55 protein-coding genes and 1 tRNA gene (2 of these 56 only partly in view) are annotated in these 55,456 nt (G+C 67.6%); 24 read left to right on the top strand and 32 right to left on the bottom strand.

Annotated elements, in window-relative coordinates; all coding sequences use genetic code 11:
• The 3 genes in view from JL101_RS11900 to JL101_RS11910 are tightly spaced (at most 3 nt apart) and all read left to right on the top strand, a layout consistent with a single transcriptional unit that may run on beyond the window.
• Positions 1–466, top strand: the 3' end of a protein-coding gene (locus tag JL101_RS11900; protein ID WP_203095254.1) for a branched-chain amino acid ABC transporter permease. 533 nt of this gene lie to the left of the window's left edge; only the last 466 of its 999 coding nucleotides appear in the window; the start codon falls outside the window, past its left edge; its stop codon occupies positions 464–466.
• 3 nt (positions 467–469) lie between these two features.
• A complete protein-coding gene (locus tag JL101_RS11905; RefSeq protein ID WP_203095255.1) occupies positions 470–1,210 on the top strand; it encodes an ABC transporter ATP-binding protein in 741 nt (246 codons plus the stop codon).
• Between the two features lie 3 nt (positions 1,211–1,213).
• Positions 1,214–1,900 (top strand): ABC transporter ATP-binding protein, encoded by a 687-nt coding sequence (locus tag JL101_RS11910; RefSeq protein WP_203095256.1) that lies wholly within the window; start codon positions 1,214–1,216, stop codon positions 1,898–1,900.
• A 6-nt stretch (positions 1,901–1,906) separates the two neighbouring features.
• Here the strand turns inward: JL101_RS11910 and JL101_RS11915 are convergent, their stop codons facing one another.
• On the bottom strand, positions 1,907–2,482 hold the full coding sequence (locus tag JL101_RS11915) for a tyrosine phosphatase family protein (RefSeq protein WP_203095257.1): 576 nt from the start codon (positions 2,480–2,482) through the stop codon (positions 1,907–1,909).
• A 138-nt stretch (positions 2,483–2,620) separates the two neighbouring features.
• Here JL101_RS11915 and JL101_RS11920 point away from each other — a divergent pair, with 138 nt between their 5' ends.
• The 3 genes from JL101_RS11920 (at position 2,621) to JL101_RS11930 (ending at position 5,471) form a co-directional block, all read left to right on the top strand.
• Complete coding sequence (locus JL101_RS11920; RefSeq protein ID WP_203095258.1) at positions 2,621–3,724, top strand: alpha/beta fold hydrolase; 1,104 nt, start codon at positions 2,621–2,623, stop codon at positions 3,722–3,724.
• 64 nt (positions 3,725–3,788) lie between these two features.
• The gene (locus tag JL101_RS11925; RefSeq protein WP_201081744.1) at positions 3,789–3,965 is read left to right on the top strand and encodes a hypothetical protein; all 177 of its coding nucleotides are present in this window, start codon (positions 3,789–3,791) and stop codon (positions 3,963–3,965) included.
• A gap of 114 nt (positions 3,966–4,079) precedes the next feature.
• A complete protein-coding gene (locus JL101_RS11930; protein WP_203095259.1) occupies positions 4,080–5,471 on the top strand; it encodes a dipeptidase in 1,392 nt (463 codons plus the stop codon).
• 5 nt (positions 5,472–5,476) lie between these two features.
• Here JL101_RS11930 and JL101_RS11935 read toward each other — a convergent pair whose 3' ends face one another.
• A complete protein-coding gene (locus JL101_RS11935) occupies positions 5,477–6,265 on the bottom strand; it encodes a 3'-5' exonuclease (RefSeq protein WP_203095260.1) in 789 nt (262 codons plus the stop codon).
• Positions 6,266–6,415: 150 nt separating this feature from the next.
• Between JL101_RS11935 and JL101_RS11940 the strand changes: the two genes are divergently transcribed.
• From JL101_RS11940 to JL101_RS11960, 5 genes are all read left to right on the top strand, one after another.
• The gene (locus tag JL101_RS11940; protein ID WP_203095261.1) at positions 6,416–6,694 is read left to right on the top strand and encodes a type II toxin-antitoxin system RelE/ParE family toxin; all 279 of its coding nucleotides are present in this window, start codon (positions 6,416–6,418) and stop codon (positions 6,692–6,694) included.
• Between the two features lie 22 nt (positions 6,695–6,716).
• Positions 6,717–7,004: a HigA family addiction module antitoxin gene (locus JL101_RS11945; protein ID WP_202679541.1), complete on the top strand. Its 288-nt coding sequence runs from the start codon at positions 6,717–6,719 to the stop codon at positions 7,002–7,004.
• A 117-nt stretch (positions 7,005–7,121) separates the two neighbouring features.
• Complete coding sequence (locus tag JL101_RS11950) at positions 7,122–7,616, top strand: GAF domain-containing protein (RefSeq protein WP_203095262.1); 495 nt, start codon at positions 7,122–7,124, stop codon at positions 7,614–7,616.
• A gap of 65 nt (positions 7,617–7,681) precedes the next feature.
• Entirely contained in the window at positions 7,682–9,214 is a 1,533-nt protein-coding gene (locus JL101_RS11955; RefSeq protein ID WP_203095263.1) for a UxaA family hydrolase, read from the top strand.
• A 37-nt stretch (positions 9,215–9,251) separates the two neighbouring features.
• Positions 9,252–10,103: a fumarylacetoacetate hydrolase family protein gene (locus JL101_RS11960; protein WP_203095264.1), complete on the top strand. Its 852-nt coding sequence runs from the start codon at positions 9,252–9,254 to the stop codon at positions 10,101–10,103.
• A 12-nt stretch (positions 10,104–10,115) separates the two neighbouring features.
• On the opposite strand, the gene JL101_RS11965 is transcribed toward JL101_RS11960, so the two are convergent.
• Together JL101_RS11965 and JL101_RS11970 are read right to left on the bottom strand one after the other, a co-directional pair.
• Complete coding sequence (locus JL101_RS11965) at positions 10,116–10,718, bottom strand: hypothetical protein (protein ID WP_203095265.1); 603 nt, start codon at positions 10,716–10,718, stop codon at positions 10,116–10,118.
• On the bottom strand, positions 10,718–12,277 hold the full coding sequence (locus JL101_RS11970; protein WP_203095266.1) for a S10 family peptidase: 1,560 nt from the start codon (positions 12,275–12,277) through the stop codon (positions 10,718–10,720). Before JL101_RS11970 ends, JL101_RS11965 begins: the two co-directional genes overlap by 1 nt.
• Positions 12,278–12,441: 164 nt before the next feature.
• On the opposite strand from JL101_RS11970, the gene JL101_RS11975 reads away from it, so the two are divergent.
• From JL101_RS11975 to JL101_RS11985, 3 genes are all read left to right on the top strand, one after another.
• Positions 12,442–13,191: a peptidylprolyl isomerase gene (locus JL101_RS11975; RefSeq protein WP_203095267.1), complete on the top strand. Its 750-nt coding sequence runs from the start codon at positions 12,442–12,444 to the stop codon at positions 13,189–13,191.
• Between the two features lie 29 nt (positions 13,192–13,220).
• The gene (locus tag JL101_RS11980) at positions 13,221–14,618 is read left to right on the top strand and encodes an HlyD family secretion protein (protein ID WP_203095268.1); all 1,398 of its coding nucleotides are present in this window, start codon (positions 13,221–13,223) and stop codon (positions 14,616–14,618) included.
• 119 nt (positions 14,619–14,737) lie between these two features.
• The gene (locus JL101_RS11985) at positions 14,738–15,517 is read left to right on the top strand and encodes a 2-keto-4-pentenoate hydratase (RefSeq protein WP_203095269.1); all 780 of its coding nucleotides are present in this window, start codon (positions 14,738–14,740) and stop codon (positions 15,515–15,517) included.
• Positions 15,518–15,585: 68 nt separating this feature from the next.
• On the opposite strand, the gene JL101_RS11990 is transcribed toward JL101_RS11985, so the two are convergent.
• Positions 15,586–16,554, bottom strand: a complete 969-nt coding sequence (locus JL101_RS11990; RefSeq protein WP_203095270.1) for an ATP-grasp domain-containing protein — start codon at positions 16,552–16,554, stop codon at positions 15,586–15,588.
• Positions 16,555–16,603: 49 nt separating this feature from the next.
• Positions 16,604–16,861 (bottom strand): hypothetical protein, encoded by a 258-nt coding sequence (locus tag JL101_RS11995; protein ID WP_203095271.1) that lies wholly within the window; start codon positions 16,859–16,861, stop codon positions 16,604–16,606.
• 309 nt (positions 16,862–17,170) lie between these two features.
• Here JL101_RS11995 and JL101_RS12000 point away from each other — a divergent pair, with 309 nt between their 5' ends.
• Complete coding sequence (locus tag JL101_RS12000) at positions 17,171–17,932, top strand: PP2C family protein-serine/threonine phosphatase (protein ID WP_203095272.1); 762 nt, start codon at positions 17,171–17,173, stop codon at positions 17,930–17,932.
• Between the two features lie 13 nt (positions 17,933–17,945).
• Here the strand turns inward: JL101_RS12000 and JL101_RS12005 are convergent, their stop codons facing one another.
• From JL101_RS12005 to JL101_RS12030, 6 genes are all read right to left on the bottom strand, one after another.
• Complete coding sequence (locus JL101_RS12005) at positions 17,946–18,842, bottom strand: adenylate/guanylate cyclase domain-containing protein (RefSeq protein WP_203095273.1); 897 nt, start codon at positions 18,840–18,842, stop codon at positions 17,946–17,948.
• A 19-nt stretch (positions 18,843–18,861) separates the two neighbouring features.
• Positions 18,862–20,166, bottom strand: coding sequence for an FHA domain-containing protein (locus JL101_RS12010; RefSeq protein ID WP_203095274.1), 1,305 nt, complete (start codon positions 20,164–20,166; stop codon positions 18,862–18,864).
• Positions 20,167–20,338: 172 nt separating this feature from the next.
• Entirely contained in the window at positions 20,339–21,394 is a 1,056-nt protein-coding gene (locus tag JL101_RS12015; RefSeq protein ID WP_203095275.1) for an ATP-grasp domain-containing protein, read from the bottom strand.
• A complete protein-coding gene (locus tag JL101_RS12020) occupies positions 21,391–23,346 on the bottom strand; it encodes a TolC family protein (RefSeq protein WP_203095276.1) in 1,956 nt (651 codons plus the stop codon). The genes JL101_RS12015 and JL101_RS12020 overlap by 4 nt, the downstream gene beginning before the upstream one ends.
• Positions 23,343–25,391, bottom strand: a complete 2,049-nt coding sequence (locus JL101_RS12025) for a TolC family protein (RefSeq protein WP_203095277.1) — start codon at positions 25,389–25,391, stop codon at positions 23,343–23,345. The genes JL101_RS12020 and JL101_RS12025 overlap by 4 nt, the downstream gene beginning before the upstream one ends.
• Positions 25,388–27,235: a TolC family protein gene (locus JL101_RS12030; RefSeq protein ID WP_203095278.1), complete on the bottom strand. Its 1,848-nt coding sequence runs from the start codon at positions 27,233–27,235 to the stop codon at positions 25,388–25,390. Before JL101_RS12030 ends, JL101_RS12025 begins: the two co-directional genes overlap by 4 nt.
• Before the next feature lie 172 nt (positions 27,236–27,407).
• Here JL101_RS12030 and JL101_RS12035 point away from each other — a divergent pair, with 172 nt between their 5' ends.
• On the top strand, positions 27,408–28,727 hold the full coding sequence (locus tag JL101_RS12035; RefSeq protein WP_203095279.1) for a sigma-54 interaction domain-containing protein: 1,320 nt from the start codon (positions 27,408–27,410) through the stop codon (positions 28,725–28,727).
• An 11-nt stretch (positions 28,728–28,738) separates the two neighbouring features.
• Here the strand turns inward: JL101_RS12035 and JL101_RS12040 are convergent, their stop codons facing one another.
• Entirely contained in the window at positions 28,739–29,008 is a 270-nt protein-coding gene (locus JL101_RS12040; protein ID WP_228435418.1) for a hypothetical protein, read from the bottom strand.
• 81 nt (positions 29,009–29,089) lie between these two features.
• Positions 29,090–31,213 (bottom strand): elongation factor G, encoded by a 2,124-nt coding sequence (gene fusA, locus JL101_RS12045; RefSeq protein WP_203095280.1) that lies wholly within the window; start codon positions 31,211–31,213, stop codon positions 29,090–29,092.
• A 1,187-nt stretch (positions 31,214–32,400) separates the two neighbouring features.
• Between fusA and JL101_RS12050 the strand changes: the two genes are divergently transcribed.
• Both JL101_RS12050 and JL101_RS12055 read left to right on the top strand, forming a co-directional pair.
• Positions 32,401–32,658, top strand: coding sequence for a hypothetical protein (locus JL101_RS12050; RefSeq protein ID WP_203095281.1), 258 nt, complete (start codon positions 32,401–32,403; stop codon positions 32,656–32,658).
• Positions 32,633–33,061, top strand: coding sequence for a response regulator (locus JL101_RS12055; protein WP_203095282.1), 429 nt, complete (start codon positions 32,633–32,635; stop codon positions 33,059–33,061). Before JL101_RS12050 ends, JL101_RS12055 begins: the two co-directional genes overlap by 26 nt.
• A 27-nt stretch (positions 33,062–33,088) precedes the next feature.
• On the opposite strand, the gene JL101_RS12060 is transcribed toward JL101_RS12055, so the two are convergent.
• The 8 genes from JL101_RS12060 to JL101_RS12095 form a co-directional block, all read right to left on the bottom strand.
• Positions 33,089–33,253, bottom strand: coding sequence for a hypothetical protein (locus tag JL101_RS12060; RefSeq protein WP_201080371.1), 165 nt, complete (start codon positions 33,251–33,253; stop codon positions 33,089–33,091).
• 236 nt (positions 33,254–33,489) lie between these two features.
• Positions 33,490–35,433 carry a DNA translocase FtsK gene (locus JL101_RS12065; RefSeq protein ID WP_203095283.1) on the bottom strand — a complete coding sequence of 648 codons (1,944 nt, stop codon included), beginning with the start codon at positions 35,431–35,433 and terminating at the stop codon, positions 33,490–33,492.
• Between the two features lie 141 nt (positions 35,434–35,574).
• A complete protein-coding gene (locus JL101_RS12070; RefSeq protein WP_202679565.1) occupies positions 35,575–36,051 on the bottom strand; it encodes a PAS domain-containing protein in 477 nt (158 codons plus the stop codon).
• A gap of 214 nt (positions 36,052–36,265) precedes the next feature.
• A complete protein-coding gene (locus tag JL101_RS12075; protein WP_228435419.1) occupies positions 36,266–37,654 on the bottom strand; it encodes a sensor histidine kinase in 1,389 nt (462 codons plus the stop codon).
• Complete coding sequence (locus tag JL101_RS12080; RefSeq protein WP_203095284.1) at positions 37,647–38,321, bottom strand: winged helix-turn-helix domain-containing protein; 675 nt, start codon at positions 38,319–38,321, stop codon at positions 37,647–37,649. Before JL101_RS12080 ends, JL101_RS12075 begins: the two co-directional genes overlap by 8 nt.
• Before the next feature lie 104 nt (positions 38,322–38,425).
• Positions 38,426–39,985 carry a DegQ family serine endoprotease gene (locus JL101_RS12085; protein WP_203095285.1) on the bottom strand — a complete coding sequence of 520 codons (1,560 nt, stop codon included), beginning with the start codon at positions 39,983–39,985 and terminating at the stop codon, positions 38,426–38,428.
• A 148-nt stretch (positions 39,986–40,133) separates the two neighbouring features.
• Positions 40,134–41,222, bottom strand: coding sequence for a histidinol-phosphate transaminase (gene hisC, locus JL101_RS12090; protein WP_203095286.1), 1,089 nt, complete (start codon positions 41,220–41,222; stop codon positions 40,134–40,136).
• Positions 41,223–41,338: 116 nt separating this feature from the next.
• On the bottom strand, positions 41,339–41,971 hold the full coding sequence (locus tag JL101_RS12095; protein ID WP_203095287.1) for an elongation factor P hydroxylase: 633 nt from the start codon (positions 41,969–41,971) through the stop codon (positions 41,339–41,341).
• Between the two features lie 219 nt (positions 41,972–42,190).
• On the opposite strand from JL101_RS12095, the gene JL101_RS36765 reads away from it, so the two are divergent.
• Positions 42,191–42,562, top strand: coding sequence for a methyl-accepting chemotaxis protein (locus JL101_RS36765; RefSeq protein ID WP_158045509.1), 372 nt, complete (start codon positions 42,191–42,193; stop codon positions 42,560–42,562).
• An 80-nt stretch (positions 42,563–42,642) separates the two neighbouring features.
• Here JL101_RS36765 and JL101_RS12105 read toward each other — a convergent pair whose 3' ends face one another.
• From JL101_RS12105 to JL101_RS12115, 3 genes are all read right to left on the bottom strand, one after another.
• Complete coding sequence (locus JL101_RS12105; RefSeq protein WP_228435420.1) at positions 42,643–42,867, bottom strand: hypothetical protein; 225 nt, start codon at positions 42,865–42,867, stop codon at positions 42,643–42,645.
• Between the two features lie 432 nt (positions 42,868–43,299).
• Positions 43,300–43,455 (bottom strand): hypothetical protein, encoded by a 156-nt coding sequence (locus JL101_RS12110; RefSeq protein ID WP_203095289.1) that lies wholly within the window; start codon positions 43,453–43,455, stop codon positions 43,300–43,302.
• Between the two features lie 101 nt (positions 43,456–43,556).
• Positions 43,557–43,715, bottom strand: a complete 159-nt coding sequence (locus JL101_RS12115) for an entericidin A/B family lipoprotein (RefSeq protein ID WP_228435421.1) — start codon at positions 43,713–43,715, stop codon at positions 43,557–43,559.
• 291 nt (positions 43,716–44,006) lie between these two features.
• Between JL101_RS12115 and JL101_RS12120 the strand changes: the two genes are divergently transcribed.
• The 4 genes from JL101_RS12120 to JL101_RS12135 all read left to right on the top strand — a co-directional run bounded on the left by JL101_RS12120 (position 44,007) and on the right by JL101_RS12135 (position 49,021).
• Positions 44,007–45,299, top strand: a complete 1,293-nt coding sequence (locus JL101_RS12120) for an MATE family efflux transporter (protein ID WP_228435422.1) — start codon at positions 44,007–44,009, stop codon at positions 45,297–45,299.
• Positions 45,300–45,563: 264 nt separating this feature from the next.
• The gene (gyrA, locus tag JL101_RS12125) at positions 45,564–48,245 is read left to right on the top strand and encodes a DNA gyrase subunit A (RefSeq protein ID WP_407697426.1); all 2,682 of its coding nucleotides are present in this window, start codon (positions 45,564–45,566) and stop codon (positions 48,243–48,245) included.
• Between the two features lie 72 nt (positions 48,246–48,317).
• The gene (coaD, locus tag JL101_RS12130; RefSeq protein ID WP_203095291.1) at positions 48,318–48,857 is read left to right on the top strand and encodes a pantetheine-phosphate adenylyltransferase; all 540 of its coding nucleotides are present in this window, start codon (positions 48,318–48,320) and stop codon (positions 48,855–48,857) included.
• Between the two features lie 88 nt (positions 48,858–48,945).
• Positions 48,946–49,021 (top strand) — tRNA-Lys (locus tag JL101_RS12135).
• A gap of 40 nt (positions 49,022–49,061) precedes the next feature.
• Here JL101_RS12135 and JL101_RS12140 read toward each other — a convergent pair.
• From JL101_RS12140 to JL101_RS12170, 7 genes are all read right to left on the bottom strand, one after another.
• The gene (locus JL101_RS12140; protein WP_203095292.1) at positions 49,062–49,802 is read right to left on the bottom strand and encodes a class I SAM-dependent methyltransferase; all 741 of its coding nucleotides are present in this window, start codon (positions 49,800–49,802) and stop codon (positions 49,062–49,064) included.
• 143 nt (positions 49,803–49,945) lie between these two features.
• Positions 49,946–50,665, bottom strand: a complete 720-nt coding sequence (lexA, locus tag JL101_RS12145; RefSeq protein WP_203095293.1) for a transcriptional repressor LexA — start codon at positions 50,663–50,665, stop codon at positions 49,946–49,948.
• Between the two features lie 131 nt (positions 50,666–50,796).
• A complete protein-coding gene (locus JL101_RS12150; RefSeq protein WP_203095294.1) occupies positions 50,797–52,011 on the bottom strand; it encodes a molybdopterin molybdotransferase MoeA in 1,215 nt (404 codons plus the stop codon).
• Entirely contained in the window at positions 52,008–52,490 is a 483-nt protein-coding gene (gene moaC / locus JL101_RS12155) for a cyclic pyranopterin monophosphate synthase MoaC (RefSeq protein WP_203095295.1), read from the bottom strand. The genes JL101_RS12150 and moaC overlap by 4 nt, the downstream gene beginning before the upstream one ends.
• Positions 52,487–53,290: an indole-3-glycerol phosphate synthase TrpC gene (gene trpC, locus JL101_RS12160; RefSeq protein WP_203095296.1), complete on the bottom strand. Its 804-nt coding sequence runs from the start codon at positions 53,288–53,290 to the stop codon at positions 52,487–52,489. Before trpC ends, moaC begins: the two co-directional genes overlap by 4 nt.
• Positions 53,287–54,324 (bottom strand): anthranilate phosphoribosyltransferase, encoded by a 1,038-nt coding sequence (gene trpD / locus JL101_RS12165; protein WP_203095297.1) that lies wholly within the window; start codon positions 54,322–54,324, stop codon positions 53,287–53,289. Before trpD ends, trpC begins: the two co-directional genes overlap by 4 nt.
• The gene (locus JL101_RS12170) at positions 54,321–54,914 is read right to left on the bottom strand and encodes an anthranilate synthase component II (protein ID WP_203095298.1); all 594 of its coding nucleotides are present in this window, start codon (positions 54,912–54,914) and stop codon (positions 54,321–54,323) included. The genes trpD and JL101_RS12170 overlap by 4 nt, the downstream gene beginning before the upstream one ends.
• Before the next feature lie 254 nt (positions 54,915–55,168).
• Between JL101_RS12170 and cueR the strand changes: the two genes are divergently transcribed.
• Positions 55,169–55,456 carry the 5' portion of a Cu(I)-responsive transcriptional regulator gene (gene cueR / locus JL101_RS12175; protein WP_203095299.1) on the top strand. It continues 123 nt past the right edge of the window, so the window shows 288 of its 411 coding nt (coding positions 1–288); its start codon is at positions 55,169–55,171; the stop codon falls past the right edge of the window.

Genomic DNA, 55,456 nt, shown 5'->3' on the forward strand with positions numbered 1-55,456 from the left:
CTTCTACTATGTCTGCTTGGCGATCCTGGCGGCCTTCCTGGCGCTGTGCCGGCGGCTGGTCGGCAGCCGGTTCGGCATGGCGGTTCAGGGTGCCCGGATCAACGAGCGGCGGATGCGGGCGCTGGGCTTCTCACCCTATCGCCACAAATTGACCGCCTTCGTGATCTCGGGCGCCGCCGCCGGCCTGTCCGGCGCGCTGCTGGCGAATGCCGCCGAGTTCGTCGGGCCGGCCTACATGTCGTGGCAGCGCTCCGGCGAGCTGATCGTGATGGTCGTGCTGGGCGGCATGGGATCGCTGTTCGGTCCGGTATTGGGCGCCGCGGCCTTCCTGCTGCTGGAAGAATGGCTGGCCGACCTGACCGAGCATTGGCAGATCCTCCTCGGCCCGATCCTGCTCTTCGTCGTGGTGTTCGCCCGACGCGGCATCTGGGGCGTCGTCGCCGGCCCGGACCGGCGGGAGCGCTAGCCGATGCTGGAGACCCGGGATCTCTGCAAGCGGTTCGGCGGGCTGGTCGCGACCGACCACGTGTCGCTGTCGATCCGGGAGGGCGAGCTCCATGCGGTGATCGGGCCCAACGGGGCCGGCAAGACGACCCTGATCGCCCAGCTGGCGGGCGAGCTGAAGCCGGACCAGGGCGCCATCCTGTTCGACGGGCGCGACGTGACCCGGCTGCCTGTCCACCACCGGGCCGCCGCCGGGCTGGCGCGGTCGTTCCAGATCACCAGCGTCTTTCCCCGGTTCACCGCGCTCCAGAACGTGGCCCTGGCGGTCCAGGCCCATGCCGGGCACAGCTTCCGGTTCTGGCGCCAAGCCTCCCGGGACGAGGCGCTGAACGGCCCGGCGCGCGGGGCGCTGAACCTGGTCGGGCTGGGCGACCGGGCGGGCGTCCGGGCCGAGCTGCTGTCCCACGGGGAACAGCGCCAGCTGGAGATCGCCATGGCGCTGGCGACCGGGCCGCGCATGCTTCTGCTGGACGAACCCATGGCCGGCATGGGTCCGGCCGAGGGCGCCCAGATGGTGGAGATGCTGCGCGGGTTGAAGCGGCGCTACACCATCCTGCTGATCGAGCACGACATGGACGCGGTCTTCGCCCTGGCGGACTGGATCACCGTGCTGGTCCACGGCGCCGTGATCGCGACCGGCACGCCGGCCGAGATCCGCTCCGATCCCGAGGTCCGCCGGGCCTATCTGGGCGAGGAGGCCGGCTGAGCCATGCTGACGGTCGAGGGCATCGAAACCTTCTACGGCACCAGCCAGGTCCTGTTCGGCCTGTCGCTGGAGGTGGCCACCGGCGACGTCGTGACCTTGCTGGGGCGGAACGGCATGGGCAAGACCACGACGGTCCGCTCGGTCATGGGCCTGACGCCGCCCCGCGCAGGCACCATCCGGTTCGACGGGACGGTGATCTCCGGCCTGCCGTCCTTCCGGGTGGCCCAGGCCGGGCTGGGACTGGTGCCGGAGGGGCGCCAGATCTTCGCCAACCTGACGGTGCGGGAAAACCTGGTCGCCACGGCGCGGCACGGCCCCTGGGACCTGGCCGCCATCCACGAGCTGTTCCCCCGGCTGAAGGAGCGCGGCGGCAACATGGGCAACCAGCTTTCCGGCGGCGAGCAGCAGATGCTGGCGATCGGGCGGGCATTGATGACCAACCCGCGCCTGATGATCCTGGACGAGGCGACCGAGGGGCTGGCGCCGCTGATCCGCCAGGAGATCTGGCATTGCCTGGACCGGCTGAAGGCGGCCGGACAGTCGATCCTGCTGATCGACAAGAACATCGAACCGATGCTGCGTCTGGCGGACCGCCATTACGTGATCGAGAAGGGCCGGGTGGTCTGGTCAGGCACCTCGCCGGAACTGGCGGCCAAGCCGGAGATCCGCCAGCGCTACCTGGGCGTCTGAGCGGCCCTACGCCTCCGGCACCTCGTGGGCGCGGCCGTGCAGGCGGATCAGGCTCGCCAGGTCGGGGTGGCTGGCCGCCACCTTGGCGTGATGGCCGCGAAGCTCCCGGACCAGCGCGCCGCCCCGGCCGAGCAGGTCGTCGGCGATCCCGACCATCAGGCTGTTCGGCCAGCTCCGTGGGCGAACGCGGGAGAGTTCCTGGAAGACCTCGGGCTCGCGCCCGGGATTGTTCTGGGCCATCAGGATCACGGCGGTGGCCGTCGAGCGCGAGACACCGGCATGGCAGTGGATCAGCAGCTGTTCGGCCTTCTCCGCCAGCAGCTCCTCGCCCAGCGTCAAGATCTTGCGGACGTCCCGCTCGCACGGGACGGTCATGCCCGGCCCGGGCTGGAGGGTGTCGTCGAATCGCCAGAGCACCCGGCGGTGCGGCAGGTAGGCCGTGAAATCCTCCGGGTCGGCCCGCTCCGGGTCGAGGATCGAGACCACGTGCGTGAAGCCGCCCTGGGCATGGCCCGCCAGCTCGTCGAGGCCGCAGATGGTGATGCGGTAGGGAAGCAGGGGCGTCGTGATGTCGGTGGTCATCGGTCCGGACGGCTTTCGGCAGTAATTGGGGCGGTTGGGGCTGCGGGAGGAAGCTGGCGCGTTCCGCGGCCAAGGTCAACCTTGCACGACGGGCGCCATGCATGTTCAATCCCCGGAAGAGCCGGGGAGGACAGCGGAATGAACCAATGGATCAGCCGGGCGCGGGCCGCCTGCTTCGCCGTCGCGATCGGGGCGGCGGCAGGGGCGGCGCCGGCGCTCGCCGACGGGGACGGCGACCCGCCGCACCGGCGCTTCGAACTGGGCGATTTCCAGCTGGAGAACGGGCAGGTCATCGAGAGCGGCTTCCTGACATACGTCACCCACGGCACGCTCAACGAGCAGGGAAGCAACGCCGTCCTCGTGCTTCCGGCGCTGATGGCGACCCATCACCGCCATGATTTCCTGATCGGCCCGGGCAAGGCGCTGGACCCGGAAAAGTTCTTCATCATCGCGGCGGACACGCTGGGCAACGGCCGCGCGATCTCGCCCAGCAACAGCAAGACCCAGCCCGGCATATCCTTTCCCCAGTTCTCGATCCGCGACATGGTCGCCGCCCAGCACCGGCTGGTGACCGAAGGGCTCGGCCTGGAGCGCCTGCTGGCGGTCGTCGGCCTGTCCATGGGCGGCATGCAGGCGTACCAATGGGCCGTCAGCTATCCCGACACCATGGCGGCGATCGTGCCGATCGTGTCCATGGGTCGCACCTCCCCCTGGGTCACCGCCATCTGGGAGAGCCAGCGGCAGGCGATCATGGCCGACGCCGCCTGGGCCGGCGGCGACTATGTCGAGCAGCCGACCCAGGGGCTGCGCGCCGCGGCGGCGGCCTTGGAGGTCTGGACCCGGCACTGGGACGGCCTGGACCGGCAGTTCAAGGACAACGGCTCGGTGATCGAATGGCTGGACGCCCGCACCGCCGAGACCGTTGGAGCGTGGGACGCCAACGATTTCATCTATCAGACCCGCGCCGAGGACCTTCACGACATCGCCGCGGGCGGCGACTATGCGGCGGCGTTCCGCGGGATCCAGGCTCGGGCGCTGCTGATGCCCGGCACCCGCGACCTGCTGCACCCCGCCGCGGACGCCCGGTTCGCGGCGAAGCACATTCCGAGGGCCGTGCTGGCGGAGATCGAATCGGACCAGGGGCACATGGCGAGCGGCATGGTCGCCAAGGACATCGAGTTCGTCAACGATACGATCAGGCGGTTCCTCAACGAGGTGCTGAGCGACCTCGTCAAGATATGAGGGCCGGAACGGCGGGCATCCCGGCGTGTTGTGAAGGGGAGACCTTCAACGCGGAGGAATTGCCATGCGAACGAAGATGGATGAATTGCGGGAGTTCCGGCTGACCGGACCGATCCCGCCGACGCCGGGCCAGCCCGAACCGGACAACCCGGCCGACCCCGACGCGCCGCCGCCGATCGATGAGCCGCCGGCCCCGATCCCGGTGCCGCCGGTCCATAATCCGCCGGGACCCCTGACTTGACGGCGTAACGGCGGCGGGAGCCGGAGCGCCCGGCCATGTCGCATATTGCCCCGCGGAACGGCATCTGCTTTGGTAGGGACCTTTCCAGCCTTTCCGCAGAACCGGACCCATCCCATGCTCTCCGTCGCTCCCGTCCTGGACCATCTCGACCGTGACTTCGACGCCGCCGTCGGCCGGCTGTGCGACCTGCTGCGCATCCGGAGCGTCAGCACGGACCCCGCCTATGCGGGCGAGACCCGGCAGGCGGCGCAGTGGCTGGCCGGCCAGCTGACCGGCATGGGATTCGAGGCGAGTCTGCGCGACACCCCCGGCCATCCGATGGTGGTGGCCCACCATCCGGGGCCGGAGGGGGCGACCGGGCCTCACCTGCTCTATTACGGCCACTACGACGTGCAGCCGCCCGAGCCGCTGGACCTGTGGAACAGCCCGCCGTTCGAGCCGACCGTCGTGGACGCCAGGCACGGCAAGCGGGTGGTGGCCCGGGGCGCGGTGGACGACAAGGGCCAAGTGATGACCTTCATCGAGGCGTTCCGCGCTTGGCACGCCGTCCACGGGACGATGCCGACCCGGATCACCGTCCTGCTGGAGGGCGAGGAGGAGACCGGCAGCCCCAACCTCGTCCCGTTCCTGGAGGCGAACAAGGCGGAGCTGGGCGCCGACGTCTGCGTGGTGACCGACACCAACAGCTGGAACATAGAGACGCCGGCGATCACCTACATGCTGCGCGGCATGCTCTACCTGGAGGTCACGCTGCACGGCCCGAGCCACGACCTGCATTCCGGCATGTATGGCGGCGCCGTGCTGAACCCGAACAACGCCCTGGCGCGTATCCTGGCCCAGATCCACGACGAGGCGGGGCGCGTGCAGTTCCCCGGCTTCTACGACGACGTGGTGCCGCTGTCGGAAGCGGAGCGGGAGCAGTGGCGCGGCCTGGGGTTCGACGAATCCGGCTTCCTGGCCGGCGTGGGCCTGAAGACCCCGCGCGGCGAGGAGGGCTGGAGCACCCTGGAGCGGGTCTGGGCCCGGCCCACCTGCGACATCAACGGCATGTGGGGCGGCTACACCGGGGCGGGATCGAAGACGGTGATCCCGGCCCAGGCCTCGGCCAAGTTCAGCTGCCGGCTGGTCGCGGGGCAGGACCCGAAGAAGATCCTGGCGGGCATCCGGGAGTTCCTCGACGCGCGCACGCCAGCCGACTGCCGGTGGGAGATCAAGACCTTCGGCAATTCGCCGGCCATCAAGGTTCCGGCGGAGCAGCCGCTGATGCGGAAGGCCATGGCCGGGCTGGCCGACATCTACGGCAGGCCGCCGGTGCTGATCGGGTCGGGCGGGTCGATCCCGGTGGTGGGATACATCCAGCGGATCCTGGGGTTCGACAGCATCCTGGTCGGCTTCGGGCTGGAGGACGACCTGATCCATTCGCCGAACGAGAAGTTCGAGCTGAAGTGCTACCGCAACGGCATGCGGTCCCACGCCGCCATCCTGGCCCGGATGGCGGAGGGCTGAGTCGCTCAGGGTTCGTGCGGGCGGGTGCCATAGGGGTTGTGGACCGGCTCGATCACGTTGAGGTGGACGAGCCGGGCGAAGATCGACACCGGCGTCCGCAGGAACAGCTCCAGGATATCCAGCACGGCGACGCCCTCGCGCCACATCCGGAGCAGGCGTTCGTCCTGTTCCGGAGTCCAGGGCTGGCCGCGCCGCAAGGGTTCCGGGCAGCGGTCGCGGCGGACCTTCTGGAGCCGGGGATCGATCGCCTTCCGCGCCGCCTTGAGCGCGGCCTTCTCCCGGTTGATCTCGGCCCGGACGGCACGGCGCTCCTCCGCCGTCAGGTCGGGCAGGGTCTCCAGCCAGCCATGCACGGTCCGGCAGGCGAGCGCGTCGGCCGCCGCCCGGTGCCACGGCCCGGCGGCGACGTGGCCGGCGCGCTCGGCGGCCAGCGACAGCTTGAGCGCGTAGCCCAGCTTGGCGCGGCAGAGATTGACCGTGCAGGTGCTCTCCGCGATGCCGGCCGCCGCCTCGCCGACGACGGCAAGGTCGAACTGCGCGTTGTGGGCGACGAAGCGTGCGCCTTCCAGGATGCGGGTCAGTTCGGGCCGGATATCGTCCCAGGTCGGAGCCTGGGCCACCATCTCGTCCGTGATGCCGTGGATCTGGGTGCAGAACGGCGCGATCGGGTGCATCGGGTTGACCAGTTGGTCCATCAGAACGGTGCCGTCCTGGTCGATCACCGCGATTTCCAAGAGGCCGGCGGGACCGTTCCTGACCCCGCTGGTTTCGGTATCGACGTAGAGAGTCCTCATCAAGCTTCCCGCTTCCGTGTGATGTCGGAATATTTAGTCGGAGTCGGGCCGTTTCGAAACGGGATGTTGGTGCCGGCCTGCGATGGAAGGGACAGGCCGCCGTCCGGCTCAACGCTTGACGTTTAACGCGCGGCGATATACCGTCACCCGATGATAAAGAGTTTCCGTGACAAGACCACCGAGGAGCTTTTCCGGCTCGGATCTGCCAGGAGATTTTCGTCAGTTTCGAAAGTGGCCTCGCGTAAACTCGACATGATCAATGCCGCGATCGCACTGGATGATCTTCGCAGCCCTCCCGGCAACAGGCTGGAAGCGTTGAAGGGAGATCGTTGCGGGCAACACAGTATTTGCATAAACGAACAATGGCGCATCTGCTTCCGATGGAGTGGCGACGGTGCCGACGACGTGGAGATCGTAGATTATCACTGACGATCATCAGCCTGGAGGGTACATGAGACTGAAGACCCACCCTGGAGAAGTGTTGCGCGAAGAATTCCTGGCTCCCCTTGGGCTATCCGCGAATGCCCTTGCCACGGCGTTGCGTGTGCCCGTTACGCGTATCAGCGAAATCATCCACGAACGACGCGCCGTCACGGCTGATACGGCTCTGCGCCTGGGTCGCTACTTCGGCACGTCACCCGAGTTCTGGATGAATCTTCAGCAAGCTTACGATTTGTCCGTCGTGGCCAGGGACCGCGGCGGCGATATAGAACGTGACGTCCAGCCGCGGGCGGCGTAGCGAGCCGTAGCCCTTCCGCCCCTGCGGCGCATGCCGCCCATGAGCCGGTGCGACTGGACATACCAGTCCGTCCTGGTCCAGATTAGCGGCCGAACCGAAGCGCCTGGGGACATCGCGATGCCGGCCGAAACCTTCCTGCCTCCCGCGGCCGATCTGCCGAAGCCGGAAATCTATGCCGACCTGAAGTCCCAGCTCGGCGGGCTGATGGCGGGGGAAACGGACCTGATCGCCAATGCCGCCAACATGGCGGCCGTGATCTATCACGGGCTGCCGGAACTGAACTGGGCCGGTTTCTATTTCATGAAGGACGGCGTCTTGGTGCTGGGGCCGTTCCAGGGGAAGCCGGCCTGCATCCGGATCCCGGTCGGCAAAGGCGTTTGCGGGACGGCGGTCGAGCAGGGCGTCAGCCAGGTGGTGCCGGACGTCCATGCCTTTCCCGGACACATCGCCTGCGATGCCGCGTCTCGGTCGGAGTTGGTGGTGCCGATCGCGGTGGATGGCCGGGTGATCGGGGTGCTGGACCTGGACAGTCCGGTGCCGGGGCGGTTCGACGAGCAGGACAGGGCCGGGTGCGAGGCTTTGGTCGCGGTGCTTGTCGACCATATAAGATAAGCAAGAGAGATCAGCGGAGGCGACTGCAAAGCCCTCCGGAGGGAATGGATCAGGAGGGAACGGGAATGTCCGATGTACAGCCGCTGACGATCCGTCTGAGCGCCGCGGACAATGTGGTGGTGGCGCGGGTCAACATGCTGCCGGGGGCGCCGATCGGGGTCGGCGACGTGGCGTGCCGGGGGCAGGTGCCGCGCGGGCACAAGATCGCGATCGAGCCGATCGCGGCCGGCGAGCCGATCCGCAAGTACAATCAGATCATCGGCTTCGCGACGGTGGACATCGCCCCCGGCGACCATGTCCATGTCCATAACGTCGAAATGCACGATTTCGCGCGCGACTACGCGTTCGGCGCCGATGTCAAGCCGGTCGATTACGTGCCGGAGGCGGAGCGGGCGACCTTCCTGGGCTTCAAGCGGGCCAACGGGAAGGTCGGCACGCGCAACTATATCGGCGTGCTGTCCAGCGTGAACTGCTCGGCCACGGTGTCGCGCTACATCGCGGCGGAGTTCGAGAAGCCGGGCGCGCTCGATGCCTTCCCCAACGTGGACGGCGTCGTCGCGATCACCCATTCGACCGGCTGCGGCATGGCCGACAGCGGGGAAGGCTACGCGAACCTCCAACGGACCCTGTGGGGCTATGCCCGCAACCCCAACTTCGCCGGCGTGCTGCTGGTCGGGCTGGGCTGCGAGGTCAACCAGATCGACTTCCTGCTGGAAGCCTACGGCATCGAGCGCGGGCCGATGTTCCAGACCATGAACATCCAGGGACTGGGCGGCACGCGGCGGACCATCGAGTTCTGCCGGCAGCGCGTGATGGAGATGCTGCCGCTGGCGAACGAATTCACCCGCACCCCGCAGCCGGCCAGCGAGCTGCTGGTGGCCTTGCAATGCGGCGGGTCCGACGGCTATTCCGGGATCTCGGCCAACCCGGCGCTGGGCGCCGCGGTCGACATCCTGGTGCGCCACGGCGGCACCGCGGTCCTGAGCGAGACTCCGGAGGTCTACGGCGCCGAGCACCTGCTGACCCGCCGTGCGGTCAGCCGCAAGGTCGGGGAGAAGCTGGTCGAGCGCATTCGCTGGTGGGAGGGCTACACCGCCCGCAACGGCGGCGAGATGAACAACAACCCGTCCCCCGGCAACAAGGCCGGCGGACTGACCACCATCCTGGAGAAGTCGCTGGGGGCGACCGCCAAGGGCGGCACGACCAACCTGGTGGAGGTCTACAAATACGCGGAGCCGATCACAGCCAAGGGCTTCGTCTTCATGGACACGCCAGGCTACGACCCTGCGTCGGCGACCGGCCAGGTGGCGGGCGGGGCCAACGTGGTGTGCTTCACCACCGGGCGCGGCTCGGTGTCGGGGTTCAAGCCGGCGCCCTGCATCAAGCTGGCGACCAACACGACCATGTACGAGCACATGGAAGAGGACATGGACATCAACTGCGGGACGGTCGCCGACGGGCTGGAGACGGTCGAGCAGGCTGGTGAGAAGATCTTCCGGAAGATTCTGGAAGTGGCGTCGGGTACGCCGACCAAGAGCGAGGCCCAGGGCTTCGGAGACAACGAGTTCGTGCCGTGGCAGATCGGCGCGGTAATGTGAAATCCTGGACCAGAAAAGAAGTGGAGAACCAGACACCATGAAGCTGTTGCGCTATGGCCCGCCCGGTGCGGAGAAGCCCGGTATCCTGGACGCCGAAGGCCGCATCCGCGACTTGTCCGGCGTGATCGACGACATCGGGCCGGCGACGCTGGACGATGCCTCGCTCGATCGCCTGCGCGCGATCGACCCGACGACGCTGCCGCTGGTGGAGGGAAATCCCCGCATCGGCCCCTGCGTCGGCAACGTGTCGAAGTTCCTGTGCATCGGCCTGAACTATGCCGACCACGCTGCGGAATCCAACCTGCCGGTTCCCCCGGAGCCGGTGATGTTCATGAAGGCGCCATCGGCCATCTGCGGTCCGAACGACACCGTGATCATCCCCAAGAACAGCACCAAGCCGGACTGGGAAGTCGAGCTGGGCATCGTGATCGGCAAGAAGGCCCAGTATGTCGAGGAGGCCGACGCGCTGGATTATGTCGCCGGCTACTGCGTGGTCAACGACGTGTCCGAGCGGGCCTTCCAGATCGAGCGGTCCGGCCAGTGGGTCAAGGGCAAGAGCGCCGACACCTTCGGCCCGATCGGCCCCTGGATGGTGACCCGCGACGAGGTCCCCGACCCGCAGAAGCTGAAGCTGTGGCTGGAGATCGACGGCAAGCGGTTCCAGGACGGCACGACCGAGACCATGGTCTACGGCGTTCGGCACCTGGTGCATTACTGCAGCCAGTTCATGACGCTGCTGCCGGGCGACATCATCTCCACCGGGACGCCGCCGGGCGTCGGCATGGGGCAGAAGCCGCAGGTGTGGCTGAAGCCGGGCAACACCATGCGCCTGGGCGTCGAGGGGCTGGGCGAGCAGGTCCAGAAAGTCGAGGCCTACTCGGGCAAGTGACGGCCCGCCGCTTCAGCCCCCGGGCGGGTTGAAGCGGATCAGGGCCCGGCGGGGCAGGAAACGCGGGTTGTTCCGCTGGCGCTCGGAGAAGGGCGTCAGCGGGTCCCGATCGACGTTCGGGTTCTCCGACACGATGCCGGTCGTGCGAAAGTCGAAGAAGCTGGCGTTGATCGTGAAGTCGGGCAGGCGCCAGACGATCCTGACGGCGCTGGGCACCGCGATGTCGCCGTCCCGCGCCGTCTCCTCCGGTTCGCCATAGCGGTCGGTCAGGGCCCGGACGATGTCCTCGAACACCACGGGCGTCGCCTGCCGGCCGCGCCGTTCCAGCAGGATCTGCCCCAGGCCGCCGGTCCGGCGGTCGATCTGGAGGAAGGCGCGGAACGGGATGCCGCCGACCTCGACATCCTCGACCGTGGTTTCCGAGAAGTAGCGTCCGAAGTCCCAACGGCCGGGCAAAGGGTTGGCGGATTCGCCCAGGGCGTCGGAAATCTCGGCCGGGCTCATGCCCCAGCGGACGCGCCCCAGGGTCTCCAGGTCGGCCGCCAGGGCGGCAGCGGCCAGGACGGCGGATTGCAGCGCCGAGACCAGGAGGAGCGCCGCGGCCAGGCGGGCCATCACCGCCGTCCCCCCGCCGACTGCCCGTAGAAGCGGGCGACATCCTCGTTCATCAGGCGGCGCTGCTCGGGCCGCATATACATCATATGGCCGCCCGGGTAGGTTTTGACCGCGAGGTTCGCCTTGACCTCGGCCGGCAGGCGGAGCTGGTCGATCAGCCAGCGCGACGCCAGGTAGGGGGTCACAAGGTCGGTGATGCCGTGGGTCACCAGGACATGCATGTCGGGATTGACCGCCAGCGCTTCCTGAAGCTCGTCGGTCGCCCCGACATAGCCCTGCTGCCGGCCGAGGTCCCAGTTCCACTCGCCGGAGACGCGGCGGTTCAGCAGCCGGTAGGGCACCTCCGTCTCGAAGCCCAGCTCCGTCCGGACGTAATCATTGAACACGGCGGAGTAGGGAGCGATCAGGGCGTCCAGGAAGGGGTCGGACCCGACCGACTGGCGTTCGGGGCTGGGGTCGGGAGTCCTGATCGTCCCGTCGTAGAGGCTGACCACACGCCCCGGTTCCTGCGGCAACTCCTTGGCGAAGAGCTGGATCGGCAGTTTGGCGCGGAACCGCTCCACCACGTGCACCGGCACGCCGGTCAGTCGGGCGACGCGGGCGTGGAAGGCCTTGGCCTCCTCGCTGTCCGGCTCGCTCATCGAGGCGAGGCCGACCAGATAGCCTTCGAGCGCGAAACGTTCCGCCTCCTCCAGCGAGGTTCCGTCGCCCCGGCCGAGCGCCTGGGCCGAGGCGGCCATGGAGGGCAGGGTCATGGCCCAGCCGAGCAGGTCGAAGTCGCCCCCGCGCAGCAGCGAGAATTCCAGCGCCGGGGAGACCAGGACGAGCCCGTTCAGCGCGATGCCGGCGTCGCGCTGGAGCTGGCGGGCCATCAGGACCGCGCGAAAGCCCCCATAGCTCTCGCCGGCGATGTATTTGGGCGAGGCCCAGCGGCCGTTGCGGGTCAGCCAGAGCCTGACGATCTCCGACATGCTGGAGACATCGCCCTGGACGCCGAGGAAGCGCTTCTCCGCGTCGTCCTCCTTGCCGGTCGCGCGGGAAAAGCCGGTGCCGACGGGGTCGACGAACACGAGGTCGGTGAAGGCCAGCCAGGTTTCCGGATTTTCCTGGAGCCGTGCCGGCGGAGGCGCCAGCGTGCCGTCCGGATTGGTGACCAGCACCTTGGGGCCGACCACGCCCAGATGCAGGAAGGCGGAGGCGGCGCCGGGGCCGCCGTTGAACAGGAAAGTCACCGGGCGGTCCGAGCGGCCGGCATCGCGCGCGATGTAGGAGGCCACGAAGATGCGGGCGGTCGTTTCCCCCTGGCCGTTGACGATCGGCATCATCTCCGCCGTGGCGGTGTAGTCGAGCCGGCGGCCGGCCAAGTCGAGCGCCAGTTGCCTGCGTGCCGGGGCGGCATCCGGGGCCGGACCGGGAGCCGGTGTCGCCGCCTCCTCCGTTTCCTCGGGTGGTTGCAGCGGCATCTCCTGGGCGGCGACGGGCGGGCCGGCCAGCAGCCAAGCGGCCGTCAGGGCTGCGGCAAAGGACCGACGGGGAAAGGGCGGCGAGTTCTGGAGCATCCGGGACCTTCGCTGACTGGCTGCGACGACGGGTTCTTGGAAACCTCAACCTTCCGGGGTGCGGGATGATCCGACATTCCGGTCACAATGAAGTAACTAATTTGAGCTAAACACTTTCCGATGCGCTTCGAGGACGTCCAAGAAGATCAAGCTTCTGGTGGAACATGGAACTTGGCACTGCGGTTACCACCGTCAAAGGCGACCCGATCACGGTCGCCGACGTGATCCTTCACCTCAAGGCCAAGGGGACCTTCCGCACCGCGATCTATGAGATCATCGAACGGCGGGTGGTCGAGTACAAGCTGGAGGAGCATGGCGTCAGCCTGACCGACGTCGAGATCGAGGAAAGGGTCCATGGCCGCAAGACGATGCTGGCGCTGTGGGACGAGAACGCTTTCGCCTCCTATCTCAAGCATTTCGGCCTGACCCGCGAGCAGTGGCTGGACACGCTGGCGGCCGACATGCGGCGGGAGCGGCTGCGCGACCTGGTGGTCACCAGGGAGCTGGTGCAGAATCACTACCGCCAGAACAGCGCCCGCTTCACCTCCGTCTCGATCGCGCGGATCGCCTGCCGCACCAGGGCCGACGCGGAGCGCGCGCTGGCTGCGGTCGGCGCCCGGCAGGCTGATTTCGTGGAGCTGGCGCGGACCTACTCGGTCGATGACAATACGAGGCTGAGCGGCGGCTATATCGGCAACCTGAAGCGCGGCATGCTGCCGGCCGAGGTGGACGAGCGGGCCTTCGCCTGCGGTGAGAACGAGATCATCGGCCCGTTCTCCGAAAACGGGCTGTGGACCATCTACAAGGTCTATTCGCGGACCGTGACCAAGCTGAACGACGCCCTGACGAAGCAGATCAAGGACCACATCTTCGAGGAGTGGCTGCGCCATCAGGTCTGCGTCGCTCCGGCGTGACCGTGGGGATCCGGGATCGGGGCCGTTCCGTGGCAACGGCGAAGCCCGCGAAACCCATCCGGAAGCGGACGCCGCCGAAGCCGGCCGGCAAGGCTTTGGCCAAGCGGTCGCGGGACGAGGACCGGCATCCGCTGAAGGCGGCGACGCTGCTGTTCTCCTCGCCGAACCCGCTGTTCCGCGCGCCGGTCTATGTCCTGTTCTTCACGCTGCTGGGAATGCTGATCTATTCCTTCTTCGCGACCAAGGACACGACGGTGGAGGCGCCGCTGATGCTCCAGCGGCAGGCGATGATGATCCAGGCGGTCGGCGGCGGGCTGGTGGAGGCGGTCGAGGCCGGCGAGAACGCAGCGGTGTTCGCGGGCGATCCGCTGGCCACGATCCAGGAGAAGATCCGGGCGGCGACCACGCCCGAGCAGGAGGCCATGCAGCGCCAGATCGCCGACCTTCAGCAGCAGGAGCGGGAGGCGGCCAAGGAGTACGATTTCCGCCTGAGCCAGCTGGAACTCGACCGACTGAACCTGGAGCGGCGCCGCGCCACCGAGCAGGGGGCGATCGACAACCGCATCCGGCAGATCGAGATCCAGCTCCAGATCACCCAGCGCAACCGCCAGGGAATCGACGAGGATCTGGCGAACGCCCGGCAGGACCTGGGCGTCCGGCAGCAGCTCTATGCCATGCGCGACATCCCGCAGGTGGAGCTTCAACGTGCCCAGACCCGGGTCAGCGATCTCCAGCGCGCGCAAGTGAATGCCGAGTCCGACATACAGAACGTCAGGCTGGCGCTGGAGACCGCGCGGGCCGAACGGGTCCAGATGGCGCAGACCTTCTCCCAGTCCAGGCTGGAGAACGAGATCGAGAACCTGAAGAGCGCCCGGCAGCGCGACCAGGCGCTGATCCGCGACCGCATCGACGAGTTGACCAACCGACTGCTGGAATCCCGCACGCTGGTCCCGGGTGTTCGTTACGACGGCGAGAAGGCGCTCTACAGCAGCGTCGTGGACGGCGTGGTGACGGCGGTCCATGTCCAACGCGGCACGATCATCAATCCCGGCATGCCGATGTTCACCATGGTGCGGAACACGGCGCCGCTGGAAGCCCATGTGCTGATCAAGAACCGCGACATCGGCCGGATCAGGCGCGGCCAACGGGTGCAGATCAAGTACTTCGCCTATCCGGGAGTCGACTACGGCGTTCAGAACGGGATCGTCGCCGACATCGCGGCCAAGCCGGACAGCCAGCCCGGCGGGCAGTCCATGTACCTGGTCAAGGTGGCGCTGGAGCGCGAGACGGTGACCGGGCTGAACGGCGTGACCAAGACGCTGGAGATCGGCCTGGAGGGCACCGCCGAGATCAAGACCGGCGAAAAGCGCCTGATCGAAATCCTGTTCGCCCCGGCTTCCCGCTTCTTCCAGAAGGAAGAGGGCTGAGGTCCCGGATGGCCGCCGACACCGCGGATCTCCTTACCGGTGCCGGAATACCACCACTGCGATGATCGCCGCAGCGAATTTGTGTTCGGGATCGGCCCGCGGCAGGGCAGGATACCGCCATGACGATCTCTCTCACCGAACAAGCCGAATTCCTGGCAAGCGCCCGCAAGGCGGGCCGCGCGCTCCGGGAGTTTCCGGGCCACCCGCCGGCGAACGTGGACGAGGCCTACCGCCTTCAGGACGAGGTGCGGGCCGCCATGGACGAACCGGTGTGCGGCTGGAAGATCGGCGCGACCAGCCGCCCGGTCCAGGAGGCGATCGGCACCGACGAGCCGTTCGCCGGACCCCTGTATGGTCCGCGTTGCCACGGCACCGGTGCCGAACTGCCCGTCCCGGAAGGCGTCCTGGGGGTGGAGTGCGAGTTCGCGTTCCGCCTCGCCCGTCCGCTGCCGCCGCGCCCTCTTCCCTATGCGCCCGAAGAGGTGGTCGAGGCCGTGGGCAGCGTGCATCCGGCCATCGAACTCGTCGGCCTGTACCTGCCGCCGGAGGCGTTCAGGGATGTCCGTTGGTGCATCGCCGACCATGCGCTCGACGTCGCCTTCGTCGCCGGTGCCGCGATCCCTGACTGGCGCGGTCTCGATCTTCCGGCGCTGCCGGTCCGCTGCATGGTCAATGGCAGGGAGGTCGCCGCCGGCACCGGGGCCGCCGTCCTCGGCGACCCGGTGACGGCGCTGACCTGGCTGGCGAATGCGCTCTCCCGCCGTGGCTGCGGCTTGCTGGCCGACGACTGGATCAGCACGGGCACCTGTACGGGCATCCAGCCCGTCCGGCCGAGGGATGTGGTCGAGGCGGTGTTCGGCGGCACAGGCAGCGTCCGCGTGGCCTTTACCGGCGCTTGATACGAATGATGCCGTCAGGCTGATGCTCGATCATGCGCTCCCGGCTTCATCACGCGGCGTTGCGGCGCCTAGGCCGCCGCCTCCAGCGTGCCGGTCCGGGCGAACGCGACGAGGTAGCGGGCGAGGGCGCCGAACACGGTGTGGCGGTGTTCGGGCGGCAGCCACATGACGAACGGGCCGGGGTTGCAGTCGAGATATGTGAGCTTGCCGTCATCGTCCAGGATGGCGTCCCAGGCGGCATAGTGCAGGCCGAGGGCACGGTTGGCCCGGACGATGGCCTTCTCCTCCGCCGGGTCCAGCGTCACCGGCTCGAAGCCTCGGGTCGCGGTCCGGGAATCGACGCCGTCGGCCAGGATGCGGAGCGGCAGGACGACGCGGTCGGCGACGATGTGGATACGGATGGTGGAGCCGGGCACCCGATGCTGGAACAGCGCCGGGCACAGCAGTAGCTCGTCCAGCCGGGTCCTGTCCTCGGCCGTGACGCTGCGGGTGGAGCCGACGCCGATGGCGGGCTTGACGACCGCCTCCCCGACTTCGTCCAGGAAACGCCCGGCCTCGTCCGGGCAGCTCGTGCTGAGCGACCTCGGCACCCGGAAGCCGGCGGCGCGCAGCTTCTCGTAGAACTGCCCCTTGCTGTTGTGGTCGATGTAAGCGGAAGTCAGCCGGTTGATCACCAGCCGGCCGCCCAGGTGCAGATGCTCGAAGAAGCCGTAGGTCGCGGCGTTCAGCGCCTGTTCCTGGATGTAGGACACGCGGTACTCGGCATAGCTCGCCTCGTTCAGCACGGGCGGCAGGACGGGCAGGGTGCGGGGCGCCGTGCAGCGGATATGGACCGCCCGAATGTCACCGAAGTCCGTGTCGCCCCAGCGGGCTGCCGCGGCGGAACCGGGCGCCCCGATGGCGACCGTCGGCTTGCCCGGCCGCCCGACCTGGATGTCCAGGACCACGGGCTCGGCCCCCAGCGCGGTCACCTCGGCGGCGATCTCGGCGATCTGGGCACTGTCCTGGTTGGCGAACAGGGCAATCTTCGCGGTCATTCCGGGCATCTCCGCAGGGTCGTCGCCGACCGGTCAGGAACCGAGGTGGTCAGAAGCTGATATTGATGGAGCCGATGGCGGTGTTGTCGGCGGCTCCCCCGCCCAGCGCGCCGCCCGCGGTGGCGGAGGAATACCCGTCGCCGCCGGACCCGGACGCGCCCGCCTGGCCGAACGAGGCTCCGAACCCGCCGCCGGCCGATGCCGAGCCCGACCCCGTGCCGCCGACCCCGGAGGAGCCGGCATGGCCATGGCCGAACGCGTCGCCGCCGGATTTCCCGCTTTGGTCGAAGTTCAGATCAGTGCCCATGGACAAACTCCCTGCCGCATGCCGTCGCCATACCGAGCCGAGGTTGCAACCAGAAGGAAATAATCGGTCGCGCGCATATGTCGTAGCGGGTGCCGTACCAGTCGATGTACCATTTGTTTCGGGCTTCGTCCATGGCTTCGTCCGGGCCAGCGCCTGCGGTGGCAAATCCAGAAGGTTAGACACCGAAGCGGCACGGTTTCCTTCAATTTTATATTTATCTTGAGTCACTCGGACGGGAATGACATTAACTCAGGGTGGACCGGACTGCCTCCCGACGGGCGCCGGCCCCCGATCAGGATGATTTCTTGAATGACAGGCACCAGACCCCGCTCAGTTCAGTATGCCGGCCTCACGGATGTCGGCCGCGTCCGCTCCCAGAACGAGGACTCGTTCCAGATCGATCCGGATCTCGGCCTCGTCCTCGTCGCGGACGGCATGGGTGGCCATGTCGGCGGCGACATCGCCAGCCGGACAGCGATCGAGGCGGTCAACGACTTCATCCTCGAATACGAGCCGGTGCCGGACGGGTTCGACCGGACGGGAACCGAGGGATCGATCGAGATCGCCCGCACCGCTGTCCATCGCGCGAACCAGCGGATCGTCGGCCTGAACCATGAGCGGGGGCTGCCGGACAACCGGGGGATGGGCACGACCATCGTCGGGTTCTGGCTGCCGTCGGGCTTGTCCCCGGCCATCGTCTTCCATGTCGGCGACAGCCGGCTCTACCGGCTTCGCGGCGGGCGGCTGGACCAGATCACCCACGACCACAGCCTTTACCAGGCCTGGGTGGATGCCGGCCGATCGGGTGCCCCGCCGAACCGCAACATCATCATGCGGGCGCTGGGCGTCGCGGACGATGCCGAAGCCGACGTATCCGTCGAGGAGACCCGGGCGGGCGACATTTTCCTGCTGTGCTCCGACGGCCTGAACGGCATGGTCCCGGACGACACGATCATCGACATCCTGATCGAGCCGCTGCCGCTGGAAGAAGCCTGCCGCCGGCTGGTCGAGGAGGCGAACGCCCATGGCGGCCGCGACAACGTGACGGTGGCCCTGGTTCGGTTCGACTGACGGGATCCCCCCGCTATCCGGCCTCCCCCTCGATCGTGCCGCAACGGTACCGGATGACATTGTCCGGGTCCTCGGCCGGCGCGATCCCGAGGGAGATCAGGCCGGAGGTCAGCAGGTAGGTCGGTTCCCGCTTCAGCACCAGCAGGCGCTGGCTTTCGTCGAGGCAGAAGGTGCCGTTGGTGCTGTGGTCGGTCAGGGTGAACCGGCCGTTCATGATCTCCAGCGTGGCATGTCGGCGCGAAGCCCAGTCGCTGTTGATCACCAGCCCGCAACCGACGTCGCGCCCCATCAGCACCGGCGCCGAGCCGGTGTCGAGGCGGAGCTGGCGTCCCCGGTGGGTCAGGATCAGGATGCCCCGGCGCTTGCCGCTGGCGCCATCGAGCTGGCCGGCCGCGACGGTCACGTTCTCCGGATCGCCGAGGGTGCGGTAGATCTCGACCGCGTCGATGCCGCCCTTGACCACCGCCGAATCGAGCCGCTGGGTGTTGGACCGGTAGGCCGGGTGCAGGGCGTCGACACAGGCGCGGGTCATCAGCACCTCGCCTGGGCTGGCGAGGGCGGCGAGGCGGGACGCGAGGTTGACCGTGGCGCCGAACACGTCGCCCGGGGTCACGATCACGGGTCCGATGGTGAAGCCGATCCTGACCTTCGGCTCGGTGCCGCGCAGCGCTTCCTGGATGTGGGCGGCGGCGCAGTAGGCGGTGTCGGCCGACGGGAAGGTGCTGAGCGCCCCGTCGCCCATGGTCTTGACCACGGTTCCGGAATAGCGCTCGGTCGCCTCGATGATCTGGCCGACGCACCGCTCCGTCAGGGCGTGCGCGGCGGCATCTCCCAGGACCTGGTAAAGGCGCGTGCTGTCGCAAACGTCCGCGAACATCACCGCCATGGACTCGCCGGACTGGACCGTCACGACCGCGCCACCCCGCTCGTCACCCCGGGCCGGACCCCAGGAACTCTTTCCACTGGTTGAGCAACGGCAGGTCACGGTCCTCGACCGACTTCACCGCCGAGTTGAACAGCACGTAGTCCACCGACAGGTACCTGTTCGTCTCCCGCCGGATCCGGGTGAAATCGAGCTTCTGCGCATCCAGCGCCTGGATGCGGTCGCGCGGCGGCTGGGCCGGGGCGAGCTTCGACACCTGCGGGAACTCGGCCGAGAGGGCGCGCAGGTCGATCAGGATGCGGGCCAGCTTCACCAGTTCGCGGGCGACCGCGACTCCGTCGGCCGAGCCGTGCTCGGCATTGGCGGGAACACGGCCGGCCGTCGTCTCCAGGTCGGCGTTCAGCCGTTCGGTCAGGCGGCGCAGGCTGGCCAGGTCTCCCTTTGCGAGCAGAGGCAGGAACTCCCGCTCGAAGGACAGGAACTTCATGCGGGCCGCCAGGTCGGCCAGCGGCGCGCTCTGTTCGGAAGCGAGCAGCCGGCCGCTGTCGGCGATCGCCTCCGCCAGGTCGTTCAAGTCCTGGTCGAACGAGGCGGCCTGGTTGCCGCCGGCATACTGGGATGCGCGGTCGATCACCCGCTTGCGGACCGCGGCGGAATGCTCGATCGTCTGTGCGATGAACTGCTGCTTCTTGTGGATCGGGTAATAGACGGCGGCCCCGATGCCCAGCCCCGCCAGCACGATGCCCACCACGCCGCCCAGGACCAGCCTGCCGCGGATGCCGGAGCGTTCCCGCTCTTCCCCGGCGCCGTCCTCGTCCTCGTCGATCTTCACCTTGACGGGGGCTTCCACCTTTCGGACGGCGTCGAGCACGGCCTTCCCGGCACCCAGGCTGCCGACCATCATGGTCCGCTCGGACAGGTCGTCGTCATGGTGGACGGGCAGGGCGCGTCCGCGCTCCGGCGAGTTGGCGGGAGGGCGGTCCAGCTCGAAACGGAAGGCCAGGGAGCCGAGCCTGACCTCGTCATTGTGCTTCAGCCAGATCGTATTGATCTTGTGGCCGTTGACGTAGACGCCGTTGGTGCTGTTGAGATCCTCGACGCCCCAGGTGCCCTCGCCGGGAAACAGCTTGGCATGCTGGCGCGAGAGCTTGCGGGACGCGACGACGAACGAGCTGGCGTCGCCCCGCCCTATCGTCACCGTCTTTCCGCCGGGCAGCGGCACCACGACCTGGGCCGGAGCGCCGTCGATCTGCGACGGATCCAGGCAGATGAGCTTTCCGTCCGGATTGCCGGCAGGCGCGTTCGCTCCGCCGGCGGCACCGGCCCTGCGCCCCTGGTCGCGTACCAGCATGGTTCTGTCTTGATTTGAATCGATCATCGCTCGACGGAATGTCCGGGCCAGGTGATGTGCAGGACGCCTCGGCATGGGGGCCGTTGCGCCGCAGCGCGGAGCCGCAGGGTCACTATGCCGAAGCGTGGCATTTTAAGCAACCGCAGCGGTAATAATTAACGGTAATTAACCTTTATGCGGGAGGTGCGGCCGCATGCTTGGTCCGCTCGATGTCGAACTGGATGCGGAGCATGCGGCGCAGAAAGAGACTGTCCCTGGGGGCAGCCGCGAGCCCGTCGGCCGTGGGGTGCGGCTCCCCGGCGAGGGTGGCGGCCAGGCACCCGGTCAGGTGCTCGCCCATCGCCCCGGGAAGGTCCGTCACCGCCGGATCGGCGTCCACGTCGTAGATGACGGGGCCGTCGGGGCCGGCGACGTAAAGGACGCTGCCCCAACGCAGGCCGGACAGGGCAAGCGCGGTCCCGGCGACGCTGCTCTCGGCGTCCGGCAGCGGTCCCGTGACAGGACCGAAGACCTCCAGGCGCTCCAGCCCATCGTCGGACGGCATGGCCCATTCGAGCGTCAGGACGGTCCGGCCGTCGATCGCGTAGGCGCGGCGCAGCGGCCCGTCCACGGTCGGCGCCAGCAGGACGGGCGGCTTGTCCGCCCCCATCAAGTGTTCGCGCTGGCGGTCGCGGAACAGCTGCCAAGCGCATTTTCCGGTCGCCGTCCGCCACACGACGGCACGCCCCTGGTCGGCCACGGACCGGGCGAAGTCCCGCGCGATGTCGGGATCATTGGTGCAGATCGCGCGGGCGACCGCCAGCCCCCCCTGGTCGAGGCGTTCCAGCTGATGGTGGCGCGGAAAGGCCGCGAGGTGCCCGGCCGGGCCGTTGTAGAGCCGCACCGGCGCGTCTTCGAGCCGGGACAGCAGGCTGTAGAGGAAGCTGTAGCGCTGCTGCCGCCGGACATGCTCCGACTGCCACAGGGACCAGTCGGCGCCGGGTTCGGTGCCGGGGTCGGCGGCCGGGATCACCGGGTCCTCGTAGCGGAAGCCATGGACGAACAGGGCGTCGAACCGGTCGAGCTCGTGCCCGTTCCAGCGGATGCCGGCCTGGCCCACGCTCATCCGGGTTCCTTCCGGCATCGAGGCGTCGAGCCAGGGCACGTCGCTTCCCAGGCGCCGGCACAGCCCGGCATGGAGGCGGCGGCCGAAGGGAGAGGCCGCCGGCGCGATCAGGCCGATCTTCATGGTTTTCCTTCCGGTTTGGCGACCCGGTCCTGCCGGGACTCGGCGGGTCTGAAGAAAGAGAGGTGGCCGGCATCGGCCAGCAACGAGAGGCGGTTGCGGTCGAACTGGCTGACGACGGTCTGTTCCGCCAGCGCGCCCGCGATGGTCCCCTCGGCGAACAGCAGTCCGCTCTCGGCCTGCTTGGCCTCGACCCGCGCCCCGGTCAGGGCGAGCCGGGCGGAGAGCAGGCGGCGCGTCGCCTGGATCAGCTCGTCCTCCGACACCGTGCCGGTGAGCGCCTGCTGGCGCTCCAGGCTGGCGACGGCGGTCGCGAGGTTGTCGACTTCGGCGGCGCCCGCCCTGACCCGGGCGCGGGAGGCCTGGACTGCAGCCAGCCGCTCGGTGATCTCGCGGCGGACGCGGTTCTGGAGGGACTGGGTGGCATAATCCTGATCCTGCGTGCCGAGCCGCGCGATCTCGGCGCCGGCCTCGGCGGAGCGGTTCGCCCAGGGATAGGACAGGCCCAGGCCGTAGCTCTGGTTGAGGCTGTCCGGCGACGCTATCCCGGTATGGCTCTCGAGGGGGTCGGCATAGCCGTAGGACGTCCCGTTCTGGCCGGCGGTGACGCTGGCGACGAACCGGAGATCCAGGCGGGCCTGGTTGCGGGCCAGGGCCTCGTTGATCTCGCGCAGGACCCGGTTGATGTCGTCCACCTTGAAGTCGGGCCGGCTCTCCCGGGCGGTGCGCAAGGCGGTCTCCAGGTCGACAGGCACGGCCTGCGCCAGGTCGTCCTCGTAGTCGACCGGCAGATAGATGGCGTCCGCGCCGATGACAGAGGGCTCGCCGATCAGCAGGGACAGGGCCTGCGACGCGGCGACATAATCGCTGAGCGCCTGTTCGACCCGGACCCGGGCCCTGGCGGCCTCCGCGTCGATCTGGGCCTTCTTGAGCCGGGTGGTCTGGTTCAGGGCATAGAGGCGGTCCATCCTTTCCTGCTGCCGCACGATCATGTCCCGGTTGGCGACGGTGGTCTCCAGCGCTTCCAGGCGGCGGACGGTGTCGAAATATGCGGTGTCGATCTCCAGCAGGACCGTGTTGAGCAGCACCTGGAGGTCCCAGTCCGCCCGCTCGGCCACGGCGGCGGCGCTGCGCGATGCCGCGTTCTTCCTGTTGTCGGACCCGAAATCCTTGGTGAAGGGCAGGGGCATGTTAAGGTTGCCGGACAGGTTGGTGCTCCACATCCCGTCCTCCCAGTAGTACCCGGCCCGGTAATAGACCTCGCGCTGGGCGGTCCGGTCGGTGATCGAAAGGGTACCGCCCCAGGGCAGTTCCTGCGTGATCTGGAGCGTGTAGTTCAGGCTCTCCTCAGGGCTGCCGAACGTCCGGCCCGGCGTCGCCTCGATCGGCAGCTCGATCAGTTCGCCGCCCTTGATCGGCCGCAGCTTCATGTCCTTGATCTGGGCCTGCCCCTCGTTCTCGCTCGGCGGCAGGTTCTTGAACGGCGAGTTGATGTTGAAGCCGTCGGCGTTGACCGCCTTGGTGATCGCCTTGCCGATGCGCGTGCGGTGCTCGGTGTCCGTCCGGCCATAGCCGATCGTCAGGTCCAGCACGGGATTGAACACGGCGTCCGCCTCGCGGGACAGGGCCGCGGCGCGCTCCGGCGTGGTCAGGCCGATCGCCAGGCGCAGGTTGTTGCCGAGGCCGCTGGCCACCGCGGTCCTGCGGTCGATCGGCTCCACCGTCCGCGCGCCGGCGATGTCGGGACGGCGCTTGAGCAGGTCGCCGACCAGGGTGATCCGGTCCAGGTCGCGGGCACCGGGCTGCTCCGCGATCTGCCGCCTCACCAGCTCGGTCACGGCGGCGCCATGGCGGGCGAGCAGGTCGGCACCGGGCGACTGGGCCGACGCGGGAGCGGCCAGCGCCAGGATCAGGAAGGCCTTCGCAAGTGGCGGCAGGATGCGGTGCTGCGTCATCGCGGCGGCTCCCCGAAGGCGGCGAGCGCGCCGGTGCCGCGGAGCAGGGCGATGCGCTCCCGATCCTCGCGGGTCTGGGCGACGCCCTCGCCGTACCGCTCGGCCAGGGCGCCGATGCTGGCCAGCATCCTGCTTTCCGCGATACGGGCGTCGATCCGAGCTTGGATGTGGCCGAGGCGCGCCTCCAGCAGGGTGCCGAGGCGTTCGATCGTCTCGTAGACGGTCACGACACCGCCGGCTTCGAGCCGGGCCGCCCTGTCGTACAGGTCGCGGGCAAGCGCGAGGCGCCGTGCGGTGTCGTCGATCCGCTGGCGGGCGCTGGCGAGCTGGATGCGAGCGGTCTCGTAGTCGCCGCGGATCTGGCGCTCGACCTGATGCAGCAGGTGCGTCTGCCGGGCGATGTCGTGATCAGCCCCGGCCAGGGCCGCCTTGGCGGCGCGGTTGCCGATCGGCCGGCGGTAGAGGACGCCGATGCTGAGGGACGCGCTGTCGTAGCTGATCAGGCTGCCCAGGGAATCGGTCACGCTTGAATAGCCGAAGACCGCGTTGCTCTGGCTGACCTGGAGCGATCCGCTGGCGGTCACGTCCGGTCGGGTCTGCGCGTCCCGCGTCTCGCGCACCCGGAGGGCGATCCGGACCGCCGTCTCCGACCTCAGGTAGTCGGGGCTGTCCAGCACCCGGGCCGCCAGCCTGCCCACCCCGTCGCCGGATGCCGGCGGCACCTCGGGCGGCTGGTCCAGGGCTGCGCTGTACTCGATCGGCAGCAGCAGAGCTTCGTCCTGCTCGTCCAGCAGCTCGCGCAGCGATTCGGACGCGGTGAGATAATCGCCGAAGAGCTGCTGCTGGACGGCGCGCAGGCGCTCCATCTGGGCGACGACCTGGCCGCGGTTGCTCTCGCTGGCGAGACCCAGTTCCATCCTGCGCTGCATGCGCGCGGCGCTCTCTTCCGCCAAGGTAACGGAACCCGCAGCCGCGTCGAGTCGCTGGATTGCGCCGACCAGCGTCCAATAAAGGGTATCGACGCCGAGCAGGGTCTGGTTGACCACGCCGCGCACCGCGAAATCGGCGACGTCGATGTTCAGGCGCGCGGTGTCGATCGACAGCCGGTTCTCGTCCCCCTCGCGGAAGTTCCGCGTGTAGGGAATCGGATGGCTGCCGGACAGCGTCGCGCGCGAGGTCCAGGGGCGGGCGTAGGAGCCGTAGACCCTGGTCGAGGGATCGTCGGGATTGTTGACGTAATAGGCGTCGCGGTAGGTCGTGACGACGGTGAGGTCCAGGTTGCCGCCCCAGGGCAGCCGCTGGGAAACGCCGGCGGTCCCGGTATAGGTCTCGGTCCGGCCGTTCGGGCTCCTGGTGCTCGCCTCCTTGCGGAACGGATAGTACCCGGCGACCCGCTCCTTGTCGAAGGCGATCAGGGCCACCGGCGCGGTGGACGGCAGTGCCCGGACATGGCACCGCCCGTTCGAGTCTGGCGCGATCATCCGGCCGCGCAGGAAGTTGGTCTGGAGTTCCGGCGGCTGGCTCAGGATGTCGTCCATGGTGCCGCACAGGAAGATATCGTCCGTCCGGGTGCCGGTCGGGATCTGCTGGCCGCGGACATATTCCTGCGTGGCGGGCTTCCATTGCATGGGACGCTCGATCCGCTCGAAGCTGTTCGACAGGGAGGCGTTCGCCGCCAGGATGAAGACCGGGTCGAAGACCGCTTCCGCCTCGACCAGGGTGCGCTGGACCACGGATCTGTTCAGCCCGATCCGCTTGACGTCGAGATTGCGCTGCAATGCCGTCAGCGCCGCTTCGCGCAGGGCCAGCTCCCGCGTTTGCTCCGGGGCGAACAGGACCCCGGTCCGGGCAAGGGCCGTGCGGGTCGCGGCAACCACGGCGTTGCCGCCCCGTTCGTCGACGATGCGCGCCGGATCGCTTGTGAAGAGCCCCGCCGGGATCCCCGCCGGAGGCTCCGTGCCCGGCTGCTGCTGTGCCGCGGCGGGTCCCGGAGACAACGCCAATGCCAGGAGTGCCGCCGCGGCGGAAACCGTGGGCAGGCTCATCGCGACACCTCCTCCTCTAGCGTCCCCTGGGCGGCGCTCAGCCGGATCCAGGCCTTGTGCATCTCCACCCGGGCGTTCGCCTCGTTGAGGCGGGCCGCCAGGACGTCCTGGTAGCGGTTGACCACTTCGAACTCCGTCGCGAGCCCCCGCTCCCGCTCGTCGACGATGCGCTCGTAGGCGAAGCCCGCCAACTCCATGTCGCCCCGGCTGACCAGCAACAGGGACTGCGCACCGCGGATGTCGGCGAGTGCCCGGTCGACCGAATTGACGATCTTCTGCCTGGTCTGGCGCGCCCGGTCGAAGGCGTTGCGCTCGTCCGTCCGGGCTCGGCTCAGGGCGGCGCGGGCGGCCTGGTTGCCGAGCGGATACAGGTATCGGACGCCGATGAAGATGTTGGTCTTGTCCGGCTTGGTAAGGTTCATCAACGCATCGGCCGGATTGCCGAACCCGAAGGAAAGATCGCTCTGCGTGAGCTGGGCGGTCACCACCAGGTCGATGTCCGGCGCCGCCTGGTTGTCGCGGAAGGCCAGCGACAGCTTGGCGAGTTCCAGGTCCTCCTGCGCCGCCATGATCTCCGGATGGCCGATCAGCGCGCGGTCGTAGGCGTCGGACGGCGGCTCGGGCACGGTCTCCGCCAGCAGCGCCTCCGCGTCGGCGGGGATCAGCACCATGTCGGGATCGGCCGACAGCAGGGTGAGCAGGGAGTTGGAGCGCAACAGGTACTGGGTCCAGGCGGCCTCCTCCCGCAGGGCGAAGGAGGCCAGTTCCTGCTGGATCTGGCCCAGCTCGTAGTTGGTCACCGTCCCGGAGCCGATCAGCCGCTCGACCCGGCCGCGCCGCTGGTCCAGGACGCTTTTCTGCTCGTTCAGGATCCGGATGTCCTGCAGGCTGCGGATCATGTCCCAGTAGAGCTGGAGCGCCTCGGCCAGCGTCGCGTTGCGGGCCGCCTGCTCGGCGAAGACGGCGCGGCGGCTGCCGCTGCGCGCGGCTTCCACGCTGAAGTTCTCCGGTGATCCGGCCCTGCCGAATCCCTTGGTGTAGGGGAGCGGCATGGTCGCCGAGAGCGACGCCGAGCTGGTCCAGAACAGCTTGTCGCCCCAGCCGAACGGATCGGTCGCCGAGATCGGCCGGGTTAGCGCCGGCGCCTGGGCGCCGGCCTTGCTGTTGTAGATGGAGCTCAACGACAGGCTGCCCTGGGCCCCGAAGGTGAACATCTTGGACACCCCGACCGTGGTGGTCAGGCGTTTGCTGGGGGGGCCCTCAATGCTGGCGGCCTCCTCCCGTTCCGAATATTCCGGCTCCTGGCCGCACAGGCCCGGACCGACGCCACCGTTGATCAGCTTGTCGTCCTCGAAGACGCAAGGGACCTTCTCGCCGTCGACCTCCTCCACGGTTCCCGTGTTGCCCTGCACGAAATCCGGTATGCCGTCGCCGTCATCGTCCCGGGTCAGGTCGGTCTCGGCGGTGCGGGGACGGCCGATCGTCTCGAACCGGTCCGCCGTCTTGTTGACGCTGAGGCTGACCGAGGTGACCAGGTTCAGGTCGAAGGCGGCCTCCCTCTGGGTGATCTGCGTGGCCGCCGAAGCGATCGCCTCGCGCGCCGCCAGCAAGCCGAAATTCTCTCGCAGCAGGGTATCGGCGACGATCCCCAGGGTGATCTCCCGCGGTGCGAGGCTGTCGAGCAGGCGCCGCACGCCCGCCGCCGACCCCGAGGCGGCGAGCCGGACCATGGCGACGGGGTCGAACCCGCCGCCTTCCACGGCCTGCGCATGGGCGGGGGCGATCAGGGTGAACGGCAGCAAGGCCAGCAACAGGCCAGGAAGAGCCTGATGCAACCTGATCAAACTCGCTCCACGGATTCTTCCAACAAGAGCTTGCATCAGCGCCTGGTTTCTCAAGCACAATGAGATCAGGAGCGATTGATGACACTTCGAAAGGAGAACGGCAAGTCTTTGTAGGTAGACAAATTGATGCGTTTGCGGGTAGACCTACCATGCCGGAGGAGCCGGCGGCGCAATGCACGTGCCGCCTCAGGTCCGATCCGTTCCGTCGACGACCGCGCCGCCCCACCCGCCCAACCACAAGCACCCGCGCGCCATGGACGATGATTACCGTCAGCCAAGTCCTTATTCCGCAGGGATTTTCGCCGACAGCAGCAGCGACCATATCAACGAATGCATCGCCCGGATCGAGGCCCTCAAGTTCAAGGTCCTTGGCAGCTCAAGATTGTTCGACTTCGAACAGCATGAGTTCCTGAGCGAGCTGAACACCTTGCGGGCGGCCTATCTCCATCTCTGTACCCTGTCGCTGCCCGCGCCGGCCCCCCTGAACGAGCAGATGCGGCCAGCGGTCGGGGCCCGCGGCCGCGCGAACCTGGAGCTTGAAGGCGTCCTGGGCGCCAACCACCAGATCGCGGCCAATCTGGACCGCATCGCGCGCATCGCCCCGTCCCAGCTCACCGTCCTGCTGGAGGGGGAGACCGGGTCCGGCAAGGAGCTTTTCGCCCGGATCATCCATCTCAACAGCAAGCGCGACAAGTTCGTCGCCGTCAACTGCGGGGCCCTGCCCAGCGGTGTGATCGAATCCGAACTGTTCGGTCACTCGAAAGGCGCCTTCACCGGCGCCACGGCGGACCGCAAGGGCAGGTTCGAGGAGGCCAACGGCGGCACGATCTTCCTGGACGAGGTCGGGGAACTGGAGCCTCTCGCCCAGGTCAAGCTGCTGCGCACGCTGGACGTCGGCGAGATCCAGAGGGTCGGATCGGACAAGGTGACCAAGGTCGATGTCCGGGTCATCGCCGCAACCAACCGGAACCTGGAGCAGATGGTCAGCGACGGGACCTTCCGCGAGGATCTGTTCTTCCGCCTGAACATCTGCCACCTGCTGATCCCGCCGCTGCGGGAGAGGCGGGACGAAATCCAGCTGCTGCTGGAGTATTTCATCCGCAAGGTCTGCGCCGACAACGGCATCCCGGTGCCGACTCTGGATCCGGAGCTGAAGCGGTTCCTGGTGGAGACCTATCATTATCCGGGCAACATCCGGGAACTGCGGAACCTGGGCATGTATATCGCCCATATCTTCGACGGTCGTCCGGTACGCGTGGCGGACCTGCCCCAGCGCTATACCCGGGCGCACATCGATCCCGCGCCGGCGCATCCCGACGACGACCACCGCGTGGTCCGCGACCGGGCCGAGCGCAGCCATCTGAGCGAACTGCTGCTGCGCCACAGCGGTGACATCAAGGCGGTCTGCGCGGCCCTGGACCTATCGCGCGCGCGTTTGTACCAACTCCTCAAGAAGCACCATCTCCGCCCCGACGAGTTCCGCCAGCGCTGAGGCGGCAGGATTCATCGGTCCCGCAGCCGGCCGGCAAGGTCCGCGACATGGGCGGCCAGGGACCCTGCGAGGCAGAGCGCGATCCAGCCCCACCATCCGTCGCTCAGCGCCGCTCGGAGCGCCAGCATCAGGCAGGCGCCCGACGCCAGGTTCGGCAGGAGCGACCAGGCCAGCCGGACGCGGCCCCGGCGCTTCATCCAGGCGAACAGCGCCGCAGCCTCGATCGCCACCATCACCAGGATGGCGTCGACGATCCGGCCGTCGGCGAAAAGCTCTTCCACGGCAAACGGCTCCCCGAAAAGGAAAACGGCCCGGGAGTTTCCTCCCGGGCCGTCCTTCCGACTGCACGACGGTCCGTGACCTTACGCTGCGGCCTTCGAGGCGATGACCTCGTCGGCAACGTTGCGCGGCACCGGATCGTAGTGGCTGAACTCCATCGTGAAGGTAGCACGGCCGGAGGTCATGCTGCGCAGGTCGCCGATGAAGCCGAACATCTCGGACAACGGGACGTGCGCTTCGACCGCCAGGTTCATGCCGCGCTCGAACTGGCCCAGGATCAGGCCGCGACGACGGTTCAGGTCGCCGATGACGTCGCCCAGGTGGTTCTCGGGGGTGACGACCTCGACCTTCATGATCGGCTCGAGCAGGACCGGGTTGGCCCGGCGGATCGCCTCGCGGAAGCAGGCCTTGGCCGCGATTTCGAACGCCAGCGCGCTGGAGTCGACGTCGTGGTACTTGCCGTCCACCAGGGTCGCCTTGAAGTCCACGGTCGGGAAGCCGGCGAGGACGCCGTCTTCCTTCTGGACCTCGATGCCGCTGCCGACCGCCGGGATGTACTCGCGGGGAACGGCGCCGCCGACGATCGCGTCGACGAACTCGAAGCCCTCGCCGCGCTCCTTCGGCTCGAAGATGACCTTGACTTCGGCGAACTGGCCCGAACCGCCGGTCTGCTTCTTGTGGGTGTAGACGTGCTCGATCTTGCTGGTGATCGTCTCACGGTACGCCACCTGCGGGCGGCCCACGACGGCTTCCACGCCGAACTCGGTGCGGATGCGGTCGATGGTGATCTCCAGGTGAAGCTCGCCCATGCCGCGCAGGATGGTCTGCCCGGTCTCCTTGTCCAGCTCCAGGCGGAGCGAGGGGTCGGCGCGGACCATCTTGCCCAGCGCGGTGCCCAGCTTCTCCTGGTCGCCCTTGGCCTTCGGCTCGACCGAAACGCTGATGACCGGATCTGGGAACTTCATGCGCTCCAGGATGACCGGGTGGGCCGGGTCGCACAGGGTGTCACCGGTCTCCGTCTCGGCCAGCGAGACGAAGGCGATGATGTCGCCCGCGCGGCATTCCTCGATCGCGTTGGTGTCCTTCGCGTAGACCTCCACCATGCGGCCGATGCGCTCGCGCTTGCCCCGGGTGGAGTTCAGCAGGGTCATGCCCTTGGCCGCCACGCCGGAATAGACGCGGGCGAAGGTCAGCGCGCCGAACTGGTTGTTGATGACCTTGAAGGCCAGCGCCGCGAAGGGCTCGTCGTCGGAGCAGATACGCTCGCCGACCACGTCGCCGTTCTCGTCCACGGTCTTGATCGCCTCGACGTCGGTCGGCGAGGGCAGGTACCAGACCACGGCGTCCAGCATCTGCGGCACGCCCTTGTTCTTGAACGAGCTGCCGGCGATGACCGGGGTGAAGGCGCTGCTGACGGTGCCCTTGCGGATGCACTTGCGGAGGACGTCGACCGAAGGATCCTCACCGCTGTCCAGGTAGGCTTCCATCGCCGCGTCGTCCTGCTCGAGCGCGGTGTCGATCAGCTCCTGGCGGTACTTCGGGATGTCCCGGAGGATGTCGAGGTCTTCCTTGACGTCGATCTTCAGCTTGGCGGCGAGATCGTCGGTGATCTCCCACTCTTCCCACTGGGCGTCCTTCTCGTCCGAGAACCAGACGAGGGCCTTCATGGTGACGAGGTCGATCAGGCCGCGGAAATTGTCCTCCGAGCCGATCGGCAGCGACAGCACCATCGGGCGGGCGCCCAGGCGGTTGACGATCATGTCGACGCAGCGGCGGAAGTTGGCGCCGGAGCGGTCCATCTTGTTGACGTAGCACATGCGCGGGACGTTGTAGTTGTCCGCGAGGCGCCAGTTCGTCTCCGACTGCGGCTCGACGCCGGCGACGCCGTCGAACACCACCACGGCACCGTCGAGCACGCGCAGCGAACGATTCACCTCGATCGTGAAGTCGACGTGGCCCGGGGTGTCGATCACGTTGATCTGGTGATCCTTCCAGAACACGGTCACGGCCGCGCTCTGGATGGTGATGCCGCGCTTCTGCTCCTGCTCCATGTAGTCGGTGGTGGCGGCACCGTCGTGCACCTCACCGATCTTGTAGCTGCGGCCCGTGTAATAAAGGATGCGCTCCGTCGTGGTGGTCTTGCCGGCATCGACGTGGGCGATGATGCCGATGTTGCGCATGTCCTTGAGTGGCGTTCTGCGTGCCATGAGTACTATTCCTGAGCCAGTCTCGACCGACGCCGAGACGTCGGAGGATAACCCCGGCTTTATGGGTTGGAGTTCGCCGACCGCGACCGTCCACCTTCCATCGGGGAAGCGGGCAGGGGCGGCAGTTGCGCGCTCAGGCAGCCGGGTCGGATGACCCGCCGCCATTGCACTGTCCTATACAGGAAATTTGGTATCGAAAATATGGCAGTGACCTCAAAAAGGTAAGTGCGACATTTCGTCTCTCCCCTCCGAAGGACGGTTCCAGAAAATTTCCACATAGTGTCGGCGCGGCGCCACACCAGCCATGAAACCGCGGAATCCGCCCGGAGCTGCCCCCTGACGCGTCTTTCCTGTTGACTATGCTAAACGATTTCATGCAGTTATCCAGAGTGCCCAAAATATAGGCAACGCTTCGAGACCCGCGTCCTGACCGATGGACGCACACTTCTCCCGCGACTTTCCCACAAGGTTATCCACAGGATCTGGGGAAATCATACGCGGGTGGGTAGCCTTTGCGCGGCTCTCCGGCACGGATCATTAGGAGCGGGAGGTCATGACTCGATACCTCCAACCATATCGCCATCTGGTCGCTCTCCATGCTTCCGGCTCCGGGACCGTGAGGCGCCCGGTGAACCGGAAGGCGTCAGTAACCCATGAAGAACCAGTTAATGGGTTCAGCAGCCTATAATGGGATCTTGAGCCTGAGATAGCCCCTCATGCTTATCTTCCTATATTCTGTTCTGTCGCTCCACCCGGGGTTTCCCCGATATCTGACGGGTAAGATGCAGGACCTGCAGAATCGCATCCCCTATGATCTGCGAATTCGCAGTTAGCCCGCGCATCATGAAAATTCATCATGGTGGACGCTTCGGGGAACTTTCGAGGTCTTCAGCGCTGGAGCGGCTGTTGGGCGATTTTGGTTCGCCGGTCCATCCTTGGACACCTGCTGCGGACGAGTTCGCAGCCCGTGGCTGCGCGCGTCCACATCCGGTTTTCCATTGTTCGTTTAGAATATTCAACACAGTGCCGTTTGAAATTCCGAACGGATTGATCGGGTCATGGCGCATGCGGCATCCAGGCCTGCGGCAGCGTACCTCTTATTTGAGCGGCCCATCCGCTTCGTATTCGCACACCATGCGACTGCTTTGGGTTCTACTGGAATTCAGGCATGCGCCAGGGAGAACGCGATGCTCAAGCTTGGAACCAGGGTCGGGTACGGTGATCAGGTCGGCCGCGTCGTGGGGCGGACCATCGAACTGCAACCCAAGTACGATATCATGCTCGCCAACGGCACCATCCGCTCCTACGTGCGGGAGGTGGACCTCGTGGTCGTCCCGCTGCCGTCCGATGGGCCACTGGTCGCCGGGACCCGCGAGCCTATGTCGATGCAGCGGAACGACGTGAATGAAGAGGAGCGGGATGCGGATCCTGATCGTGGAAGATGACGGTCTGCTGGCCGCGAAGCTGGGACTGACGCTGGAGGATGGCGGGCACGAGGTCGTTGGCTATGCCACGACCGTGAAGGCGGCCATGGACCTGGCGCAGCGGCACCGCCCGGCCCTGACCCTGATGGATATCGATCTCGGACCGGGGGGGAGCGGCATCGCCGCGGCCCGGGGAATGAAGAAGCATTTCGGGCTGGTTTCGCTGTTCGTCACCGAACAGCCGGACAGGGCCAGGCAGGCCGCCGACGCCGCCCTGGGCTTCCTGGGGAAACCCTATGCTGCGGATAGTGTCCTGGCCAGCGTCCGCGTCGCGGCAGCGGTCATGGCAAACGAGCCGCCGGGCGATTTGCCCGACGGCCTGATGTTGTTCACGGAAGCTGGAATGGTACGGGCCGATCCGTAAGGCGGCGTCTCGCCTGGACGGGGCCGCTCAGGCCGCCATGCGCTCGGCCGCGGCACGCCGGCTCAGGCGGAGCCGGGCGATCATGGCCTCGATGGTTTCCCGTTCGACCGCGTCGCGGCGCATCACGAGCTGGATGATCGGATCGTTCAGCAGGTCGTTCAATGAGGGTTCTTTACGCGGATTGCCGGTCATGACGTTTCTCCCCCTTGGGCGCGCAGTTCCTAGACTAGCGCATTCGCCTTACTGGCGCTTTGCACCTTTATGAACCAAATGCTACTCCATGTCCGCAGCGCTTACGAGAGTGATCTTTCGAGTAGCGAACCAATAAATTGCCAGGAAGTCTTGGCGAGTACAAGACAAATTCCCCGCTGTTTTGTTTTGCTTCGACTGGTATTACCGCATTCCTCTTCGCAATCGCAAAATCGAACTCAGGCGCCGTCGCGCTCGTAAGCTTCGCTCCGTGACGACACCAGCACGTCGCGCTTGCCCACATGGTTGGCCGAGCTGACGATCCCCTCGGCTTCCATGCGGTCGACCAGCCGGGCCGAGCGGTTGTAGCCGATCTGCAGGCAGCGCTGGATGAAGCTGACCGAGGCCTTGCGCTCGCGGGTCACCAGGGCGACCGCATGCTCGTACAACTCGTCGTCGCTGCCGGTGAACGGGGCGGCACCCTCCTCCGGAGCGGGGGAGGGGGCCTCCTCGTCGTCGCCGGCGCTGTCGTCGTCCTCCGTGATGGAATGGAGATAGTCGGGAGAGCCCTGTTCCTTCAAGTGGCGGACGACGTCCTCCACCTCCTCGTCGGTGACGAAGGGTCCGTGGACGCGGGTGATGCGGCCGCCGCCGGCCATATAGAGCATGTCGCCCTGGCCGAGCAGCTGCTCGGCACCCTGCTCGCCCAGGATGGTGCGGCTGTCGATCTTGCTGGTGACCTGGAAGCTGATGCGGGTCGGGAAATTGGCCTTGATCGTGCCGGTGATCACGTCCACCGAGGGCCGCTGGGTCGCCATGATCAGGTGGATGCCGGCCGCCCGGGCCATCTGCGCCAGACGCTGGATCGCCGCCTCGATGTCCTTGCCGGCGACCAGCATCAGGTCCGCCATCTCGTCCACCACCACCACGATGTAGGGCAGGGACTTAAGCTCCATCGGCTGTTCCTCGAAGATCGGCTGGCGCTTGGCCTTGTCGTAGCCGACCTGGACCTGGCGGAACACCTGCTCACCGGTCTCCAGCAGTTCCGCGATGCGCTGGTTGTAGCCCTCGATGTTGCGGACGCCGAACTTGGCCATCGCGCGGTAGCGGCTCTCCATCTCGCGCACGGCCCATTTCAGGGCGACGATCGCCTTCTTCGGATCTGTCACCACGGGGGCCAGCAGGTGCGGGATGCCGTCGTAAACCGACAGTTCCAGCATCTTGGGGTCGACCATGATGAAGCGGCACTTCTCCGGCGGCAGGCGGTAGAGCAGCGACAGGATCATGGTGTTGATGCAGACCGACTTGCCCGACCCGGTGGTGCCGGCGATCAGCAAGTGCGGCATGCGCGCCAGGTCCACCACGATCGGTGTGCCGCCGATGTCTTTGCCCAGCACCAGCGCCAGCTTGGCCGGGGTCTGCTGGTAGGCGTCGCAGTCCAGCATCTCGCGCAGGAAGACCTTTTCGCGCGTCGGGTTGGGCAGCTCGATGCCGATCACGCTGCGGCCGGGCACCACCGCGATGCGGACGGTGAGCGCCCGCATGGACCGGGCGATGTCCTCCGCCAGGTTTATCACGCGCGACGACTTCAGGCCGGGAGCCGGCTCCAGCTCGTACAGGGTGACGACGGGGCCGGGCCTGACCTCCATGATCTCGCCGCGGACGCCGAAATTCTTCAGCACCGTTTCCAGGTTGCGGGCGTTGTGGGCGAGCGAGGTCTCGTCCATGGTCGCCTTGTCGGTCGGCGGGGCCGGCTGCAGCAACTCGACCGGCGGCAGCTCGTAGGGCGCGTTCGGATCGCGGGGGGCGGCTTCGGAGAACTCCCCGTCCTCGCCGTCCCCGGCCGCGTCGCCATCCATGCCGAAGCCGTCCGCATCGTCGTCGGCGTCCTGGCCGACCATGGGCGCCCTGGCGGTCGCCTCGCCCCATTCCACGCCGGCGAGGAAGGCGTTGGCGGCGATGACCGCGAACAGCTCCTCCTGCTGCCCGGTACCGTAGGCGATGGTCGCGTCCGGCCGGCCCGGATTGATCTCCAAGACCCATTCGACCGCGCCGTCGGACCATTCGTCCAGGAGGAGCCTGAACGGCTGGCTGTTCATGGCACAGCTCAGGTTGAATTCCTGGGCGGTCGTAATGTCGGAATTAGCCGCATCGATGGGCAGACGGCTTTCCTGCTGAGTCATGGTCTGGTCCAAACACCTGGAATAGTGAATCGGGAAACGCCGGCGGCCGGCCCCCCGTGCCGCATCCTAACGCCGCTCCGTCTCCCAATGGTAAATCTTCGTCAATACTCGGCGCGCATGCGGCCGAATTTCTGTCGGCCCTCAGAACGCCCTGGGGGCCCCCGTGGCGACTGGATGGGGCCGGTCGAGCTTGTAGGCGCCGACGAGCAGCTTGCCCACGGTGGAGCCGTCCTCGGTCAGCGGGAGCACGAGCCGTTCCCAGGTCGAGGGAACGCCGTCGAAGTCGGCGGAATAGACGCGGGCGACCGGCCGGACCTCCGTCCGGACGCGGTCGTACTCCGCGCGCAGGATGTCGCCTTGGGGCTCGGGCAGGCGCGCGATCGACTGCCCGACCCGATCCCCGCCGAAGGAGTCCGAGAAGGACTGGCCATAGTAGGAATAGACGAAGTCCGAATTGCGGACCACGTCCATGATCAGCAGGTTGCCCAGCCAGGGCCGCAGTCCCGTCGGGTTCAGCGCGGATGCCAGCGGCAGAGGCGCTCCGGCGCATTGCTCCAGCCAGAAGGCGTACAGGCTGAGCAGCTTGGGATGGCGAAGGACGAGGGTTTCGTCGGTCATGTCGATATGCGCTGCCCCACGTCAGCGGGTGAAGGTCGGGAACATGAAATCGGCCGGTGCCCCGCGTGACGACGACCGCCTGGAAAATCGGCCCATCGGGGTCGTACCCGGCGGGCCGAACCCTTGCGGGCATGCATCGACAGGCGGGGAATTGCCCGGTCGCCCTACGGGTAACAGGCTGGCGGAGTCGCTGGCAAGGTGTTTCTGAAACTTGTCACCCCGCGCCGATCCGGGGGAACACAATGGCAACGATCAGCCCCGGCCGGTTGTCGTCCATTTCGAGCCGGGCGCCATGCAGCCGCGCCACGGCATCGACGAGGCTCAGCCCCAGCCCGTTCCCGGGCGAACTCCGGCTCGACTCAAGGCGCACGAACCGGCGCAGGACGGTCTCCCGCTGGTCGGCCGGGATTCCCGGTCCGCCGTCGGACACCGAGATGCAGGTGCCGCGGGCGCCGTCGGGACCATCGACCGCCAGCGTGACGCGACCGCCGGGTGGGGAGTACTTCAGGGCGTTGTCCAGCAGGTTGGCGACCGCCTGGGCGAGGAGCTGCTGGTTGCCGAGCACGACCGGCTCGGCCCGGATGTCGCTGGCGAAGGTGAGCCCGGCCTCCTCGGCAGCGGGTTCGTAGAGGTCGGCGATCTGGCGGGCGATATCGGCCAGGGCGACCTTCTGGAAGCTGCGCTGAAGGGTTCCGGCCTCGGCCTCGGCGATGCTGAGCAGGGCGGAGAAGATGCCGAGCAGACGGTCCGCCTCGCCGATCGCCTCCTGGATCGCGGCCCGGTACTCGTCCTCGCCGGAGCATTCGACCAGGGTGATCTCCAGGCGGGACCGCAGCCGCGTCAGCGGCGTCCGCAGGTCGTGCGCGACGCTGTCGGAGACCTGCCGCATGCCCACCATGAGCTGCTCGATCTGGTCGAGCATAGCGTTCAGATTTCCGGCGAGCTGGTCCAGCTCGTCGCCGCTGCCCTGGACCGCCATCCGCTCCTGCAGGGCTCCCGACATGATCTGACGGGTCGTCCGGTTGATCGCGTCGATGCGGTGCATGACGTTGCGGCTGATCAGCACGCCGCCGGCGGCGCCCAAGCCTATCGTCAGGAGCAGCGCCCAGGCGAGCGAGATCAGCACCCGTTCCTGGAAATGGCTGCGCTCCCGGGTATCGCGCCCGACCAGAAGGTGATAGCCACCGGACAGCGTGAACATCACGGCCCGGGCGTCGTGGCGTCGGCCGTCCGGCACCGGCGGCGCGTCCTTGATCTCGAACTCGACCCAGCCGTCCTGGTCCGGGACGGCGTCGGGCCAGGCCGAAAGGTTGCCGGCCAGGGGGGCGTAGGTCGGCGACGCCACTAGGTACAGGGTGTTCGACCGCGGCGTGGCGCTGCGGGCGTTGACGACCTCGATCAGGCCGGGCAGCCGCCGCTGACGGTAATGCTCGCGCAATCCTGCGATCTCCGCCGCGATGGTCTCGTCGGTCTGGCGCTCGATGAAGCCCGCGGTGAACCAGTAGATGAGCCCGAGGATCACCAGCACCGAGGCGATGAACAGGCCGAGATAGAGCAGTGCCACCCGGAAGGTGGTGGTCCTGAGCAGGCCGAGGTCAGGCACGCAGGGTATATCCGGCGCCGCGCACGGTGTGGATCATCGGTGTCGGGAAGTCGCGGTCGATCTTCTGCCGCAGCCGCGCCACGTGCACGTCGATCACGTTGGTCTGTGGGTCGAAATGATAGTCCCAGACATTCTCCAGCAGCATGGTCCGGGTCACGACGTTGCCGGCGTGCCGCATCAGGTATTCCAGCAGCCTGAACTCCCGGGGGAGCAGGTCGATCTGCTTGGCCCCCCGGCGGACCCGCCGCGCCAGCAGGTCCATCTCCAGGTCGCCGACCTGCAGCCGGGTGGTCGCCGCCGCTCCGGCCGACTTGCGCCGGCCCAGGGCCTCGACCCGGGCCAGCAGCTCGGAAAAGGCGTAGGGCTTCGTCAGGTAGTCGTCGCCGCCGGCCCGCAGCCCCCGCACCCGGTCGTCGACGCTGCCCAGCGCGCTGAGGAACAGGACCGGCGTCTCGGTGCCGGCCCCGCGCAGGATCTCCACCAGCGACAGGCCGTCGCGCCCCGGCAGCAGCCGGTCGACGATCAGCACGTCGTAGGTCTCGGACCCCGCCATGAACAGGCCGTCCTTGCCGTCGGCCACGTGGTCGACCACGTGGCCGCTCTCCCTCAGGCCCTTGACCATGTAGGCGGCGGCCTGGGCGTCGTCCTCGATGACCAGTATCTTCATGCCTCCATCATAGCCGATCGAGGACCGCTCGCCAGGAGGATCGCTCCGTCCGGAGGGAGCGGGACGGTCGTCGGGGGAGGCTCCCCCGAAGCCCCTGCCCATGATCACGCCTTCTTGATCGGAATGGCGACGAACTGCTCGGTGCCCTGGCGATTGACCCGCAGCAGCACCGCCCCGCGGCCCGCCTCCCTGGCCTCCTGGACCTTCGCCGCGATCTGGGCGGGAGCGGCCACCCGCTCGTTGCCGACCTCGGTGATGACGTCGCCCGGCCGCAGGTTCACGCCGTCGGCGGTATCCTCGAGCCCGACCACCAGCACGCCCTCGACACCCTCGGACAGGCCGAAGCGGCGCCGGCCGGTCGCGTCGATCGAGGACAGGGTCAGGCCGAGGACGGAGTCGGTCTGGGCCGCTCCCGGCCCGTCCGGCGACTGCGTCGCGGCGGCGACCTGGGGCTGGTCAGGCATCGCGTCCAGCGTGACGGAGACGGTCTCGCGCTTGCCCCGGCGCAGCACGTCGAGCTTCACGGTCGACCCGGTCTTGCTGTCGGCCACCATCCGGGTCAGATCCTTGATGGTGTCGACCGGCCGGCCGTCCAGCGCCAGGATCACGTCCCCCGCTGCGAGCTTCGCCTTGGCGGCCGGGCTGTTCGACGTCACGTCCGCGACCAGCGCGCCCTTGGGCTGACCGAGGCCGAGGCTGTCGGCGATCTCCGGCGTGACCTGCTGGATCTGCACGCCAAGCCAGCCGCGGCTGACCGTGCCGTTCTCGCGCAGCTGGGCGATGACGCCCTTGGCCAGGTTCGAGGGGATCGCGAAGCCGATGCCGACGCTGCCGCCGTTGGGCGAGAAGATGGCCGTGTTGATCCCGATCACGCGGCCGTGGACGTCGAAGGTCGGGCCGCCGGAATTGCCTCGGTTGATCGAGGCGTCGAGCTGCAGGAAGTCGTCGTACGGCCCGGCCTGGATGTCGCGACCGCGGGCGGAAACGATGCCGGAGGTCACCGTGCCGCCGAGCCCGAACGGGTTGCCGATCGCGATGACCCAGTCGCCGACGCGCGCCGTGTCGCTGTCGCCGAACTCCAGGTAGGCCAGCGGCTTTTCGGCATCGACCTTCAGCAGCGCCAGGTCGGTCTTCGGATCGCGCCCGACCAGCTTGGCGTCCAGCCTGGAGCCGTCATGCAGGGTCACGCTGATCTCGTCGGCGCCGTCGATCACGTGGTTGTTGGTCACCACGTAGCCCGCGGCGTCGATGATGAAGCCGGAGCCCTGGGCCTGCTGGCGCTCGGCACGGGGACGGGCGCCGCGCTGCTGCTCCTGGAACTGGCGGAAGAACTCCTCGAAGGGCGAGCCGGGCGGGAACTCCGGCATTCCCGGCAGGCTGCGCTGCTCGGGAGCGGCGTCGCCGCCCTGGACGGTCGAGACGTTGACCACGGCCGGCATGACCCGGTCGACCAGGTCGGCGAAGCTGCCCGGCAGTTCCTGCGACACGGCCGGCACGGTGACCGGCGCGGCGGCGGCGTCTCCTGGACGCATGGCAGCGGCGCCGGACAGGATCGTGGTGCCCAGCAGGAAGGCGGCGGTCGCCCGGCGGAAGCGGGACGCGAGGGCAGGGGCGGCGGAAAGGGGACGGGCGGGGGAGCGGGTAACCGGAAGATGCGGGACCATTCAAGGCTCCTGGCTGAACGAATCGGAAGCCGCTGCGGGGCGGCATTGATGGCGTTCTAGCGGGCCGAGCCTTACCGCTGCCTTGCGGCAACATTAAATCGCCGAAAGGTTGCCCGGCGGCACGGCGCCCCGGAGGCCCGCCGCGAGGTCAGTCCAGCACCTCGCGCAGGGCGTCCATCAGCGCGTGGTTCTCCTCCTCGGTGCCTATCGTGATCCTCATGCAGTCCGGCAGCCCGTAGGCGCCCAGCGACTTTACCAGGATGCCGTGGTCCAGCAGGTGCTGGGACAGGGTCGGGACGCTCATGGTCGGGTCCGGCGGAATCCGGATCAGGAGAAAATTGCAGACGCTGGGATAGACCCGGACGCCGATCGCCCGCAGTTCGTGGGACAGCCAGGCGCTCCAGGAGTCATTGTGGGCGAGCGTCGCCTCCTCGTGCTCCAGGTCGCCGAGCGCGGCGGCGGCGGCGGCCTGCGCCGGCAGCCCGACATTGTAGAGCGGCCTGACCCGGTCCAGCGTCTCGATGATGGCCGGTGGCCCGTAGGCCCAGCCGATCCGCAGGCCCGCCAGCCCGTGCAGCTTGGAGAAGGTGCGGACCATCAGCACGTTGTCGTGCTCGCTCACCAGGTCGAAGCCGGGATCGTAGTTGTTGCGGCGGACATAGTCCGCGTAGGCGCTGTCGAGCACCAGCAGGGTGTGCGCCGGCAGCTCGGCCCGCAGCCGCTGAACCTGTTCCGCCGGGACATAGGATCCGGTCGGGTTGTTGGGATTGGCCAGGAACACGATCTTGGTCCGGTCGCCGGCCAGTTCGGCAAGCGCCTCCACGTCCACCGCGAGGTCGCGCTCGGCGGCGATCATGGGCGTCGCGCCGGTCATCCGGGCGGCCTTGATGAACCCATGGTAGCCGTACTGGTGGAACAGCACCTCGTCACCCGGGCCGGCATAGGCCTCCGTGACGATCTGGATCATCTCGTCCGACCCGTTCGAGCAGGTGATGTGATCCGGTTCGATGTCGTAGCGGCGGGCAATCGCCATGCGCAGCGCCGTGTGCTCGCCGTCCGGGTAGCGGTGCAGGTTCTGGGCGGCCTGCCGGTAGGCGGTGATCGACTTCGGGCTCGGTCCCAGGGCGTTGTGGCTGAGCGACAGGTCGATGAGGGGACGCCCGCCGTGCGGAAGGCGGATCATCGGCTTGTGCGGGGCTATCTGGCCGATGCCCACCCTCGGTGTCAGCCGTTCCATCGGCAACCGTCTCCCTGCTTCGCGCTCCCGCCCCGTCCGGCGGGAGTCATGGCCTTAAATCATCATACAAATCGAAACCGAAGGAACATTCCAGTGACCGGATGGCGCAGGGAACTTCAGAGCACCTGCCCGGAGCGGCGCGCCACGGGGAGCGGCCTTGCCTGGTCGTCGACGAAACCGCCGGCATGCAGGCGGGTCAGGATACGGTCGAAATGGGCCGGGGTCGCCGGCCGGTCGTAGCCTTCCATCCAGTTCTGCTCCAGGAAGGCCAGCATGGCGGGCTGTCCCAACTCGGCCTCCCACAGGATGCCCAGCAGCGACGTCAGCGTCTCCTCGTCCTGGCGCTCCTCCTCAGACAGGGCCGTGGCCGCGTCGGCCTCGGCGACACGCCCCGTCTCCGGCCCGGCGCCGAGGCCGAAGTCGTAGAGGGACCGCCGCTCCGGCGAGCAGAGCTGCCAATGGGCGATCTCGTGGATCACGACTGACGGCTCGCTGCGGGTCCGGATCCGCCGGCCGTCCCAGCTGAACGCCTCGGCGGGCGCCTCGTCCAGGGTTTCGATCCCCAGGGACGCGGCCAGCGCCACGGCTTGGTCCCGCTGCTCCGCGGGATCGCCGAGTCTCCCGTCGGGCGGGATCGAGGAGGCGATTCTGCGGAAAGCCGTGAGTGCCAGCGGCCGACCGGCCAACCCCTGTTCGAAGCGGTCGATCACCGCGGGCAGATCGGAAGTGTCGATTGGTGTCAGTATCATAACGCTGCTTGGAGTCCGCTGTCCTGGTCCGCGGCCGGTGTCCGGCGGCGGTGCGCACCATAGCACCCGGCGACGCCCAGTCACCCGCCGAAAAGTCGCACGGGAGCCGGACCGGGGCGGACTCACGAAAATTTAGGAAAGTCTGCTTTAATCCTGCGCGATGGTCCGCCGTTGCGTGCCGCCGCGGGGACCCAATAACTCAACTCCAGGTGTCATTCCATGTCCTATGGCAACGAACTCAGCGCCTCTGATAACGCCGGCACCTTGAGCCGCCAGGAACTGTCCGCTTCCCTGCAGGAAATCAGCCGGGAACTGGAAGGTCTGCGCAGCGAAATCGAAAAGGTCGGGACCGTCGCCCAGCAGATCGACGCGATCGCCAAGCAGACCAACCTGCTGGCGCTCAACGCCACGATCGAGGCGGCCCGTGCCGGCGAGGCCGGGAAGGGATTCGCGGTCGTGGCGGGCGAGGTGAAGAACCTGTCCGGCCAGACCGCCGCGGCGACCGCGGAAATTTCCTCGGTGCTGCAAAGCCTGACCAAGCGGACCCAGCATCTGGGCCAACTCGTCGAGAAGGCGATCAGCTCGGTCTGATGCCGCTACCGGACGTCCCCTTTCGGCTCATGGGTGCGAAAGGGGACGATCCGTCGTGAATGGAGCCCGGATATCGGGGTTCAGAAGAACAGGCTGTACAGCCCGTATCCCGCAGCGATCACGATCGCCCACGAGGCGAGGGCCGCGGCGAGTATTGTCGCGACGCGGCGGCGGGGCGACCAATCGCCATCGTCGGCTCCCTCCAGCGTCCCCGGATAGGGTTGGGTCTCAGGCTCTACTTTGCGGTACAGGGCAGCCTGCTTCACGGTCAATCCTCGCCAGACCAGTATGTTGCTTCGACACATTAGGCGCCCCAATGCCTAAGGTATCGTAAATGGTAGTGAGCCGCTAACTACCTCTCAGGTACTAGATATATGGCAATAAACCTGTCGGGCGAGACATGGTTCCAAAAAGACCTAAACAGACGTGGTATTTTTCATCTTCAACATTGGGATCACCGGGGTGTCGCGAACCAACGGCCAGGAACCAGGCGGCAGGGCGTAGAAACTGCCAGCACGATGTTCGTGGAAGCGATCAGGATCTCCGCGAAGATCAATCAGCCCGGGCCAAGGCCGGCCGCTCCTGCCCGTCAGCCTCATCAAGGCCGCGTGACTCCGGTTGATGTTGGAGCCGGGAGTGCCGGTGCCGCCTGCGGAGGAGAGCGGCCCGGTGCGAGGTCCGGTGCCGCTCCCCTTCCCGTTATCCCTTAGGCCGCCTTCGATTCAGGAAAACCGGGCTCAGGCCCTGGTCGGCGGCTGAACGTCCGGCGGCGGGTCCTGCATCGGGGGAATTTCCGGAGTCGGTTCGACCTCGGGCGGCACTTCCGCCGGCGGGGTGTTGGGCTGGTCGGGATCCACCCCCGGAGGGCCGGTAAGCTCGAAGCGCGTCATCATGATCTCCTTGCTGTGTCCGGGTACTTTTCATCAACCTTCAGGCGCATGAAAAGTCCCGGACGCGCAACGGATTTCCGTCGTGAAGCCTGTTCAGGCGACCGTTACTGGGCGCTGTCCTGGACGGCTTCGCCGGCGCGCTCGGTGTCGCGGCCGAAGCCTTCGAGGGTGTTGCAGGCTCCAAGCAGGGTAACCAACGCCAGGGCGCCGGCAGCCATCATGAAGGGACGGGCCTTGCGATCCGGACGGTTGAGCTTCGTCATTTCTGTCGTCTCCGAAGTTGATTGGTATTCGACAAGGGAACACCGCGTTTCGGCGGATGTTCCATGCGGCGCGACGGCGTCGTCATGGATCAAGCGGATAGAGCCTTCGGAGGCAGCGCCGCGACGACAGCGTGCAGTAAAGCCGGAACCCCGCCATGTCTGCGGGAATCTTGACAGAATCCGCAAGGTGCCGCTTTTCTGGGCACCACATCGGCTGGAGACGCAATCATAACCACCATAGAGCGGGAAGGCGGAGACCGTCGGGTCGCCCTGCGCCACCATATCACCGAGTTGCTCAGGCTTGCCGTGCCGGTGATCGTCGCGCGGGCCGGACTGATGGTCATGTCGGCCGTCGACATCCTGATCGTGGGCCGCTACGGCTCCCAGGAACTGGCCTATCTGGGGCTGGGCACCCTGCCGGCACAGATGCTGGTGACCGCCGGCATCGGGCTCCTGCTGGGCACCCTGATCCTGACCTCCCACTCGGTCGGGGCGGAGACGCCGGAGGACTGCGGGCCGATCTGGCGGCGTTCCTTGCCCTACGCCTTCCTGCTCGGGATGGCTGCCGCCCTGCTCAGCCTGGGCGGCGAGAGCTTCTTCAGGCTGACCGGGCAGGACGCCGACGTGGCGAAGGGCGGCGCCGGCGTGTTCTTCGTGCTGGCGGCCGGGATCCCCGCGGCCATGCTCTACACCACGTCGGCCTTCTTCCTGGAGGGGCTGAGGCGGCCGGTGCCGGGCATGATCGCCATGATCGCCGCCAATCTCCTCAACGTCCCGCTCAACCTGATCCTGGTGTGGGGAGCCTGGGGCATCCCGGCGCTGGGCGCGGAGGGGTCGGCCTGGGCGACCACCGCGGTGCGCTGGATGCTGGCCTTGTCGATGATGGCCTATGTCTGGTACCTGCCGGACCGGGACCGCTACGGCATCCGCCGGACGGTCACCCGCTGGTGGAGCGGTGCCGCGCACCAGCGGCGGCTCGGCTATGCCGCCGGGCTCAGTCTGGCGCTCGAAAGCAGCGCCTTCTCCATCCTGGGCCTGTTCGCCGGCATGGTCGGGCCGCTCGACCTGGGCGCCTACACGATCCTGCTGAACCTGGTCGCCCTGTCCTTCATGACCGCCGTCGGTCTGGCGACCGCCACCGGGGTGCGGGTCGGAGTCGCCTATGGCCGGCGCGACCGGCGCGAGATCATGGTGGCGGGATGGACCGGACTGGGGGTCACGACCGTGATCCTGGCCGTGTTCGCGGTGCTGTTCGCGCTGCTGCCCGGAACCATCGGCGGCCTGTTCACGGCCGACCCGGACATGCTGGCCCTGACGGTGCCGCTGGTCGCTTTCAGCGCGCTGATCCTGATCGTGGACGGCGGGCAGGTGGTCATGGCGAGCGCGCTGCGCGGCCAGAGCGACGCCTGGATCCCGACGGTCCTGCACTTCTTCTCCTACTACGGGATCATGATCCCGCTGGGCGCAGCCCTGGCGCTGTGGGCCGACCGGGGCGTCGCCGGACTGCTGGAGGGAATCCTGATCGCCAGCGTCTTCTCGGTGGCCGTGCTGTCGATCCGGTTCCACCTGCTGTCGCGGGCATGACGGCGGGATATGCTGCGGACGGCCGATGCGCTATGGTCCGACTCCGCCCGGTGTCCGTCGGGAACCGCGGCCAAGGTGTAACGCATTGTTAGCGTCTGCAAAAACTGGTACACCCACCTTATATATGCCGGGTGTCCAAATCGCCGGGCGGTGCCCGGTGATCTTGCCCGCAGTCATCGTTTAACCTGAACCTGAGTTCGATTTTTGACCGCCAATCTCACACCTCCGCCTTCCGATATTTCGCCGGTCACCATCGAAGAGGAGATGCGGCGCAGCTATCTCGATTATGCCATGAGCGTGATCGTCAGCCGCGCGCTTCCCGACGTGCGCGACGGTCTGAAACCGGTGCATCGCCGAATCCTGTTCGCGATGAAGGAAGGCGGTTACGACAGCAACAAGCCCTACAAGAAGTCCGCTCGTATCGTCGGCGACGTGATGGGTAAGTACCACCCCCACGGCGACAGCGCGATCTACGATGCCATGGTCCGCATGGCCCAGGACTTCTCGATGCGCCTGCCGCTGATCGACGGGCAGGGAAATTTCGGATCGATGGACGGCGACCCGCCCGCAGCCATGCGCTATACCGAGGCGCGGCTGGCGAAGGCGGCGGAGAGCCTGCTCGACGACATCGACAAGGATACGGTCGACTTCCACCCCAACTACGACGAATCGTCGGCCGAGCCGGACGTCCTTCCCGCGCGTTTCCCGAACCTGCTGGTCAACGGCGCCGGCGGCATCGCGGTCGGCATGGCGACCAACATTCCTCCCCACAATCTGGGAGAGGTGATCGACGCCTGCTGCGCCTATATCGACGACAACGACGTCACTATCGAAGAACTGATGGAGCATGTGCCGGGTCCGGATTTCCCGACCGGCGCCCAGGTGATGGGCAAGGCCGGCATCCGGCAGGCCTACCACACCGGCCGCGGTTCGATCGTGATGCGCGGCAAGACCGAGATCGAGGAGATCCGCAAGGACCGCTGGGCCATCGTGATCAACGAGGTGCCCTACCAGGTCAACAAGGCCCGCATGATGGAGCGGATCGCCGAGGTCGTCCATGACAAGACGATCGAGGGGATCTCCGACCTGCGCGACGAGTCGGACCGCGACGGCGTGCGCGTCGTGATCGAGCTGAAGCGCGACGCCGTCGCCGACGTGGTGCTGAACCAGCTCTACCGCTACACCCCGCTGCAGACCTCGTTCGGGGTCAATGCGCTGGCGCTCAACGGCGGCCGGCCGGTGACGATGACCCTGAAGGACATCATCTCCGCCTTCGTCGCCTTCCGCGAGCAGGTCATCACCCGCCGGACCGAGTTCGAGCTGGGCAAGGCGCGGGAGAAGGCCCACACCCTGGTCGGCCTGGCGGTCGCGGTCGCCAACCTGGACGAGATGATCGCGCTGATCCGCCGGGCGCCCGATGCCGGCGTCGCGCGCGAGGAGATGATGGCCCGCGAGTGGCCGGCGGGCGACGTCGCGCCGCTGATCGCCCTGATCGACGAGCCGGGCAGGGCGGTCAGCCCGCAGGGCACCTACCGCCTGTCGGAGGCCCAGGCCCGGGCGATCCTGGAACTGCGGCTGAACCGCCTGACCGGCCTGGAGCGGGACAAGATCGGCGCCGACCTGCGCGAGGTCACGGACCGGATCGCCTATTATCTCGAAGTCCTGGCGTCGCGCACCCTGTTGCTGGAGATCCTGAGGACCGAGCTGCTGGAGATGAAGGAACGGTTCGGCACTCCCCGCCGGACCACCCTGATGGAGCTGGAGTTCGAATCCGACATAGAGGACCTGATCCAGCGCGAGGACATGGTCGTCACGGTCAGCCACTCCGGCTATATCAAGCGGGTCCCGGTCTCGACATACCGGGCGCAGAAGCGGGGCGGCAAGGGCCGCTCGGGCATGAGTATGAAGGCGGAGGATACGGTCCACGACCTGTTCGTCGCCAACACCCACACGCCCATGCTGTTCTTCTCCTCGCGCGGCATGGTCTACAAGCTGAAGGTCTGGCGCCTGCCGCTCGGTACGCCGCAGGCGCGCGGCAAGGCGCTGATCAACCTGCTGCCGCTGGTCGACGGCGAGACGATCTCGACCGTCATGCCCATGCCGGAGGACGAGACGACCTGGGGCGACCTGTGCGTCTTCTTCGCCACCAGCAAGGGCAACGTCCGCCGCAACAAGCTGTCGGACTTCACCAACATCCGGGCCAACGGCCTGATCGCGATGAAGCTGGAGGAAGAGGGCGAGCGGCTGATCGCGGTGCGGACCGGCACCGTGGATCAGGACGTGCTGCTGGCGACGCGCGGCGGCAAGTGCATCCGGTTCCAGGTCGACGACATCAGGATCTTCAGCGGCCGGACCTCCACGGGCGTCCGCGGCATCCGGCTGGCCGACGGCGACGAGGTGATCGGCATGTCAATGCTGAACCATGTCGACGCCGACGCGGACGAACGCGCCGCCTACCTGCGCCAGGCCAACGCCGAGCGCCGGGCGGCAGGCGAGGAGGCGTCGAGCGACGAAGCGCCCGATCCCGACGCGGAGGTCTCGACGAACATCGCCCTGTCGCCGGAGCGCTATGAGGAGATGCGGCGCAAGGAGGAGTTCATCCTGACCGTCTCCGAACGCGGATTCGGCAAGCGCACCTCCTCCTATGAATATCGGGTGACCGGTCGGGGCGGCCAGGGCATCTGGAATATCGAGATGAACGAGCGCAATGGTCCGGTCGTCGCCGCTTTCCCCGTCACGGATGACCATCAGGTCATGTTGGTGACTGATGGAGGGCAGATGATCCGGATGCCGATCCACGACGTCCGGATCGCCGGCCGCAAGACCCAGGGCGTCACCCTGTTCAGGGTGGCGCAGGGAGAGCGAGTCGTCTCGGTCGCGTGGCTGACCGAGGAGGCGGAAGCGGAGACCGCCGTGAGCGGGGGCGACGATGCGTCCCCCGAGTGATCGGCAGAGCAACGATCGGTGCAGGGGGCGGCAAGTTGAAGGGCGCCCCGACGTGAAGGGAAGAAGCGGCAGATGAGCAAACGGATCGGCGTCTATCCCGGGACATTCGACCCGGTCACCAACGGCCATATGGACATCATCCAGCGCGCCTCCCGCGTCTTGGACCACCTGATCGTGGGCGTCGCGCGCAATGCCGGGAAAGGCCCGCTCTTCTCCACCGAGGAGCGGGTCGCGATGGTCGAGGAGGATGTCGCCGCCTTGAAGCCTAACGGCACGAGGATCGAGGTGAGGCCGTTCGACAGCCTTCTGATGAAGTTCGCCGTGGACATGAACGCCTCGGTCATCATCCGCGGCCTGCGGGCGGTCTCGGACTTCGAGTACGAGTTCCAGATGGCCGGCATGAACGCCCGCCTGAACCCCAAGGTCGAGACAGTCTTCCTGATGGCGTCGGACCGCCACCAGTTCATCTCCTCGCGTTTCGTCAAGGAGATCGGCCGGCTCGGCGGCGACATCACGCATTTCGTCTCGCCCAGGGTCGCCGAACGGCTCGCCGCGCGCTTCGCCCAGGACGAAGGCGACGTGACCAAGCGCGTGCAGACCCTCAAGGTCTGACGCGCCCGCACCGTCGTCTCCGGGCGGATCAGGGTAAATGCAGGTTGACCGGAAGGGTCCCGGCCCCTATGTTCCGCCCCGACCCTGAGAGCGTGTAGCTCAGCTGGTAGAGCAACTGACTTTTAATCAGTAGGTCCTGGGTTCGAACCCCAGCGCGCTCACCAAAAAAGCCCCCGGAGACCAACGGTTTCCGGGGGCTTTTGGTTAGTCTGCATCAAGCTGCTTCAGCAGAGTTTCGGGCGGTACCGGCCAGTTGGTGAAGCAGCGCAGCACCGATCCGTCCAGGACACGCTCCAGCGACATGTCGCTGATCAACCCGCTCGTGACGATGCAGCGCTGGTACGTCCGAACCATGTGGCGCACACACAGGTACATCTTGGCTCGCGAGGCGGCGAAGGGGCGGATGTGGCGGCCTTCCGGCGACAGGCAGAATTCCGCCATGGCCGTGGGAACGCCCGGCCATTCCGGATCGAAGCAGTCGTCCAAGGCGACCACGCCCTGACCCGTGAGCAGGGGCGCGAAGTTGTTCAGGTCGTTCAGGACCGAGGGATGGTCATGGACGGCATCCAGGTGGAGGAAGCGGAGGCTGCCTCGCTCGACCATGTCAGGAGGTCCCTCCAGTTGCCGGAGATCCGTGGCGACGCATACCAGCCTGCTTCCGAGTTCCGGACAGCACCGGAGGATGTTCGCTTCGGCCACGGCCCGGGAAACCTCATGGAAGGCGTCGAAGCAGAACACGGTCTCGTCGGCGCGCGCCAGCAGGCCGAGCGCGACCGCGGACTTCCCCTTGTAGATCCCAAGCTCGCAGGTGTCGCCGCGGAATCCGCCTTGCTTCTGGATGAAGTCGATCAACCAAAACAGCAGGATGTCATGATTGTAGAACCAGCCTTCGATCTGGTCCTCGACATGCTCCTGATAGATCCGGAAGAGTCGGGAAACTTCCATGAAGCGGTCCAGTCAGCATCGTCCGCCCGGAGTGGCGTATCGCGGACCAGACTACCGCGCATTCGTAAACGAAAAGGGCGGACCGTAGAGCCTCGCAAGGCTCCCCAATCCGCCCCTCACGGCGGCGACCTGACGACTTCGCTTCAGTAACGCCGCAGCAGGCCCACCAGGCGGCCCTGGACGCGCACCCGGTCGGCACCGAAGATGCGGGTCTCGAAGGCCGGGTTCGCCGGTTCCAGCGCCACGGTCTGGCCCTTGCGCCGAAGGCGCTTCAAGGTCACCTCGTGCTCGTCGATCAGCGCCACGACGATCGTGCCGCTGTCGGCCATGTCGCACCGGTTGATGATGACCGTGTCGCCGTCCAGGATGCCGGCCTCGACCATGCTGTCACCGGCGACTTCCAGCGCGTAGTGGTCACCGGGGGGCAGCATCGTCGCCGGGACGTTGATCATGGCGCTGTTGTCGCGCAGCGCCTCGATCGGCGTACCGGCAGCGATCCGACCGTAGAGCGGAAGCTGGATCGCCTCGGCCTCGGTGCTGGCCTCGCGGCCGGCCAGGGCGCCGGTGAAATCGCCCTTGATGACGTTGGGCTGGAACTTCGGGCGGTCGGGCGCGCGCTGCTGCTGGCGGGCCGCACCGGCTTCCGCACCTTCCGGCAGCCGGAGCACCTCGAGCGCGCGGGCACGGTGGGGCAGGCGACGGATGAAACCGCGCTCCTCCAGCCCGGTGATCAGCCGGTGGATACCCGACTTCGACTTCAATCCCAGGGCATCCTTCATCTCGTCGAACGAGGGCGAGACCCCGCCTTCGCCCAGCCGGTCGTTGATGAAGAGCAGAAGCTCGTATTGTTTACGTGTCAGCATCTACGCCCCCTGCGCGCGGGACCAACCGGTCCAGAACAAAACAAAAACATCAATCTATGTTCTAGTTTGGTTCGCGGAAGGCGTCAAGCATTCGCTGAACATTTTTACCCTTGTCCGGCAGGTCCGGTCACCTAAAGACTCAGGACTCCGCCGCCCAGGGGAAGAAATTCGACAGTGTCGCCGGCCGATGCGGCCGGCGCGAAGGGCGGGCGGACCACCAGGCAGTCGGCCCGGGCAAGCACCGTCAGCAGCGAACTGTCCTGCGATTCGAAGGGGTTGGCGACCAGTTCGCCGTCCGGGCCGATACTCAGCGATGCCCTCAGGTAATCTTCGCGCTGGTCGTTCTGCTTGACGGGACGCCCCAGGACTGCGGTGCGGCGCGATCCTTCCTCCGCCGGAAGCCCGAGCAGGCGGCGGAGCGCCGGCCTGAGGAACAGGATGGCGCAGACCTGGCTCGACACCGGATTGCCGGGCAGGCCCAGGACCGGCACATCGCCCAGCCGGCCGAACATCAGCGGTTTGCCCGGCCGCATGGCGATCTTGTAGAAATCCAGGTCCATGCCGCGGTCGCCCAGCACGGCGCGCACGAGATCATACTCGCCCGCCGAGGCCCCGCCGGACGTGACCAGGATGTCCGCCCGCTCGGCACCCGCGACGAGTCGGGCCAGCGACTCCGGCGTGTCCAGGGCCACGCCCAGATTGACCGGAACGCCGCCGCAGGCCGTGATCAGGCCGGCCAGGGCGAAGGCGTTCGAGCTGACGATCTGGCCCGGCCCGAGAGCCTCCCCGGGAAGCACGATCTCGTCGCCCGTCGCCAGGATCGCGACCCGGGGGCGGCGGCGGACGCGGAGCCAGGGCCAGTTCATCGCGGCGGCAAGCCCGATGTCCCGCGCCGTGAGCATGCGTCCGGCCGGTATACCGACTTGCCCCTGCCGGAAATCGATCCCCGCCAGCCGGACATGCCGGTGGCGACCGACCGACCGGAGGACGGTGACCGTGGCGCCGTCCGACTCGGTGTCCTCCTGCATGACGACGGCGTCGGCCCCGTCGGGCATCGGCGCGCCCGTGAAGATCCTGACCGCCTCTCCCGGACCGACATGCCCCCTGAAGGCGTTTCCGGCCGGAGCTTCCCCGATGCGGCGCAGCTTCGCGGGGATCTGCGCCACGTCGGCGCACCGCACCGCATAGCCGTCCATCGCCGACATGGAGACCGGCGGCTGGGTGAGCCGGGCGGTCACGTCCTCCGCCGTCACGCGGCCGAGCGCCTCGGTCAGTCCGACCAGTTCGGCCGGCAGTGGCGACAAGGCGGCGAGGACGCGGGACCGTGCTTCGGCGACGGAGATCATCGCGGAGTCCCGTACTCGCCGCTCTTTCCGCCCGCCTTATGGGCCAGCCGCACGTCGCCGATGGTCATGGCGCGGTCCACCGCCTTGCACATGTCGTAGACGGTGAGAGCCGCGACCGACACGGCCGTCAGGGCCTCCATCTCGACGCCGGTGCGGCCCTTCAGCTTGCAGGTCGCCGTGATGTCCACGGCGTTGCGGCCGGGGTCGCAGGTCAGGTCCAGCTTGACCGAGGTCAGCGCCAGCGGGTGGCAGAGCGGGATCAGGTCGGGCGTCCGCTTGGCCGCCATGATCCCGGCGAGCCGCGCGACGGACAGCACGTCGCCCTTCTCCACCCCGCCGGACAGGATCAGGGCCAGGGTCTCCGCCGCCATGAAGACCGACCCGGTGGCGGTCGCCGTCCGCTCCGTCTCGTCCTTGTCGGAGACGTCGACCATCACGGCGCGTCCCTCGGCGTCGAAATGCGTGAAGCCGCCGGTCATGCGGCGGCCCGGCGGGTCAGCAGGGACCGGGTGGCCTCCGTCACATCGGACTGGCGCATCAGGCTCTCGCCGACCAGGAAGCAGCGGGCGCCGGCCCTGTCCATCCGCTCCAGGTCCTCGGGCCCGTAGAGACCGCTCTCGCTGACCAGCAGGCGGTCCGCGGGAACACGTGCCGCCAGTTCCTCCGTGACGGCAAGATCGACCGTCAACGTCTTGAGATTCCTGTTATTGATGCCGATCAGTTCACATGGAAGATCAAGTGCGCGGTCGAGTTCCACGCCGTCGTGGACCTCCACCAGGACGTCCATGCCGTAGCGAGCCGCCACCTCGGCCAACTCGCGGGCCGTCGCGTCGTCAAGGGCGGCCATGATCAGCAGGATGCAGTCGGCCCCCAGTGCCCGCGCTTCAACCACCTGATAAGGATCAAGCATGAAGTCCTTGCGAAGACACGGTAATTCGCAAGCCGCACGGGCTTCCACCAGGAATGAATCCTGGCCCTGGAAATAGGGGATGTCGGTCAGCACGGACAGGCACGCGGCCCCGCCGGCCTGATAGGCCCGCGCCAGCTCCGCCGGGTTGAAATCCTGCCGGATCAACCCTTTGCTCGGTGATGCTCGCTTGATTTCTGCGATCAGGCCATAGTCTCCCGAGGCCAGCTTCCGGCGCAGGGATGCCGTGAAGCCCCGCGGCGGGTCGGCCTTCAGGGCGGCGCGGTCGATCTCGGCGAAACTGCGCTCGGCGCGCCGCGCCGCCACATGGGCGCGCTTGTCGGCACAGATGCGGGTGAGGACGTCGCTCATGCCGAGCCTCCGCTGTTGGTGATGGCGATCAGGCGGTCGAGCACGGTCCGTGCGCGGCCACTGTCGATGGCGTCCCGGCCCAGGGCAACGGCTCCGGCCAGGTCCGGGGCCTTGCCGGCGACCAGCAGGGCCGCCGCGCTGTTCAGCAGCACGATGTCGCGGTAGGCCCCGTGGGCGCCGGCCAGGACCGCGTTCAGCGCCTCGGCGTTCGTCGCGGCGTCGCCGCCCTTAAGGTCGGAGGGACTGGACAGCAGCAGCCCGGCCTGCGACGGATCGATGTCGAACCGGGTGACCACGCCGTCCTTCAGCTGCGCCACATGGGAGGCGCCGGTGGTGGTCAGTTCGTCCAACCCATCGGAGCCGTGGACGACCCAGGCGGTTTCCGATCCCAGCCGGGCCAGGACCTGGGCGATCGGCTCCAGCCATTCCTTGGAGAAGACGCCGAGAAGCTGGCGCTTGGCGCCCGCCGGGTTCGACAGCGGCCCCATCAGGTTGAAGATCGTCCGGGTTCCCAACTCGACCCGCGTTCCCGCCACGTTGCGCATGGCCGTATGGTGCCTCGGCGCCATCAGGAAGCAGATGCCGATCTCGTCGAGCGCCCGCTGCACCAGGGCCATCTCGCACTCGATGTCGACGCCCAGCGCGGTCAGCACGTCGGCGGCGCCGGACTTGCTCGACGCCGCACGGTTGCCGTGCTTGGCGACCGGGACGCCGCAGGATGCCACCACCAGGGCCGTCGCGGTCGAGATGTTGTAGGTGCCGGACGCGTCGCCGCCCGTGCCGCAGGTGTCGATCGTTCCGGGAGGGGCCTTGATCGGCACCGCCTTGGCCCGCATGGTGCGGGCGGCGCCGGTGATCTCCTCCACCGTCTCGCCGCGCACCCGAAGCGCCATCAGGAAGCCGCCCATCTGCGCCGGCGTCGCGTTGCCCGACATGATGATGTCGAAGGCGAGCTCGGCCTCCGACTCGCCGAGGCGCCGGCCTGCGGCAACGCCGGCCAGGATCGCCTTCATGTCCGACATGTCGGCCGTCATGCCGCGTGCTCCGCCGGGGCGCCGGTCATCCGGACGAAGTTCGCCAGCAGCGCGTGGCCGTTCTCGGACGCGATGCTTTCCGGGTGGAACTGCACGCCGTGGATTGGCAGCTCGCGGTGCATCAGGCCCATGATCAGGCCGTCCTCGCTCTCCGCCGTCACCTTGAGCGAGTCGGGCAGGGTCTCGCGCTCGACGATCAGGGAATGGTAGCGGGTCGCCGGGAAGGGCGAGGGCAATCCCGCCAGCACGCTCTCTCCGGAATGGCTCATCATGCTGATCTTGCCGTGCATCGGCGCCGGCGCCCGGACCACGTGCCCGCCGAACGCCTGCCCGATGGCCTGATGGCCCAGGCAGACGCCCAGCAGCGGCAAGTGCCGTTCGGCGGCGGCGGCGATCATGTCCAGGCAGATGCCGGCCCTGTCGGGGTCGCAGGGACCGGGAGACAGCACGATGCCGTCGGGGCGCAGATCGAGCGCCTGTGCCACCGTCAGTGCGTCGTTGCGCTTCACCACGATCTCGGCGCCCAGTTCCCCCAGGAAATGGACGAGGTTGTAGGTGAAACTGTCATAATTGTCGATCAGCAGCAGCATGCGGCAATCCGCGGCAAACAAATGGGAAACAGTGAGCCGATACCCTACAAGGCGCGCCCGCGGATTTCCAGCGCGCCGCTTGGGCCGCGGCAGGGATCATAGGGCGGGGTTCATGGGGTTGGGCCTTGACCTTCCCACCACTGGAAGCCCCATATCGGGATGTGGCACGGGACGCATGGGCAAGCTCCGTGGAGTAACGATCCGTTAACGATCACGACCGATCGTAACGCGCTGTCGAATGGGGAACCTGGTCAATGAACATCGGAACGGCTTCGAAACGGTCGGGCGTACCGGCCAAGACGATCCGCTATTACGAGAGCATCGGCCTGATCTCGTCGGCAGGCCGAAGCTCCAACGGTTATCGCGTCTACACGGAGGAGGAGGTCCAGACCCTGCGCTTCGTGTCGCATGCCCGATCACTGGGGTTCTCCGTCCGGGACGTCGGCAGCCTGCTGGCCCTGTGGCGCGACCGCAGCCGGGCCAGCGCCGACGTGAAGGCCCTCGCGCGCGGCCACATCGCGGAGATCGACGCGAAGATCGCC

Source organism: Skermanella rosea (assembly GCF_016806835.2).
GTDB classification, from domain to species: Bacteria; Pseudomonadota; Alphaproteobacteria; order Azospirillales; family Azospirillaceae; genus Skermanella; species Skermanella rosea.

Coding starts and splice junctions, on each gene's coding strand:
- hisC (WP_203095286.1), bottom strand. CDS start 41,222: ATGGAACGGCTGACACCGAGGGTGGGCATCGGCCAGATAGCCCCGCAC.
- JL101_RS12000 (WP_203095272.1), top strand. CDS start 17,171: ATGACAGGCACCAGACCCCGCTCAGTTCAGTATGCCGGCCTCACGGAT.
- JL101_RS12050 (WP_203095281.1), top strand. CDS start 32,401: ATGCTCAAGCTTGGAACCAGGGTCGGGTACGGTGATCAGGTCGGCCGC.
- JL101_RS11905 (WP_203095255.1), top strand. CDS start 470: ATGCTGGAGACCCGGGATCTCTGCAAGCGGTTCGGCGGGCTGGTCGCG.
- gyrA (WP_407697426.1), top strand. CDS start 45,564: ATGCGGCGCAGCTATCTCGATTATGCCATGAGCGTGATCGTCAGCCGC.
- JL101_RS12095 (WP_203095287.1), bottom strand. CDS start 41,971: ATGATACTGACACCAATCGACACTTCCGATCTGCCCGCGGTGATCGAC.
- JL101_RS12020 (WP_203095276.1), bottom strand. CDS start 23,346: ATGACGCAGCACCGCATCCTGCCGCCACTTGCGAAGGCCTTCCTGATC.
- JL101_RS11965 (WP_203095265.1), bottom strand. CDS start 10,718: ATGGCCCGCCTGGCCGCGGCGCTCCTCCTGGTCTCGGCGCTGCAATCC.
- fusA (WP_203095280.1), bottom strand. CDS start 31,213: ATGGCACGCAGAACGCCACTCAAGGACATGCGCAACATCGGCATCATC.
- JL101_RS11935 (WP_203095260.1), bottom strand. CDS start 6,265: ATGAGGACTCTCTACGTCGATACCGAAACCAGCGGGGTCAGGAACGGT.
- JL101_RS11970 (WP_203095266.1), bottom strand. CDS start 12,277: ATGCTCCAGAACTCGCCGCCCTTTCCCCGTCGGTCCTTTGCCGCAGCC.
- trpD (WP_203095297.1), bottom strand. CDS start 54,324: ATGACGGCCGACATGTCGGACATGAAGGCGATCCTGGCCGGCGTTGCC.
- JL101_RS11940 (WP_203095261.1), top strand. CDS start 6,416: ATGATAAAGAGTTTCCGTGACAAGACCACCGAGGAGCTTTTCCGGCTC.
- JL101_RS11955 (WP_203095263.1), top strand. CDS start 7,682: ATGTCCGATGTACAGCCGCTGACGATCCGTCTGAGCGCCGCGGACAAT.
- JL101_RS12010 (WP_203095274.1), bottom strand. CDS start 20,166: ATGCTGGTACGCGACCAGGGGCGCAGGGCCGGTGCCGCCGGCGGAGCG.
- coaD (WP_203095291.1), top strand. CDS start 48,318: ATGAGCAAACGGATCGGCGTCTATCCCGGGACATTCGACCCGGTCACC.
- JL101_RS11920 (WP_203095258.1), top strand. CDS start 2,621: ATGAACCAATGGATCAGCCGGGCGCGGGCCGCCTGCTTCGCCGTCGCG.
- JL101_RS12115 (WP_228435421.1), bottom strand. CDS start 43,715: ATGACGAAGCTCAACCGTCCGGATCGCAAGGCCCGTCCCTTCATGATG.
- JL101_RS11985 (WP_203095269.1), top strand. CDS start 14,738: ATGACGATCTCTCTCACCGAACAAGCCGAATTCCTGGCAAGCGCCCGC.
- JL101_RS12110 (WP_203095289.1), bottom strand. CDS start 43,455: ATGATGACGCGCTTCGAGCTTACCGGCCCTCCGGGGGTGGATCCCGAC.
- JL101_RS12025 (WP_203095277.1), bottom strand. CDS start 25,391: ATGAGCCTGCCCACGGTTTCCGCCGCGGCGGCACTCCTGGCATTGGCG.
- moaC (WP_203095295.1), bottom strand. CDS start 52,490: ATGACCGGCGGCTTCACGCATTTCGACGCCGAGGGACGCGCCGTGATG.
- JL101_RS12105 (WP_228435420.1), bottom strand. CDS start 42,867: ATGTGTCGAAGCAACATACTGGTCTGGCGAGGATTGACCGTGAAGCAG.
- JL101_RS12060 (WP_201080371.1), bottom strand. CDS start 33,253: ATGACCGGCAATCCGCGTAAAGAACCCTCATTGAACGACCTGCTGAAC.
- trpC (WP_203095296.1), bottom strand. CDS start 53,290: ATGAGCGACGTCCTCACCCGCATCTGTGCCGACAAGCGCGCCCATGTG.
- JL101_RS11925 (WP_201081744.1), top strand. CDS start 3,789: ATGCGAACGAAGATGGATGAATTGCGGGAGTTCCGGCTGACCGGACCG.
- JL101_RS11975 (WP_203095267.1), top strand. CDS start 12,442: ATGGAACTTGGCACTGCGGTTACCACCGTCAAAGGCGACCCGATCACG.
- JL101_RS12055 (WP_203095282.1), top strand. CDS start 32,633: ATGCGGATCCTGATCGTGGAAGATGACGGTCTGCTGGCCGCGAAGCTG.
- JL101_RS11930 (WP_203095259.1), top strand. CDS start 4,080: ATGCTCTCCGTCGCTCCCGTCCTGGACCATCTCGACCGTGACTTCGAC.
- JL101_RS11995 (WP_203095271.1), bottom strand. CDS start 16,861: ATGGGCACTGATCTGAACTTCGACCAAAGCGGGAAATCCGGCGGCGAC.
- JL101_RS11960 (WP_203095264.1), top strand. CDS start 9,252: ATGAAGCTGTTGCGCTATGGCCCGCCCGGTGCGGAGAAGCCCGGTATC.
- JL101_RS12065 (WP_203095283.1), bottom strand. CDS start 35,433: ATGACTCAGCAGGAAAGCCGTCTGCCCATCGATGCGGCTAATTCCGAC.
- JL101_RS11950 (WP_203095262.1), top strand. CDS start 7,122: ATGCCGGCCGAAACCTTCCTGCCTCCCGCGGCCGATCTGCCGAAGCCG.
- JL101_RS11990 (WP_203095270.1), bottom strand. CDS start 16,554: ATGACCGCGAAGATTGCCCTGTTCGCCAACCAGGACAGTGCCCAGATC.
- JL101_RS12170 (WP_203095298.1), bottom strand. CDS start 54,914: ATGCTGCTGCTGATCGACAATTATGACAGTTTCACCTACAACCTCGTC.
- JL101_RS12080 (WP_203095284.1), bottom strand. CDS start 38,321: ATGAAGATACTGGTCATCGAGGACGACGCCCAGGCCGCCGCCTACATG.
- JL101_RS36765 (WP_158045509.1), top strand. CDS start 42,191: ATGTCCTATGGCAACGAACTCAGCGCCTCTGATAACGCCGGCACCTTG.
- JL101_RS12150 (WP_203095294.1), bottom strand. CDS start 52,011: ATGATCTCCGTCGCCGAAGCACGGTCCCGCGTCCTCGCCGCCTTGTCG.
- JL101_RS11945 (WP_202679541.1), top strand. CDS start 6,717: ATGAGACTGAAGACCCACCCTGGAGAAGTGTTGCGCGAAGAATTCCTG.
- JL101_RS12085 (WP_203095285.1), bottom strand. CDS start 39,985: ATGGTCCCGCATCTTCCGGTTACCCGCTCCCCCGCCCGTCCCCTTTCC.
- JL101_RS11910 (WP_203095256.1), top strand. CDS start 1,214: ATGCTGACGGTCGAGGGCATCGAAACCTTCTACGGCACCAGCCAGGTC.
- JL101_RS12140 (WP_203095292.1), bottom strand. CDS start 49,802: ATGGAAGTTTCCCGACTCTTCCGGATCTATCAGGAGCATGTCGAGGAC.
- JL101_RS12070 (WP_202679565.1), bottom strand. CDS start 36,051: ATGACCGACGAAACCCTCGTCCTTCGCCATCCCAAGCTGCTCAGCCTG.
- JL101_RS12035 (WP_203095279.1), top strand. CDS start 27,408: ATGCACGTGCCGCCTCAGGTCCGATCCGTTCCGTCGACGACCGCGCCG.
- JL101_RS11915 (WP_203095257.1), bottom strand. CDS start 2,482: ATGACCACCGACATCACGACGCCCCTGCTTCCCTACCGCATCACCATC.
- JL101_RS12015 (WP_203095275.1), bottom strand. CDS start 21,394: ATGAAGATCGGCCTGATCGCGCCGGCGGCCTCTCCCTTCGGCCGCCGC.
- lexA (WP_203095293.1), bottom strand. CDS start 50,665: ATGCTGACACGTAAACAATACGAGCTTCTGCTCTTCATCAACGACCGG.